General features: G+C 59.3%; 49 protein-coding genes and 1 other annotated feature (1 of these 50 only partly in view). Of the genes, 40 read left to right on the top strand and 9 right to left on the bottom strand.

Annotated elements, in window-relative coordinates; translation table 11 throughout:
- Nucleotides 1–1,325, bottom strand: partial view of a transglycosylase domain-containing protein gene (locus O9H32_RS12190; protein ID WP_269866362.1) — the start only. 1,849 nt of this gene lie to the left of the window's left edge; 1,325 of the gene's 3,174 nt are visible here — the first part of the coding sequence; it begins with the start codon at nt 1,323–1,325; the stop codon falls past the left edge of the window.
- A 225-nt stretch (nt 1,326–1,550) separates the two neighbouring features.
- Nucleotides 1,551–1,843: a binding site (T-box leader), on the top strand.
- 53 nt (nt 1,844–1,896) lie between these two features.
- On the opposite strand from O9H32_RS12190, the gene tyrS reads away from it, so the two are divergent.
- Nucleotides 1,897–3,156 carry a tyrosine--tRNA ligase gene (gene tyrS, locus O9H32_RS12185; protein ID WP_269866361.1) on the top strand — a complete coding sequence of 420 codons (1,260 nt, stop codon included), beginning with the start codon at nt 1,897–1,899 and terminating at the stop codon, nt 3,154–3,156.
- Between the two features lie 187 nt (nt 3,157–3,343).
- On the opposite strand, the gene rpsD is transcribed toward tyrS, so the two are convergent.
- Nucleotides 3,344–3,943: a 30S ribosomal protein S4 gene (rpsD, locus tag O9H32_RS12180; RefSeq protein WP_269866360.1), complete on the bottom strand. Its 600-nt coding sequence runs from the start codon at nt 3,941–3,943 to the stop codon at nt 3,344–3,346.
- Between the two features lie 324 nt (nt 3,944–4,267).
- Between rpsD and O9H32_RS12175 the strand changes: the two genes are divergently transcribed.
- The 4 genes from O9H32_RS12175 (at nt 4,268) to O9H32_RS12160 (ending at nt 7,228) form a co-directional block, all read left to right on the top strand.
- Nucleotides 4,268–4,852, top strand: coding sequence for a TVP38/TMEM64 family protein (locus O9H32_RS12175; protein WP_269866359.1), 585 nt, complete (start codon nt 4,268–4,270; stop codon nt 4,850–4,852).
- 39 nt (nt 4,853–4,891) lie between these two features.
- Complete coding sequence (locus tag O9H32_RS12170) at nt 4,892–6,010, top strand: aminopeptidase (RefSeq protein ID WP_269866358.1); 1,119 nt, start codon at nt 4,892–4,894, stop codon at nt 6,008–6,010.
- Between the two features lie 199 nt (nt 6,011–6,209).
- The gene (locus O9H32_RS12165) at nt 6,210–6,458 is read left to right on the top strand and encodes an HPr family phosphocarrier protein (RefSeq protein ID WP_269866357.1); all 249 of its coding nucleotides are present in this window, start codon (nt 6,210–6,212) and stop codon (nt 6,456–6,458) included.
- Between the two features lie 482 nt (nt 6,459–6,940).
- Nucleotides 6,941–7,228 carry a YlaN family protein gene (locus O9H32_RS12160; protein WP_269866356.1) on the top strand — a complete coding sequence of 96 codons (288 nt, stop codon included), beginning with the start codon at nt 6,941–6,943 and terminating at the stop codon, nt 7,226–7,228.
- Nucleotides 7,229–7,263: 35 nt separating this feature from the next.
- Here the strand turns inward: O9H32_RS12160 and cax are convergent, their stop codons facing one another.
- Both cax and O9H32_RS12150 read right to left on the bottom strand, forming a co-directional pair.
- Nucleotides 7,264–8,316 (bottom strand): calcium/proton exchanger, encoded by a 1,053-nt coding sequence (gene cax / locus O9H32_RS12155; protein WP_269866355.1) that lies wholly within the window; start codon nt 8,314–8,316, stop codon nt 7,264–7,266.
- 243 nt (nt 8,317–8,559) lie between these two features.
- On the bottom strand, nt 8,560–9,285 hold the full coding sequence (locus O9H32_RS12150) for an MBL fold metallo-hydrolase (RefSeq protein ID WP_269866354.1): 726 nt from the start codon (nt 9,283–9,285) through the stop codon (nt 8,560–8,562).
- 147 nt (nt 9,286–9,432) lie between these two features.
- Between O9H32_RS12150 and O9H32_RS12145 the strand changes: the two genes are divergently transcribed.
- Nucleotides 9,433–10,032 carry a TetR/AcrR family transcriptional regulator gene (locus tag O9H32_RS12145; RefSeq protein WP_269866403.1) on the top strand — a complete coding sequence of 200 codons (600 nt, stop codon included), beginning with the start codon at nt 9,433–9,435 and terminating at the stop codon, nt 10,030–10,032.
- 87 nt (nt 10,033–10,119) lie between these two features.
- A complete protein-coding gene (locus tag O9H32_RS12140; protein WP_269866353.1) occupies nt 10,120–10,512 on the top strand; it encodes an Asp23/Gls24 family envelope stress response protein in 393 nt (130 codons plus the stop codon).
- Between the two features lie 159 nt (nt 10,513–10,671).
- Here the strand turns inward: O9H32_RS12140 and ftsW are convergent, their stop codons facing one another.
- Both ftsW and O9H32_RS12130 read right to left on the bottom strand, forming a co-directional pair.
- Nucleotides 10,672–11,856 (bottom strand): putative lipid II flippase FtsW, encoded by a 1,185-nt coding sequence (ftsW, locus tag O9H32_RS12135; RefSeq protein WP_269866352.1) that lies wholly within the window; start codon nt 11,854–11,856, stop codon nt 10,672–10,674.
- 13 nt (nt 11,857–11,869) lie between these two features.
- Nucleotides 11,870–12,217 (bottom strand): YugN family protein, encoded by a 348-nt coding sequence (locus tag O9H32_RS12130; protein ID WP_269866351.1) that lies wholly within the window; start codon nt 12,215–12,217, stop codon nt 11,870–11,872.
- A gap of 228 nt (nt 12,218–12,445) precedes the next feature.
- On the opposite strand from O9H32_RS12130, the gene O9H32_RS12125 reads away from it, so the two are divergent.
- From O9H32_RS12125 to O9H32_RS12110, 4 genes are all read left to right on the top strand, one after another.
- Nucleotides 12,446–13,651 carry an amidohydrolase gene (locus O9H32_RS12125; protein WP_269866350.1) on the top strand — a complete coding sequence of 402 codons (1,206 nt, stop codon included), beginning with the start codon at nt 12,446–12,448 and terminating at the stop codon, nt 13,649–13,651.
- A 136-nt stretch (nt 13,652–13,787) separates the two neighbouring features.
- Nucleotides 13,788–14,216 (top strand): CBS domain-containing protein, encoded by a 429-nt coding sequence (locus O9H32_RS12120; protein WP_269866349.1) that lies wholly within the window; start codon nt 13,788–13,790, stop codon nt 14,214–14,216.
- 165 nt (nt 14,217–14,381) lie between these two features.
- A complete protein-coding gene (locus O9H32_RS12115; protein WP_269866402.1) occupies nt 14,382–15,548 on the top strand; it encodes a Gfo/Idh/MocA family protein in 1,167 nt (388 codons plus the stop codon).
- Between the two features lie 398 nt (nt 15,549–15,946).
- On the top strand, nt 15,947–17,818 hold the full coding sequence (locus tag O9H32_RS12110; protein ID WP_269866348.1) for an arginine--tRNA ligase: 1,872 nt from the start codon (nt 15,947–15,949) through the stop codon (nt 17,816–17,818).
- 84 nt (nt 17,819–17,902) lie between these two features.
- Here the strand turns inward: O9H32_RS12110 and O9H32_RS12105 are convergent, their stop codons facing one another.
- The gene (locus tag O9H32_RS12105) at nt 17,903–18,505 is read right to left on the bottom strand and encodes a thermonuclease family protein (RefSeq protein WP_269866347.1); all 603 of its coding nucleotides are present in this window, start codon (nt 18,503–18,505) and stop codon (nt 17,903–17,905) included.
- A 162-nt stretch (nt 18,506–18,667) separates the two neighbouring features.
- Here O9H32_RS12105 and O9H32_RS12100 point away from each other — a divergent pair, with 162 nt between their 5' ends.
- The 3 genes from O9H32_RS12100 to O9H32_RS12090 all read left to right on the top strand — a co-directional run bounded on the left by O9H32_RS12100 (nt 18,668) and on the right by O9H32_RS12090 (nt 22,928).
- Complete coding sequence (locus O9H32_RS12100) at nt 18,668–20,365, top strand: DNA repair helicase XPB (protein WP_269866346.1); 1,698 nt, start codon at nt 18,668–18,670, stop codon at nt 20,363–20,365.
- On the top strand, nt 20,362–22,395 hold the full coding sequence (locus O9H32_RS12095; protein WP_269866345.1) for a helicase-associated domain-containing protein: 2,034 nt from the start codon (nt 20,362–20,364) through the stop codon (nt 22,393–22,395). The genes O9H32_RS12100 and O9H32_RS12095 overlap by 4 nt, the downstream gene beginning before the upstream one ends.
- 86 nt (nt 22,396–22,481) lie before the next feature.
- Nucleotides 22,482–22,928: a YlbF family regulator gene (locus O9H32_RS12090; protein ID WP_269866401.1), complete on the top strand. Its 447-nt coding sequence runs from the start codon at nt 22,482–22,484 to the stop codon at nt 22,926–22,928.
- A gap of 34 nt (nt 22,929–22,962) precedes the next feature.
- Here O9H32_RS12090 and O9H32_RS12085 read toward each other — a convergent pair whose 3' ends face one another.
- Nucleotides 22,963–23,988 carry an asparaginase gene (locus O9H32_RS12085; RefSeq protein ID WP_269866344.1) on the bottom strand — a complete coding sequence of 342 codons (1,026 nt, stop codon included), beginning with the start codon at nt 23,986–23,988 and terminating at the stop codon, nt 22,963–22,965.
- Between the two features lie 64 nt (nt 23,989–24,052).
- On the opposite strand from O9H32_RS12085, the gene O9H32_RS12080 reads away from it, so the two are divergent.
- The 7 genes from O9H32_RS12080 (at nt 24,053) to O9H32_RS12050 (ending at nt 32,984) form a co-directional block, all read left to right on the top strand.
- Nucleotides 24,053–24,319, top strand: a complete 267-nt coding sequence (locus O9H32_RS12080; protein ID WP_269866343.1) for a YlbG family protein — start codon at nt 24,053–24,055, stop codon at nt 24,317–24,319.
- A gap of 383 nt (nt 24,320–24,702) precedes the next feature.
- Nucleotides 24,703–25,143, top strand: coding sequence for a hypothetical protein (locus tag O9H32_RS12075; protein WP_269866342.1), 441 nt, complete (start codon nt 24,703–24,705; stop codon nt 25,141–25,143).
- A gap of 156 nt (nt 25,144–25,299) precedes the next feature.
- Nucleotides 25,300–26,211, top strand: a complete 912-nt coding sequence (locus tag O9H32_RS12070) for a selenium metabolism-associated LysR family transcriptional regulator (RefSeq protein ID WP_269866341.1) — start codon at nt 25,300–25,302, stop codon at nt 26,209–26,211.
- 97 nt (nt 26,212–26,308) lie between these two features.
- Entirely contained in the window at nt 26,309–27,160 is an 852-nt protein-coding gene (locus O9H32_RS12065) for a PHP domain-containing protein (RefSeq protein WP_269866340.1), read from the top strand.
- Nucleotides 27,157–28,023: a UTP--glucose-1-phosphate uridylyltransferase GalU gene (gene galU, locus O9H32_RS12060; RefSeq protein WP_269866339.1), complete on the top strand. Its 867-nt coding sequence runs from the start codon at nt 27,157–27,159 to the stop codon at nt 28,021–28,023. Before O9H32_RS12065 ends, galU begins: the two co-directional genes overlap by 4 nt.
- A gap of 340 nt (nt 28,024–28,363) precedes the next feature.
- Entirely contained in the window at nt 28,364–31,960 is a 3,597-nt protein-coding gene (locus O9H32_RS12055; RefSeq protein ID WP_269866338.1) for a chemotaxis protein CheB, read from the top strand.
- A 94-nt stretch (nt 31,961–32,054) separates the two neighbouring features.
- On the top strand, nt 32,055–32,984 hold the full coding sequence (locus O9H32_RS12050; RefSeq protein WP_269866337.1) for a MerR family transcriptional regulator: 930 nt from the start codon (nt 32,055–32,057) through the stop codon (nt 32,982–32,984).
- A 214-nt stretch (nt 32,985–33,198) separates the two neighbouring features.
- On the opposite strand, the gene O9H32_RS12045 is transcribed toward O9H32_RS12050, so the two are convergent.
- Entirely contained in the window at nt 33,199–34,977 is a 1,779-nt protein-coding gene (locus tag O9H32_RS12045) for an Rqc2 family fibronectin-binding protein (protein ID WP_269866336.1), read from the bottom strand.
- Nucleotides 34,978–35,258: 281 nt separating this feature from the next.
- Here O9H32_RS12045 and O9H32_RS12040 point away from each other — a divergent pair, with 281 nt between their 5' ends.
- From O9H32_RS12040 to spoVM, 19 genes are all read left to right on the top strand, one after another.
- Entirely contained in the window at nt 35,259–38,051 is a 2,793-nt protein-coding gene (locus O9H32_RS12040) for a calcium-translocating P-type ATPase, SERCA-type (protein WP_269866335.1), read from the top strand.
- 155 nt (nt 38,052–38,206) lie between these two features.
- A complete protein-coding gene (dapF, locus tag O9H32_RS12035; protein WP_269866334.1) occupies nt 38,207–39,052 on the top strand; it encodes a diaminopimelate epimerase in 846 nt (281 codons plus the stop codon).
- A gap of 80 nt (nt 39,053–39,132) precedes the next feature.
- Nucleotides 39,133–41,040, top strand: a complete 1,908-nt coding sequence (locus O9H32_RS12030) for a bifunctional homocysteine S-methyltransferase/methylenetetrahydrofolate reductase (RefSeq protein ID WP_269866333.1) — start codon at nt 39,133–39,135, stop codon at nt 41,038–41,040.
- A 29-nt stretch (nt 41,041–41,069) separates the two neighbouring features.
- Nucleotides 41,070–41,951, top strand: coding sequence for a YicC/YloC family endoribonuclease (locus O9H32_RS12025; RefSeq protein ID WP_269866332.1), 882 nt, complete (start codon nt 41,070–41,072; stop codon nt 41,949–41,951).
- 194 nt (nt 41,952–42,145) lie between these two features.
- The gene (gene remA, locus O9H32_RS12020; RefSeq protein WP_009672664.1) at nt 42,146–42,406 is read left to right on the top strand and encodes an extracellular matrix/biofilm regulator RemA; all 261 of its coding nucleotides are present in this window, start codon (nt 42,146–42,148) and stop codon (nt 42,404–42,406) included.
- Nucleotides 42,396–43,037: a guanylate kinase gene (gene gmk, locus O9H32_RS12015; RefSeq protein WP_269866331.1), complete on the top strand. Its 642-nt coding sequence runs from the start codon at nt 42,396–42,398 to the stop codon at nt 43,035–43,037. Before remA ends, gmk begins: the two co-directional genes overlap by 11 nt.
- Nucleotides 43,037–43,252, top strand: a complete 216-nt coding sequence (gene rpoZ / locus O9H32_RS12010) for a DNA-directed RNA polymerase subunit omega (RefSeq protein ID WP_269866330.1) — start codon at nt 43,037–43,039, stop codon at nt 43,250–43,252. Before gmk ends, rpoZ begins: the two co-directional genes overlap by 1 nt.
- 258 nt (nt 43,253–43,510) lie before the next feature.
- Nucleotides 43,511–44,713, top strand: a complete 1,203-nt coding sequence (gene coaBC, locus O9H32_RS12005; RefSeq protein WP_269866329.1) for a bifunctional phosphopantothenoylcysteine decarboxylase/phosphopantothenate--cysteine ligase CoaBC — start codon at nt 43,511–43,513, stop codon at nt 44,711–44,713.
- A gap of 8 nt (nt 44,714–44,721) precedes the next feature.
- Nucleotides 44,722–47,211 (top strand): primosomal protein N', encoded by a 2,490-nt coding sequence (gene priA, locus O9H32_RS12000; RefSeq protein ID WP_269866328.1) that lies wholly within the window; start codon nt 44,722–44,724, stop codon nt 47,209–47,211.
- Nucleotides 47,212–47,314: 103 nt separating this feature from the next.
- Entirely contained in the window at nt 47,315–47,803 is a 489-nt protein-coding gene (gene def, locus O9H32_RS11995) for a peptide deformylase (RefSeq protein WP_269866327.1), read from the top strand.
- Nucleotides 47,800–48,765, top strand: coding sequence for a methionyl-tRNA formyltransferase (gene fmt / locus O9H32_RS11990; protein ID WP_269866326.1), 966 nt, complete (start codon nt 47,800–47,802; stop codon nt 48,763–48,765). The genes def and fmt overlap by 4 nt, the downstream gene beginning before the upstream one ends.
- 185 nt (nt 48,766–48,950) lie before the next feature.
- Nucleotides 48,951–50,477 carry a 16S rRNA (cytosine(967)-C(5))-methyltransferase RsmB gene (gene rsmB, locus O9H32_RS11985; protein ID WP_269866400.1) on the top strand — a complete coding sequence of 509 codons (1,527 nt, stop codon included), beginning with the start codon at nt 48,951–48,953 and terminating at the stop codon, nt 50,475–50,477.
- A gap of 418 nt (nt 50,478–50,895) precedes the next feature.
- Complete coding sequence (gene rlmN / locus O9H32_RS11980) at nt 50,896–51,972, top strand: 23S rRNA (adenine(2503)-C(2))-methyltransferase RlmN (RefSeq protein WP_269866325.1); 1,077 nt, start codon at nt 50,896–50,898, stop codon at nt 51,970–51,972.
- An 8-nt stretch (nt 51,973–51,980) separates the two neighbouring features.
- Nucleotides 51,981–52,751, top strand: a complete 771-nt coding sequence (locus tag O9H32_RS11975; protein ID WP_269866399.1) for a Stp1/IreP family PP2C-type Ser/Thr phosphatase — start codon at nt 51,981–51,983, stop codon at nt 52,749–52,751.
- A gap of 8 nt (nt 52,752–52,759) precedes the next feature.
- On the top strand, nt 52,760–54,961 hold the full coding sequence (gene pknB / locus O9H32_RS11970) for a Stk1 family PASTA domain-containing Ser/Thr kinase (RefSeq protein ID WP_269866324.1): 2,202 nt from the start codon (nt 52,760–52,762) through the stop codon (nt 54,959–54,961).
- Nucleotides 54,961–55,869 (top strand): ribosome small subunit-dependent GTPase A, encoded by a 909-nt coding sequence (rsgA, locus tag O9H32_RS11965; RefSeq protein WP_269866323.1) that lies wholly within the window; start codon nt 54,961–54,963, stop codon nt 55,867–55,869. The genes pknB and rsgA overlap by 1 nt, the downstream gene beginning before the upstream one ends.
- 1 nt (nt 55,870) lies before the next feature.
- The gene (rpe, locus tag O9H32_RS11960; RefSeq protein ID WP_269866322.1) at nt 55,871–56,551 is read left to right on the top strand and encodes a ribulose-phosphate 3-epimerase; all 681 of its coding nucleotides are present in this window, start codon (nt 55,871–55,873) and stop codon (nt 56,549–56,551) included.
- Nucleotides 56,538–56,789, top strand: a complete 252-nt coding sequence (locus O9H32_RS11955) for a hypothetical protein (RefSeq protein ID WP_269866321.1) — start codon at nt 56,538–56,540, stop codon at nt 56,787–56,789. The genes rpe and O9H32_RS11955 overlap by 14 nt, the downstream gene beginning before the upstream one ends.
- 385 nt (nt 56,790–57,174) lie before the next feature.
- A complete protein-coding gene (spoVM, locus tag O9H32_RS11950) occupies nt 57,175–57,255 on the top strand; it encodes a stage V sporulation protein SpoVM (RefSeq protein WP_014652194.1) in 81 nt (26 codons plus the stop codon).
- Nucleotides 57,256–57,671 lie beyond the last annotated feature (416 nt).

Here is a 57,671-nt window from a genome sequence, read left to right as displayed (position 1 = left end):
GCGATCGGCTTCATCGTGGAACCCGGCTGACGATATGCCTGCGTCGCATGGTTGAGCTGTTCCTTCCAGAAGTCGCGTCCTTCGATCATGCCGAGTACGGCGCTCGTCTTGCTGTCCATGAGAACCGCGCCGATCTGCTCGATGCCCTTGACTTTGTCTTCCGGCGTGAAGTTCTTCTCGTCGGCGGCAATCGTCTGCATCGAGTTGTAGATGTCCCTATCGATGGTCGTGAACACATGGTAGCCGCCCCGGCTGAGCTTCGTCTGCATGCTCTTCAGCGCTTCGGCGTATTCTTCCGGATTGTCCTTGGCATTCAGCTTTGGATTCTCTGCCTTGAGCAGCGCTTTGGCCGCTTCGCGTTCGACCTCAATCATCAGATAAGGGAATTCGGTATAAGCTCTCTTCACTTTCTCGGCGAGGGTGCTCTTCAGGTCGAACTGGAGCGCTTCCTGGTACTGCGCTTCCGTGATCTTGCCTTCCTCGAGCATCCGGCGCAGCACGAGCTGCTGGCGCTGTACCGCCCGCTTGAAGGCTGCCCCGTCCACCTCACCCTTGGAGGTGAAAGCGGAATAGTTGCTCGGCTGCTGCGGCAGACCGGCGAGGTAGGCGGCTTGGGCCAAGTTCAGCTTCGACAAGTCGTCGATGTTGAAGATGCCTTTGGCCGCCGCCTTGATGCCGTATACGTTGTAGCCGGACGAACCGTTGCCGTACGGAATCTTGTTCAAGTAGGCGAGAAGGATCTCATCTTTCGACATCAACCGCTCCATCCGCATGGCGAGCAGAATTTCTTTCGCTTTGCGGCTGTCATCCCGGCTGAGGGTCAGGAACACCCGGCGGGCGAGCTGCTGGGTAATGGTGCTTCCGCCCGTCTGCACGTCTTCTTTGAGCAGCTTCTGAACGACGGCACGGGCCGTACCTTTGAGGTCTACGCCGTTATGCTCGTAGAAGTTCTTGTCCTCGATCGCAAAAACAGCGTCGAGTACGTGCTGGGGGATCGCACTCAGCGCCACCATCCGCCGGTCTTCCTCGGTTCGCAGCTGTCCGACGACTGAATCGTCGCGGAAGTAGACGAAACCTGTCAGCGCATCATCCTGCATTTCTTTGAGCATCTCATCTTTGCTTCGCACCGGATCGTCCTTGACGAGCGAGGTGACATAGCCGAAAGCGGCGCCGCCTCCGAGGAAGCAGGCCACAAGGCCGAGGATGAACAGCCACTTGATGCCGCTTAGCGTGACTTTGCCTGCAGTAAGGAAGGTACGTTTATAACTTCGGGGTTTCTTGGGCTCTTTGGTATTCTTCTCTGATTTCTCTTGATCCATTTCCATGAAACGGGTTCCTCCTGCCTGGCCTCAAACATGCCTTATCAATTATATCACAAAGCGTCAAGCTTCGGCATCGGTTTCGGGCCTTCTTCCGGTGATGGTTCCATGACGAAAGTCTCATAAGAAAGGGGGATACCGGCTGGAAAGTGTTCTACTCTTGCGGAAAAGCGGGCCGGTTTGACAATCCTTTTGGGCTTGTGGTATAACTGGTTTTAATAATTTCATATTCCAAATGCAGTGAAGGATTCAGTAGGATAGGGAACCAAGCTTTCAGAGAACCGGCGGGTGGTGCGAGCCGGTACTTGACCTTAGCCGAATTACCGTCCGGAGCAGCGGAAGGGAAGAGGGAGTGCGTGCCGCAGGCGGCCGGATCCCTTGCGTAGCTTCCGATCGGGCCGAAGGCCCGTTATCCATATGAAGTGAAAGTCCGCCGAACCGGTTGGCCGTGGGAATGCCTGCGCCGCCAGGGGAGAGGGCTTTAATTAGGGTGGTACCGCGAGCTGAGCCTTCTCGTCCCTTTGTGGATGAGAAGGCTTTTTTGTTTTTTTATCAAAACTTGGAGGTTGGCGTAACAATGGATATTTTAAGTGATTTGGAGTTCCGCGGATTGATCAATCAGGTAACAGACCGGGAGGGTCTGGCGAAGAAGCTGTCCGAGGAGCCTGTCGTGCTCTACGCGGGCTTCGACCCGACAGCGGACTCTCTGCATATCGGACACCTGCTGCCGCTGCTGGTGCTGCGCCGCTTCCAGCAGGCGGGCCATGTACCGGTCGCGCTGGTAGGCGGGGGCACGGGCCTGATCGGGGACCCGAGCGGCAAGGCCGCGGAACGCACGCTGAATCCGCAGGAGATTGTGGAAGAGTGGACGCGGAAGCTGAGAGGCCAGCTGTCGCAGTTCCTGGACTTCGAGGCAGAGAAGAACCCGGCGCAGACCGCGAACAACTACGACTGGCTGTCCGAGCTGAACGTGATCGGTTTCCTACGCGATGTCGGCAAGAACTTCACGGTGAATTACATGCTCGCGAAGGACTCCGTAGACTCGCGTCTCGAGAAGGGGATTTCGTTCACCGAATTCAGCTACATGATTATGCAGGCATACGACTTCCAGCAGCTGAACGAGAAGCGGGGTTGTTCCCTGCAGATCGGCGGCAGCGACCAGTGGGGCAACATTACCGCAGGGCTGGAGCTCATCGGCAAAACGAACGGCAGCGAGGCCTTCGGACTGACGGTGCCGCTGGTGACGAAGAGCGACGGCTCGAAATTCGGCAAAACCGAAGGCGGCGCGGTGTGGCTGGATCCGGAGAAGACCTCGCCTTACCAGTTCTACCAGTTCTGGATCAATACGGAGGATAACGATGTGGTGAAGTTCCTGAAGTACTTCACCTTCCTGACGCCGGGCGAGATCGGGGAACTGGAGCGCGGGGTGAAGGAAGCGCCGGAGAAGCGGGAAGCACAGCGGGTACTCGCCAAAGAGATGACCTCGCTCGTGCACGGACCGGCTGCTGCCGAGAGCGCTATCCGTATCTCGACGGTTCTCTTCAGCGGCGACGTGGGTGCGCTGTCTGGCAGCGAAATCGAGCAGGCGTTCAGCGATGTGCCTTCCACAGAGCTTGAGGCTGCCGCGGAGATCGCGCTGCTGGATCTGCTGGTGCAGGTGAAGGCTGCTCCTTCGAAGCGCCAGGCGCGCCAGGATGTGGAGAGCGGAGCGGTGTCGATCAACGGCGTTAAGACCACCGAGCTGGAGCGAATCGTACGTGCTGCCGACGGACTGGAAGGCCGGTATCTCGTCATCCGCCGAGGCAAGCGCAACTACTACCTCGTGAAGTTCCGGTAAGTCGAGAATACCTATAGGCTGCTTCACTGTTTCATATGATAGTTATAATACAGCCCGCATCCGTCGCAGCACACGATGGATGCGGGCTTTCTTCGCGTGTCCGTCTAGCAGGGAACGCTCGGACTGCTGGGCGCACAAAAAAACAAGCTGCCTGCAGAAGCGGGCAGCTTGTTTCGGTAAGCCGAGATTAACGGCTGTAGAACTCGACGATTTGCTTTTCGTCGATCTCTTGTGCGAGTTCGGAGCGCTCAGGAAGGCGAACATAACGGCCTTCTACTGCAGCTTCGTTGAACTCGAGGTAAGCCGGCAGGTAGTTGCGGTTCGCAAGAGCTTCTTTCACTGCGGACAGGCCGCGGCTCTTCTCGCGAAGACCAATCACGTCGCCAGTGGATACCAGGTAGGACGCGATGTCGACTTTCTTGCCGTTAACGGTAACGTGACCGTGGGAAACCAGCTGACGTGCGCCTGCACGGGAGTTGGAGAGACCCAGACGGTATACGAGGTTGTCCAGACGGCTCTCGAGGAGGAACATGAAGTTCTCACCGGAGATCCCTTGCATTTTCGCAGCCTTGTCGAACAGGTTGCGGAACTGCTTTTCGTTCAAACCGTACATATGACGAAGCTTTTGCTTCTCTTGGAGTTGAACGCCATAGCCGGACATTTTCTTGCGTTGTCCCGGGCCGTGCTGACCTGGAGGGAACGGACGCTTGAGTTCTTTGCCTGTACCGCTCAGGGAAATACCGAGGCGGCGGGAGAGTTTGAATTTAGGACCTGTATAACGTGACATCGTATGGTGGGCTCCTTTATAAGTAAGGTTAGGATTCGGGTGAAGCTTGTGCCCGATTTTGCGCATCTGACGGGAAAACCAGCCGCGGTCCCGACAGCAACAAAACCTATAGAGGGTGACACCGACTTCCACCATAAGCACGTCCGCAGCCAGTGCGGATCTGAGCTCATTCTCGACTTCTTATTCTATAAGATAGAGCAGGGCGTGTCAAGTAAAGGAAGCAAACAAAAGGCGGCGGGCCCAGGGAGCGGCGCATCTGTTCCCGGAGTCGTGAACCTCGTCCGTTTTTGGTACAATAAGGAATGGGAGAGGAGGGATGCGGGCATGGGCGAATGGGATATACAGCATCTGTCAGATACGCTGAACTCCCTTGGGTTGTTAGGTCAAGCGTGCGGGGCTCTGCTGATACTGCTGCAAACCCTCGTTCCGTTCGTACCGTTTGTGGTGGTGGCCGGAGCGAACGTGCTTTTGTTCGGTTTTTGGCTCGGATTTCTGGTTAACTATGTCTTCGCCTGTCTGGGCGCGGTCATTGCGTTCCTCGGCACCCGCAGGTTCGGAAGGCAGTGGGCGCAGTCACGCCTCTCCAAGTACAAGGCTGCCGGCCGGTTCAACGAGAAGCTGGAGAAGCATGGACTATTGTATATCGCGATTTCCCGTGTGACCCCCGTGCTGCCGTCCTTCGGGATCAATATGGCCGCTGCCGTCATGAACGTGCGGGCGAGGGATTTTATTCTGGGCACGCTGATCGGCAAGCTACCGATGATTCTGCTCGAATCCATGATCGGGCATGATCTCCTGCATTTTACACAGTATAAGGGCAGACTCCTCATCCTTCTCGGCGTCTTCGCCTTGCTGCTGGCTATCGGCAATCATTTGAAGAAGAAGTGGGCAAAAGACGGCGGGGAATAACGTGGGCAGACACTACTTGGTTAAAGGAGAAGATGAACAATGCGCGATCCGCGACTCGAGCAGCTGGCACGAAATTTGGTGGGATATTCCCTGGATGTACAGCGGGGGGAGAAGGTGCTCATCGACATGATCGGCTCCGAGCGGGAGCTGGTCAAATGTCTGGTGGAGGAAGTGTATGCCCGGGGAGGCGTACCGTACGTGGAGCTCATCGATCCCTCGGTGCGCGCCGCCATCCTGAGGGGGGCATCTCAGGAGCAGGTGGAACATTGGACGCAGATGGATCTGCTGCGTATGAAGGACATGAACTGCTATATCGGGGTCCGGGCCGGGGAGAATGTAAGTGAAATGTCCGACGTGCCTGAGGATAAGATGAAGCTCTACTCCCAAATCTACAGCAAGCAGGTGCATCTGGAGCAGCGTGTCAAACGGACCCGGTGGGTCGTGCTGCGCTATCCGAACGCTTCGATGGCACAGCTTGCGGGGATGAGTACGTCGAAATTCGAGGACTTCTACTTCGACGTATGCAACCTGGATTACGCCAAGATGTCCGTGGCCATGGATCCGCTTCAGGAGCTCATGAACCGGACGGACCGCGTGCGGATCGTGGGGCCGGGGGCGACCGACATCTCGTTCTCCATCAAGGGGATCGGCTCCGTCAAATGCTGCGGAAAGCGCAATATTCCCGATGGGGAGGTGTATTCCGCCCCGGTCCGCGACTCGGTCAACGGCACGATTGCTTACAATACGCCGTCCGTTAGCGGAGGCGTAACGTTCGAGAATGTCACCTTCCGCTTCGAGAACGGACGCATCGTGGAAGCGTCGGCCAACGATACCCGGAGGCTGAACCAGATCCTCGATACCGATGAGGGTGCCAGATATATCGGGGAGTTCTCGCTCGGCTTCAACCCGCATATTCTTCATCCGATGAAGGATACGCTGTTCGACGAGAAGATCGACGGCAGCCTGCATTTTACACCCGGCCAGGCTTACGAGCAGGCAGATAACGGCAACCGTTCCTCGGTACACTGGGACCTGGTCCTGATTCAGCGCCCGGATTTCGGCGGGGGGGAAGTCTACTTCGACGACGTGCTGATCCGCAAGGACGGTAGATTCGTCATCCCGGAACTTGAGGGGCTGAATCCCGAGCATCTCAAATAGCGGGCCGGATGCCCCTGCGGCATGAATTTTACCCTTGCATGTTAACCTTTTCCAAGGTATCATAGGGAAGAAAGCGATTTTATTGGGATGCACTAACGCCCGAATTCCGTAAGGAGAGAGGCGCGCAGCCCGCTATGAATCTAGCATCGTCCTTAGGGGACGCAGCCGATTATTTCAACCGACGCCTGGAGGGATTTGTATGCCAAACGCCAACAATGCAGCGATTGTGGAAATCTCACAAACCGCCAATAAATTCAGATCGTCTATCGTTCTTCAGTACGATAACAAGTATATCGACGTGAAGAGCATCCTCGGTTTGTTCACGACCCTCCTGACTACGAGCAATTACGATCTGCATGTTCATGGCCCGGATGCCGAAGAAGCCAAGGAAGCCATGGCCGAAGTATTCAAGAAGCACAGTCTGACGATCAACAGCATCCAAGACTAGTGACTGCGAGTACTTGCAGCGTACATAGAGAAGACACCTCCGCTTAAGCGGAAGTGTCTTCTTTGACGTTACTGCTAGGGTTAACTCGCAGCGCTCCTTCTTGTCATCTCTGCTGTCTCATCAACGTGTCCGTCCTTCAGAAGGACGCCGAAGTCGTTCAGCCTGCCTTCACAGCTCCTGAAAGCCACAACCCTGCAGGGCGCGAGAATAGGCTGGGTATAAGGCTAGGTAAGGTAAGGCAATGTAAGGTAGGGACGGGGGCAAGAACCGCCTCTCCCTGGCCCGCTTCCAATAGAGTAGGCGCAAGGAAAGAAGCCTGGCGTAATCTTTGCAAGACGACTTGTGTAATCGCAGGGTTTCGACTAGAATTAGAGATATGGAGCGTGAATGCAGGCATCCACGGATTTCGGGAGAACCGGAGGGCGGAACGATCCGGAACGCTGCCGGGTTTCGCTTCAGGGAGTATACAGGGGGGAAGCATCATGTCGTCAGATGTGCTGCTCAGCTTGTCGCAGAAAGCGCTGCAGCTGCTTCAGGAAGATGCGGACAAGATCGAGAAGCTGATCGAAGTGCAGATGGAAAACTTAACAACGCGCAAATGTCCTCTGTATGAAGAGGTGTTGGATACGCAGATTTACGGCCTGTCGAGGGAGATCGATTTTGCCATCCGCGCGGAGCTCGTCCAGGAAGCCGCCGGCAAACAGATTCTCGTGAAGCTGGAGCGTAATTTGGCAGAGCTGTATGAAGCCATGAGCCAAAATAAAGAGTAACCCATGCGGGTTACTCTTTTTTGTTGGCGCTCCTGTTAGACGAGATAGAAGGCAATCCCGATAATAAGATACACGACGAGGAGCAGCACACCTTCAAACCAGTTGGTGTTCCCGTCACGGGAAATCGAAGAGGCAATAAAAGCTGCTACCCCTATCGCCACAAGCTCATAGGTGCTGAACACGAGGTCCATCGGATTGCCAAAGAACAGGGACAAGAGTACGAGCAGCGGTGCCACGAACAAAGCGATCTGCAGCGAACTGCCGATGGCGATCTCGATGGCAGCGCCCATTTTGTTTTTGCGGGCCATGATGACTGCTGCACTGTGTTCAGCCGCATTCCCAACAATGGCGATCAGGAAGGCGCCGACGAACAATTCGGAGAGGCCGAACTGGTGGCTGAACTGCTCGAGCGTGCTCACGAGCCATTCGCTCTCGAAGGCGACCATGACCGTGGCCAGCATGAGGAATGCCACCGACAAGCCTTTCGACCAAGCCGGTTCCCCGTGTTCGACAACTTCGTCTGAGAGTTCGTTCTTGTGGGTAACCATCGAGAAGTAGAGCCAGAGCAGGTACGCCACAATCAAAATGCCCGAGACGACGACGCTCAGCTCCTGGTTCTCGTACGTCGTCAGACTCTTCGTGAAAGCCGCCGGGACGAACAGCGCAATGACGGCAAGCAGCATCAGGGAAGCATTGTGTCCGGCGAGCTTGATGTTGAAGGATTGCTCCTTGAACTTCAGGCCGCCAAGGAAGACGCTGAGTCCGAGCACAAGCAGCATGTTCCCGATGATCGAGCCGGTGATGCTGGCTTTGACCACCTCGAAGGCGCCGTTCTTGACCAGGAATATGGCAATGATCAGTTCTGCCGCATTCCCGAATGTCGCATTGAGGAAGCCGCCGAGCCGCTCTCCGGCATAGTGGGCCACGCTCTCCGTCGCTTTGCCGAGAAAGCCGGCGACGAAGATGACGGCGATCGCCGAGATGAAGAACTGAACCGTAGGACTGAAGGTAGGTTCGCCTATGTAATGGGCCGCCGCACTGAGGAGGAAGCTCAAAACCAGACCTATCGTAAATCCGTAGCGTTTCATATTTTCCCCCCTATCTTATGTAAGTAAAGATTTTCCCGCAAGAGAAGCACGCAGGCCTATAATAATATACCCAGATTTGGCCAGGTTGTAAATTAAGGAAGGAAGTTTTATACGGGAATTCGTTAGAAGGGCATAAAGAAGGGACTGCCGCATTGGCAGCCCCTTCTCCACAGGCATGGGCGCATATCCAATGGATCCGAGGGAATACAGGTTTACCGGAACCGCACTGTGCAGCGTTGGCCTTCATTGCCCGGGCAGCCTTAGAAGAGACCGGGCGTGGCTTTTGACCTCGGGCGCTTTCAAGGGTCCGCCATGACCCATATGGAATGTTTCGATTCCCGAATCAAGCATGCGGTTCAATTCACGGGCAACGGAGTGCGGATCGTCTTCGAAGGGGGGACGTATGGCGTGCTTGGTTCTTACGATGCCGCCGAGCAAAATGCCGGAGGCGAGCAGGTCACCGACCAAAGCCTCGTTCGAAGCAAGCTCTAAAGAGAGGGAGCCGGCGGTGTGCCCAGGTGTGTGTCTCACCGTTCCCGGTATACCATATCGGCCCAAATCAATATCCCCATGCTTCGTAAGCAGAATGTCCGGTTCGAACGCGATATACGGCTCGAACATTAAGGGGGTTCTGATAAATAAACGGCCGAACCAGCCGGTGGGGCAAAACGTCATGGGAGTCTCCCGTCCGAAATGCTTGGAGTCCCCTTCGTGAGCCAAAATCGGAGCTCCCGATCGCTCGCGAAGAATGGCTGCACTCCCTGCATGATCGACATGTGCATGGGTCACGACAATGAGTTTGATATCTTTGAAGGTGAGTCTTTCCTTGGCTAAGGCTCTTTCAATTTTATGTTCGGACCCCGGCAATCCCGCATCCACAAGAATGCATCCGTCAGGACCTACAAGCAAGTGGGCGTTTACCATGTGCATGGGGAGGATGGGGATGCGGATCATTTTTACTGTACGCATGATATTTTCTCCTCTCTGGCGGGAAAACTGAAGAAACCGAACCGAACCGTTCGGTTCGGTTTTTATGTTACTCTACTATGTCATTGGGCGCAAGAGAAATGTTACAATATATCTCATAGGCGAATGGAAAACGTGGAGGATGCGAGCATGCGCAAAGAAGATAAGACACGTCAACATATCATTAGTAAATCCGCGGAATTATTTAATCAAAAGGGGTATGCCGGGTCTTCGATCCAGGACATCATGGACACTACAGGCTTAACAAAGGGAGGGATTTATCGAAGATTCGCGGGCAAAGACGAGATCGCCTTGGAAGCATTCGACTATGCGGGACAAGTTCTGATGGCACAAGTGTCGGCAGCCCTAACGCATGCGGATTCCGCCATAGATAAAATAATAGCTGTATGCCATGTCCATATTGACCCGGTTAACCATCCTCCGATCAAAGGTGGCTGCCCTTTGCTGAATACGGCTGTGGAATGCGATGATACGTTCCCTGATCTGCGGGAGAAAGCGTTGGCGGCGTATGAGGAGATGCTGTCCCTGATCCAAGGGATTTTAAAGCAAGGTGTGTCTGATGGAGAGCTCCGGGCCGGTCTGGATATCGAATCGATGTCGTCCTTTATTGTTTCTTCCCTGGAAGGCAGTGTGATGGCAAGCCGATTGAGCCGGGACAGTATCCATGTTCATTTTGTTACGCAGCAGCTTCGCTATCTACTGAATACCTATACCCAAAGGGAAGCGTAGAAGGGCGCTGCGGGAAGCGCAGGTACATTTGCTTTCGGAGACTCTTCTTATTACAATAGAGCTATAATCCTTGAAGGAGTGATCCTCTTGAGCGAAGAATTACAAACTGGTCTGATCCGTATTTCGGATGATGTCGTTGCGACCATTGCAGGCCTGGCTGCACTGGAGACGCCGGGGATAGCTGCCATGTCGGGAGGCATATCGGAAGGCCTGGCGAAGCGGCTGAGCGGCAAGAATGCACAGCGCGGTGTGTCGGTGGAGGTCGGTCAAGTCGAAGCGGCCATCGATCTGCGGGTGATCGTCTCGTACGGCAGCAAGATTCAAGAGGTATGCCGAGACCTTCAGGAGAACGTTCGGGAAGCGGTGGAGAACATGACGGGGTTGTCCGTCGTGGAAGTGAACGTGAAGGTAGAGGGTGTCGCCTTCCGTGACGAGGAGACGCCTGTACAGGTGGAGGACCCGCTTCACCGGGTGAAATAGCATACACAAGATAAACGGCTTCGCCGTCCTTTCAGGACCTTGCGCGTTTATGAGATATATAAGATGACAGAATCGAGCCCTGGCGAGATATAAATTCTTATATATTAAAAAAGAGAGCCGGACAGGCTCTCTTTTTTATTGGGGTGTAATGCCTTGGGATCAGCTGCCGCGGGTAAAGTACCCTGCAGCGCTCCGCTGTGTCACGCCCGTGGACTTGCGCACTTCCTGATCCGGTTTGTTATATTCTCTGGAGATGCTGAGGAGAATCCCGATACCGATCAGCGTAGTCAGCATTGAGGTGCCTCCATAGCTGATCAGAGGCAGGGTCACCCCTGTCATCGGAATGGTGTTCGTAACGCCGCCGAGATTGATGAACGCCTGGATGCCCATCAAGCTTACGATGCCGACGCCTACCAAGGTTCCGAACGGATCCTGGCAGCGGAGGGCAACGACCAGGCCGCGCAGCAGGAAGGTGAGATAGACGAGCAGGAATAAGGTGGCGCCGATAAAGCCGAGCTCCTCGCCGATAATCGGGAAGATAAAGTCGTTATGCGCTTCGGGCAGATAGTGCAGCTTCTGGATGCTCTGTCCGAAGCCGGCGCCTGTCCATCCTCCGTGCCCGAAGGCATACAGGGACTGAACAAGCTGGAGTCCCGCATTCTGCGCATCGGAGAATGGGTCGAGGTATGCGGTAATTCGTGCGACCCGGTAATTGCCCGAATCCGATGTCAGGAAATAAAACCCGCCGACCATGGCGGCGAATCCCAGGCCGGCACCGCCAAGGTACAGAATGTGCTTGGTGTTCGCCCCGCCGACAATAATCATCAGGGCAGAGACCAGAAGCAAAATGACGGTCGAACCGAAATCGGGCTGCATCATAATCAGCATACAGACGAAGCCCACGACGAGCAGGGGCGGAGTCAGCCCCCTCTTAAATTCCTGAAATTTCTCGCCCTTCTTGGTAATGATGGAAGCCAGATAGATAATAACGGCAAGCTTGGCGAATTCCGTCGGCTGCAGAGAGAGCCCCGCAACCCGCAGCCAGCTCTTCGCGCCCTTCTCCTCGCCTGCCCCAATCAGGGCTACCAGCAAGAGCAGAACGACTACCACGACAAAGAAGGGCAGAAGCCACTTCTTGAACTTGCGGTAGTCTATATTCATGCAAAAAAACATAGCGATCGTGCCAAGACCCACGGACATCGCTTGCCGGATCACCAAATACCACGGGTTGTTATTACGGAAGGCCATTCCCGCACTGAATACAAACGCCAGACCGAAGCAGACCAAGGAGAACGTCAAGAACAGCAGGAAAAAATCGGGCGTTCCTCGTCGCTGTGGGGTCATAAGCGGTCCCCTGTTACGAAGTCAGCTTCGTTTTCAGCTGGGCCAGCTTGCTCGTCGCGTCTTTCATGATATAGTCCGGAATCTTCGCCTGATAGTTCACGCCGTGAGGGAACGAGCCTTGTCCGATATACACATCTTCGATATACAGAATCGCATGCGGGGATTCCAGCTTGCCGGTTTCCACACGCGTGTTGATGCGGAGGAAGAAGTCGTTCTGGGAGTCTCTATCTTTGAGCTGAAGATCGTACGTGGCGCGGTAATACTCCCACTGCCAACGTACAAAGCCGAGCTGCTCCATCGAATCGTCGAGATGGGCGAGGTCGCTCTTCAGTCCTTTTAATCCGCTGTTTTCAATGATCACAGTAAACCCTCCTAATATATGTATGCACAGCATTCCATGGCTTCCCAAAACCCTTTATTCATGATAGTATGTTTCCCTTCGCAGTGCAAGCCTAATGCAGACGGGCCCAATCCGCCCATTGGCAAAGTTTGAAATTCTTGTGACCGGAAGATGAAACCCGTTCGTGAATTTGATAAAATAGATGCAAGGCATTTATTAAGGAACGTTTGAGGCGGAGGGCCTATAGCCATGAAACCAATGGAACACACATTGATGTCCGTAGTAGCGGACATGATCGGTTGGAGGCGGCACCTGCACCGCCACCCCGAGCTCTCCTACCAGGAGTCGGCTACGGCCGCTTTCGTAGCGGACAAGCTGCGGGACTGGGGGCTCGAAGTGCAGGAGAAGGTAGGCGGCGGACACGGGGTGATCGGTATTCTTCAGGGAGCTGCGGACGGCCCGGCCGTAGCGCTGCGCGCGGATATGGACGCCCTGCCGATTCAAGACGAGAAGACGGCCGAGTATGCCTCCAGCGTGCCGGGCGTGATGCATGCCTGCGGACATGATGCGCATACCGCCACGCTGCTTGCCGTGGCGAAGACGATGAGCGAACACCGGGATCAGGTGGAAGGCCGCGTGGTGTTCATCTTCCAGCCTGCCGAGGAGACGACGCCGGGCGGCGCGATCGGAATGATTGAGGCGGGAGCCCTCACAGGCGTTGATGTCATCTACGGGATTCATTTGTGGACGCCGTTCGAGACGGGGGCCGTCTATTCCAGGCCAGGCCCGTTCATGGCCGCGGCGGACGAATTCACGCTCACCGTCAAGGGCCGGGGAGGGCACGGAGGACTGCCCCACGAGACGGTCGACAGCGTCTATGTGGCTTCGCAGCTCGTGGTCAACCTGCAGTCGATCGTCTCCCGCAGCACCGATCCTACGCAGCCCTGTGTGGTCAGCGTGGGATCGTTCCACAGCGGAACTTCCTTCAATGTCATTGCCGAGACCGCGGTGCTCAAAGGGACCGTTAGAACGTTCGACGGCAAGATCCGTCTGGAAGTGAAGGATAGAATCGAAGAGATCGTCCGCCAAACCTGCAGCATGTACGGCGCGCAGGCGCAGATCGATTACCGGCTCGGGTATCCGCCCGTCGTGAACGATGCGGACGAAGCGGCCCGCTTCGAGCGGGCGGCCGCCCGTGTCTTCGGGCAGGAGCAGGCGCGGAGGTCCCCTCTGATTATGGCCGGCGAAGATTTCGCATACTACTTGGAGAAGGTACCGGGGTGTTTCATGTTCGTCGGCGCCGGGAATAAGCAGCGGGGCATCGTTCATCCGCATCATCACCCCCGCTTCGATATCGACGAGCAGGCGATGGTGAATGCGGCGAAGCTGTTCCTGGCGCTTACTGAAGAATACGTTACAGGTAGCCGCGGGATGACCCGCTCTCCCGTTATGTAACAGACCCGCAGGCGCATGGCCGGAGGGCGCGGGGGAGAACCTATTCGTGCAGCAGCCAGGGGAACAGGCTTTAGTTCCCGTACTCTGCCCTACGGCAGGGCATGGGCTGCTATCTTCGATTGGGAGGGAATCAGCCATGAGCTCCAGAACTCTTCGTGAAATCATGACAACCGATTGTGCCGTTGTAACCCTGCAGGATAACATCTACGAAGCGGCTGTCAAAATGAAGCAGGAGGACACGGGGTTTATTCCGGTTGTCGACGGGCGTAAACTCATCGGTGTCCTAACGGACCGGGACTTGGTGATCCGGGGGTATGCGGCGAAGCATTCCGGTTCGACCGCCATCTCGGAAGTCATGAGCGACCGTATCGTATCCGTATCGCCGGACACGACGGCGGACGAAGCGGCCAAGGTCATGGCCAATGAACAAATCCGCCGCCTGCCGATTGTCGAGAACGGCGAGCTCGTAGGGATTGTATCGATTGGCGACTTGGCTGTCCGCGATACATTCGAGGACGAGGCGGGACAGGCGCTCGGCAAAATTTCCGAAAAATCGCATTCCTAACATTGTAGCATGAAGAGCAGGCGTCTTCCTTCAGGGAAGGCGCTTTTCTTTATAGATCAGAAAAGAAGCTCTTGTCATTGTTAACGTGTGCATTATATAATGATAACAGAGATGGGGGCGGCTAACGACCATCATGCTGATCAGGCGGAAAGGCAGGCGAAGTTCATGGATTCGGTACGCATCGGCATTATAGGCATGGGCAATATGGGCAAGGGCCACGGGGGATATTTGCTTAAAGGGGAAGTGAAGGGCGGAGAACTTACCGCTATCGTGGATACCGATCCGGCACGTCTGGAGTGGGCACGCCAGCAGTACGGCGACCGGGTGCAGCTGTTTGATAATCTCGCTGATTTTTTTGCTTCAAAGCGTTGTGACGCCGTGTTAATCTGTACTCCGCATTACGATCATCCGGCGATCGCCATCCAGGCTTTCGGACACGGGTACCATGTTCTGGTGGAGAAGCCGGCCGGGGTGTATACGAAGCAGGTCCGGGAGATGAACGAAGCTGCGGCACAGTCCGGCAAGGCTTTCGGCATCATGTACAATCAGCGGACCAACCCGCTGTACCGCAAGCTGCGCGATCTGATTACCTCTGGCGAGCTAGGGGAGGTCAGGCGTACGAACTGGATCATTACGAGCTGGTACCGTTCCCAGAGTTATTACGACTCCGGCGGCTGGCGCGCGACATGGGGCGGAGAAGGCGGCGGCGTGCTGCTGAACCAGGATCCGCACCAGCTCGATCTCTGGCAGTGGACGGTCGATATGATGCCGAAGCGCGTGCGCGCTTTCTGCCACTTCGGCAAGTACCGCAACATCGAGGTGGAGGACGATGTTACCGCTTACGTCGAGTACGAGAACGGAGCTACGGGATTGTTCGTCACGACGACGGGCGAAGCGCCGGGCACGAACCGTTTTGAAGTCACGGGCGACCGCGGCAAAATCGTCGTCGAAGACGGGAAGCTGACGTTCTGGCGTCTGCGTGTGCCGGAGCCGGAGTTCAACCGCGACTTCCGCGGAGGGTTCGGACAGCCGGAATGCTGGAAGTGCGAGATTCCGGTCGAAGGCTCGGAAGGTCCGCAGCACAAGGGGATCACGCAGAATTTCGTGGACCATCTGCTCCACAGGACGCCGCTTTTGGCACCGGGCGAAGAGGGGATCCGCGGCCTGACGCTGTCCAACGCTATGTACCTCTCTTCCTGGACGGACAACTGGGTCGACCTTCCGATCGATGAGGATCTCTATTACGAGAAGCTGCAGGAGAAGATCGGCTCATCCACATTCAAGAAGGAGACGCGGGCAATCGATCATATGGATGTCAGCGGCACGCATTAAAGGGTTTTTGTGCGGATTTATCGAAGTTAGGCTTGATAAGAGAAACCGCTTAGGGTATACTACTAGAAATTTTATACAAAGGTCGATGATGGGGAAAGTAGCCGCTGACAAGAGTCCAAGCGAGCCGGGAGCGTGAGAGCCGGTACGGCGTCAGATGGCGAAACGGGTCCCGGAGACGATCTGCCGAACCCCTGCCGGAATGCAGGAAAGGCAGATCCGGCGAAGAGCCGTTATCCTGCCGAGCGGTTAGACGCGGTTTGCGCGTTTAACAACAAGAGTGGTACCGCGAGTGTGTGTCAGAGCCCTCGTCTCTTTTATGTAGAGACGGGGGCTTTTTTGCGTAGAGATCATGACACAGCAAGGCCCATGAAGAAAAATTTCCTTGAGGAGGGAACGAGATGATCAGCAGAGTGTTGGCCGAGGCCATCGAACAGCAAGTGAATCCATTATTCGAGGAGGTGGGCGTCCGCCGGCAGCCTGTTGCCGTCCGGGTCGAACTGCCCGCCTTGAGGGAGCATGGGGACTACGCTGCTGCCATTGCCATGCCCTTGGCCAAAATTCTTCGCATGCCCCCCATGAAGATCGCCGAGTCCCTTAGAAGCAAATTGCTGGAGGCTGGTTCCGCGGGCGGCTTGATCGACACGATCGAGGTGGTGCCGCCGGGGTATCTCAACTTCCGGGTGAACTGGCGGCAGTGGGCCCATACGGCCGGGTTCGGACAGAAGCCCGATGACCAAGGGAAGGTCATCATCGAGCATACCTCCATCAATCCCAACAAGTCTGCGCATATCGGACACCTCCGCAATGCTTGCATCGGCGATACGCTGGTGCGATTGCTCCGGAGGAACGGCCGCCAGGTGGAAGTGCACAATTATATCGATGATCTCGGAAATCAGCTCGCCGACACGGTGGTCAGTCTGCTCCATTCGGAGAGGAAGGGGGAGCACGAGAGATTCGGCGACTTCTGCTGGGAGTCCTACGCCTGGATCAACAAGGAGTATGCCAACCGGCCGGAGCTTGCCGCCGAGCGCACCCGTGTGCTTCAGGAGCTCGAAGAAGGGCAGTCCGCCGTCGCCTGGATGGGAATGCTGACTGCCGAACGGATGGTTCGCGAGCACTTGGAAGAGATGAGGACGTTCGGCATCGAATACGACCTTCTCGTATGGGAGAGCAGCATCGTGAAGCGTGGCTTTTGGGAAGCGGCGTTCGAGCTGCTGAAGATGACCTCTTCGTTCCACAAGGTAACGGAGGGCGAACAGGCCGGATGCTGGGTTCTGCAGCCGCCGGAGGAACAGCAGGAAAGCGGCGGGCAAGCCTCCGGTTACCATACCGCCAAAGTGCTTGTACGCTCGAACGGCATATTAACCTATACCGCGAAGGATATCGCCTATCATTTGTGGAAATTCGGGCTGCTGTCCCAAGAGTTCCAGTATAGAGCATTCGATGGGGAAGTATATACGACGCAAGGCGCGGGACAAGAAAGCGGGGCGTTCGGGAAAGCCTCCCAGGTGATCAATGTGATCGATTACCGTCAAGCCTACCCTCAGGCGATGGTCAAACAGTCCCTGGAGAACCTGGGGTATAAAGACCAGGCGGACCGCCTGTTTCATGTAAGCTACGGTGTTGTCTCGCTAAGCCCCGCCACTGCCGGGGAGCTTGGGATCGACACCTCGGACGGCAGGGCTTCTTATGCTATGTCGGGCAGACAGGGGATCGGCATCCGAGTGGCTGAGCTGCTTCAGAGGATGGAGGAAGTGATCGACAGAGACAGACCGGGAAAAGACGGGCTGCCGAGCCGGAGCATCGCCGCGGCAGCCATTCGTTACTATTTGCTTCGCTTTCATCTATCCACCGAGGTGGTATTCGATTTGAAGCAGGCGACGGAGCTGACGGGGAACACCGGCGTCTATGTTCTATACGCTCATGCAAGAGCGGCCACGCTGCTGGCGAAAGCCGGGAGCGAAGGGGAGCACGGCAGCAAGGTGCCGGAGGAGTTCCCCCCCTTGGAGCCCGCCGAACTTGCCCTTCTCAGACAAATCAGTCTCTGGGAAGACACGCTTCATACGGCCGCCGCGGAGCTGGCTCCTCATCAGCTCTGCGCTTATGCCTACGAATTGGGGGCCTGCTTCAATACCTTCTACAGCGCGTCGCCCATCCTGTCGGCCGGACAGACGCAAAGAAGCTTTAGAATCTGGCTTACGGCCCGCTTCAAAGGGATCATGGGGGAGGCGCTGCATGTCCTCGGCCTGCCCGCACCAGAGCGGCTGTAACCCTGACGGTCATCTCTGGTCCTATAAAACAAAAAAACAAACAAGATCATGGCGTCCCGCCTTATCTTGTTTGTTTTTTTTGTTTTATTTTTTCTTTGTAGCGGATTCCTTCGGGGGATCGCCTTCGCCCCACAAGCCGCGCCTAGCCAGGCGTGCTTCCTTCTCCGCATGGCGGAACAAATCCTGGAACATCACGTTCGGCTGGATCGTCATCGTGTTCGCATATCCTTCGCGCACAAGCGTTTCGTTGAACATCACCGCTTCGCCTTTGATGAACACATACCGCAGCAGCCTGCCGTACCGGTCCTTATCCCCGGTATCGGCGAACAGGATGACCGTTTGGCCGGTGAGTTTCCCCTTCGTGAACGCGCTGGCCTGCTTGCCGTAGGGCTGAACCGGGCTTCCCGGCTTGACCGTTTCGGGCGTATTGACGCCGATCAGCCTTACTTTCTCGCCTGCCGACGTCTCGAAGGTATCGCCGTCCACGACCCGTTTGACTTTCGTCTCCGTGAGGGGGCGGCCTTCGAGGTCGGGATAAGCCTTGTATATGGCGGTCTCCATACCTCCTGCCGCCTGCGGGGAAGAGCAGCCGCAGATTGCGATGAGGATAGCGAGGACAAGCAGAAGGGGAAGGGGCAGCCCCCGCTGCTGATGGCGCGGATGAGAAACAGAGTGCTGGCCGTGCATGATGTGAACCTCCTATGAATGTATGAGTCCGCCTTTATTGTAAGCGCGGCAGGAACCGGCTTGCAAATATATAGGAAGCGGGGGGCGGCTGCTTGTGCGATGTTTAAACTGGGAGCCTAACTCTCATACTAGCAGTATCTGCTAAAGTTTGGAGGGAGTTCCATGCAGTTTCACAAAGACCGGCCTCTTGTCATTCAGAACGACTTCTGTATTCTGCTGGAGACGCGCCATCCGTCGTTCGAGGAGGTGCGGGCGGGGCTGTCGCGCTTCGCGGACCTCGTCAAATCGCCCGAGAACATCCATACGTACCGCATGACTTCGCTGTCGCTCTGGAACGCCGCCGCCGCGGGAATGACAGTGGAACAGATCACGGCCTTCCTGGAACAGTGGTCGAAGTTCGGCATCCCGGCTGCGGTCAAGACCGATATCCGCCGTTTCGTGGAACGGTACGGCTTGGTCCGGATGGAGCGGACCGGTGAGGACCTGCTGCTGATCTCGGATGATCTCTCCGTTATCAAAGAAATGGTGTCTTACAAATCGATGCGTTCCTACGGCGTGTGCCAGATTGACGAACGTACGCTGCGCTTCTCTCCCCAGTACCGGGGGCTGCTGAAGCAGGAGCTCATCAAGCTGGGCTATCCCGTGGACGATCATGCGGGGTACACGCGCGGCGAAGAACTGCCGATCCGTCTGCGGGACGGAGGGGAGGAAGACGTGCCCTTCTCACTGAGGGAATACCAGCGGCTCGCTGTAGATTCCTTCTACAGGGAAGGGGGCACGCAGGGGGGCAGCGGGGTACTCGTGCTGCCCTGCGGTGCGGGCAAGACGGTCATCGGGATTGCGGCGATGGGCAAGCTGAACTGCGCCACGCTCATCCTGACATCCAACAGCACCTCGGTCCGCCAGTGGAAGCGGGAGATTCTGGACAAAACAGATGTAACCGAGGACATGGTCGGCGAATATACCGGAACCCAGAAGGAGGTGCGCCCGATCACGATTGCCACTTATCAGATTCTAACGTACCGCAAGTCGAAGGACGAGCCGTTCGCGCATATGGATCTGTTTAACAAGCGGGACTGGGGGCTGATCGTCTACGACGAGGTGCATCTGCTGCCTGCTCCGGTATTCCGCGTGACGGCGGATATCCAGGCTACGCGCCGACTCGGGCTTACTGCTACGCTGATCCGCGAGGATGGGATGGAAGAAGACGTCTTCTCGCTCGTGGGTCCGAAGCGCTACGAAATGCCGTGGAAGGACCTCGAATCCCAAGGCTGGATCGCCTCCGTCGAATGCATCGAGCTGAGGGTAGCGATGCCGGAGAAGGAGATGGAAGCATACCGGAGTGCAGCGCCGAGGGAGCAAATGCGCGCGGCGAGCATCAACCCGGCGAAGCTGGATGTCGTGTGCGGGCTGATCGGGAAGCACAAGGGAGAACAGGTGCTGGTTATCGGGCAGTATCTGGAGCAGCTGCACGACCTCGGCACCCGCACCGGCATCCCGGTGATTACTGGTTCCATGCCCAATGAAAAACGGGAGGAATTGTACGACGCGTTCCGCAAGGGAGCGATTCAGGAGCTCATCGTGTCCAAGGTGGCGAACTTTGCCGTGGACCTGCCGGATGCGACCGTCGCCATCCAGATCTCCGGGAGCTATGGTTCCCGTCAGGAAGAGGCCCAGCGGCTGGGGCGCATCCTCCGGCCGAAATCCGGGGACAATAAGGCTTACTTTTATACTGTGATCAGCGAGGATACAAGAGAGCAGGAATTCGCCCTCAACCGTCAGCTGTTCCTTATCGAACAGGGCTACCGCTACCGCATGGATGCGGCGGCGAACGAAGGGAAGGAGGCGGCAGCCCCATGAATTATGCCGAACTTGCACGGCGTATGCCGCGGGAACTAAGAAGCCGGATGGAGCGGGAGACCGTCTATGCCCCTTGGCTTGGCCGCGGCCTGGCGCTGGAGGCGATATGGACCGACAAAGTGGTGATGGAGACGGTCTACAACCGGATGGGCGGACTCGAGCGGTCCATCCTGCAGACCGTCGTCCGCCGGATGGCCTGCGAGCCCTTCGATTCGAGCGGGCTCGAGCGCGCCGTAGCCGGGGAGCACTCCGGGGCGGAAGCGCGGGCGGGACTCGCCGGATTGCTCCGCAAAGGCATTCTCTTCGCCTTCCGCAAAACCTGGGGAGAGCACACCTACCTGCTGCCCGCGGACGGATTTGCCCTCTGGCAGGATATCTTGTTTCCCGGATGGGAGGACAAACTGCCCGGCGGTACAGGAGTGGAAGCGGAAGGCAGCGGAGGCAGCGGGGTCAAGCTGCGGGACGAGCTGTTCTCTGTGCTCGTAGCGTCTGCCCAGCAGGGCTTGAAGCTGACCAAGCACGGGACACTGCACAAGAAGCAGCTGGGCAAGCTGGCCGAGCACATCCGGTTGAACCCGGGGCTTCTGCGGGGCGCCGCCTTGAAATACGCTTATGGCGATACGTATCCCCTGCCTGTAGCGGTGCTGCTGGATCTCATGATGCGCCTCGGGCTGATCGTCCCGCAGGAGGAGGAACTCGTGCTGCAGAGGGAGCCTCTCCAGTGGTGGCTGACGCTTCCTGCCGCGCAGCAGAACCGCATTCTGTATGGGATCTGGCGGAGGCTCGTCATGCCCGGTACGGCTCCTCTACAGCATGCGGTCCGGCTGCTCGAGAAGATACAGCCCGGCGGCTGGTTCCCGGCAGAGTCTGTGTCATCGCTGCTTCATGCCCAAGGCATCCTTGAAGCGGCCGAGGAAGCGGAAGATCTGACGCGGCAGCTTCAGGAGCAGTGGATAGCTCCTCTGACCGCCTTCGGTTGGATGGAGGAAGGCAGGAGCCCTTCCGGCCCCATTGTGTACCGTTGGACCGAGCGGCTGGAGGCCGGTGAGAGGGAAGGGGAGGAATCCGACGGGGAGGAGCTTGAGGAGCAGGGGCAGCTCATGGTCCAACCCGATTTTGATATCCTTGTTCCTCCGGATGTGACCCAGGCGGTACGCTGGGAACTGGCCTGTCTTGCCGACTTTGTGTCTTGGGACCATGTCAGCTTGTACAAGCTGACCCGGTCCTCCGTGAGGAGAGCGCTGGAGCAGGGAAGGACGGCGGATGAACTGGTGTCGTTCCTGGCGCAGAACGCGATGTACGGCCTGCCGGAGAATGTGGAGCACACGCTGCAGCAGTGGGCGCGGCCGTTCGGCAAGACCCGCATCGTCCAGGCGTTCCTTCTGCGCTGCGCGGACGAAGAGACGGCGGAGGCTGTAGCCAAGCAGCCGGAATTGGGCCGTTACGTGCTGGAGCGGGCAGGTTCCAAGGATTTTATCATCGCGGGCGAGGAGCTTAGGGCGTTCTCGACTTCGCTCGAGAAGGCCGGGTTCATGGCCGCTCTCCCGCAGGCGTCCGGTGGCGGCGCCCCGGCGGAAGAAGGATATCCGAAGCTCGAAGCGCTCCCTGCTTCAGCGCTGCAGCGGGGCTGCGAGATTGCGGAACAGGGACTCATCTATTCGCGGCATTCCGTCACCCACTTTCAGATGGAGAGCAGCGTGCCCGAGCCTGCCGACCTGTATCCGCGGCTCGGCGAGATTCCCGCGGCGTGGCTGCGGGATTACCGGAGCTACCACGGCTCGACCCGCCGGGAGATGATCGAGAAAGCGATCGAGCTCCAGACCTCCCTGCAGCTCCGGTGGAAGGACACGGATCTGGTGCTTGTGCCGCGCAAGATGCAGGATACCCGGGGAACCTGGAGCGTCACGGGATACGGCACGGAAGCCGGGGAAGCGGGCGGCGCCGGCAGGGTACGCGAGGAGATCCGGCTGCTCGAAGGGGAGTGGCAAGAGATGAAGCTGATTCTGCCGGGGATCAATGATAAATTTTAGCGGGAGGCAGAGGCTTCGGGAATATGGTATACTAGGTCTTATCTCCGCAAGCATGTTGAAAGCGGGGGGAGAGGCAGGTGCCGAATATGGCCGTCATGGAATCGCAGACGATGGATATGTCTGCAATCTTGCTCGGAGCTTACGACCTGGCAGATTATATCAAGCATTCCGCCGAAACGGCGGATTACCTATATTGGAAAGAACGCAAGGATGCCGACCCCGAGGTGTTCGGACTCGTCAAGGAATTCGCGAAACGCAAAGAGCGCTTCGAAGAGTGCGAGCGGTTCGGTCATTACCACCCGAACTATCACGAAGCGCTGGATGCGGTGAAAGAGGTGCAGTCGCAGCTCGAATCCGTGGAATCGGTGCGGCGGTATATGGAGGCGGAGCGCAAGCTGGACGAGCTTCTCTATGAAGTATCTGAGACGATAGCGCGCGCCGTGTCGGACACGATCAAGGTGCCGTCGAACGACCCCTTGGCCAGCACGGGCGGCTGTTCTTCCGGCGGAAGCTGCAGCGGCAAGTGCGGCTAGGAGCTGCTTACTCCAGCCTTACCCGGCTGGCTTGTTAGTGCCGGGTAAGGGTGAAGACGGGCCGGATCCGGCCGACGGTGTCTCCTCGCCGGTTCAGTACGGCCGGCCGGTGGAAGGCCGTGAGGCGCTCCGCTTCTTCGGGACGCAGGAAGCCGAGCTGCAGCAGTGCCTCGGCCGCCGCCGGATAGATGGCCCGCTCCGCGCCGTCCTCGATCTTCAGCGCGAGGCCGATGCCGAGTTCCGGAACCGAGGCGGCATAGACGCCTTCCGCGCCGAACTTGCCGATGATGCGGCCGCCGGTGGCTTTCACCAGCGCCGTATCGAAGCGGGCCGTCCCGGCTACATAGTAAGGCTCGTGCCGGATGCTCTCCACGATTCTGCGGCAGGCTTCGGCCCGCTGCGGCGGCAGGCCTTCGGGGCTTCCGAGCCGCGCGTACGCGTAAGCGAGCGCCGAGACGGGAACCGCGAATACCGGAACGCCGCAGCCGTCGGTGCCCAGGGTGATGCTGTTTTGCGGCACCCCGCACATGTCGGCTACAGTCGCCAGCATCTTTTGCTGGACAGGATGCTGCGGATCGGTATACTGATCTATAGATACATTCATTACTTTCGCAAGCGCCAACATGCCGGCATGTTTTCCCGAGCAGTTGTTGTGCAGCGCAGTGGCCGGCTGCCCGCCGGCTTTTAGCATATCCGCGGCAGGGGCGAACATCGGCTCCTGCGTACCGCACCGTAGAGCGCTTTCATCGCACCCGGCTTTCGCCAGCATGCTCTTTGCCGCTTCGGTATGCCCCGGCTCGCCTCCGTGCGAAGCGCAGCACAGCGCCGTTTCGGATTCCGTCAGCCCGAGTTGCCCGGCTCCGCCGGATTCCACAAGCGGGATCGCCTGCAGCAGCTTGGCCGCAGATCTGGCATACGTATAATAGGCGGGATCGCCGGCCGAGGCGATCAGCGTGCCTGCCGTATCGACTACGGCAATATGGCCGCGGTGCACGCTCTCGGTGAGCTCTCCGCGGGTTACTTCGATCAATCGTTCGCTATGGTGCTCATGCAGCGGCATTCTTTCACTTTCCTTTCCAAGTACCCATTATCCGATTCCACGCGTTAGAAAGAAGGTTAGGTCCATGTTTACCGAGCGTACCGGAATCATCGTCTGGTTTAGCGATCTGAAAGCGGCCGGCAAGCAGCTGGAGAAATACGGCAATGTGCATTTTATCTCCAAGAAGCTTCATTACGCGGCCATGTATATCTATGCGGACCGTCTCGAGGAGACGATGAAACAGCTGCAGCGGCTTCCTTTCGTTAAGAAAGTGGAACGTTCTTACCGCAATGAGATCAAGACTGAGTATACCAGTAATATTCCTGATAAAACAAGATTCTACTCCTTGTAAAGGGAGGATGCTCCTGCGTCTGCAGGCCGTCCTCTTGCGCCTTAAGCGGATGGTTTTAGGATACGTGCACTCCAGGCTTTTGGTGAAAAAGGCCGGGGAAGAGCGGCATCCCACTTCTGTAGGATGGTGTCGAATGGAAGGACTTCTGTTCCCAGAAGTCCTTTTTTTGTCGCAGCCGCAGAATGCTCTCCAGCGCCTATCGGAACTCCGGAAGCAAGAAGCCTGCTGCTGCGCCAATGACAGCCTTTTCATACGGCTTTCTCCCTCGTGTTTCCTAAAGTTTTTTTTATTTGATTATGTACCGGAATGGAGTAAAATGGATATATAGTAGATTTCATGTACATAGGATGAAGGGACTATTTTCATAGGAAGAGGGTTGTATTGTGCAAGGGAGCAGCTTCAACGGCCGGGAAAGAAAAAGCACGGGCACGGCACCGGTGCTCGGCGGCAAACCGATCTCCGATATTGTTGTCACCCACCATGCACGCAGCCGCTGGGCAGACCGCGTCGAGACGGAGAAGACGGGGTTTCATGATATTACCGCCTTCTTGTGGAACAAACTCAAGTCGGACAGCATTCGCACTTACTACAAGAACGAAGAGGATGTATTCCTGATCGACGACGATCTGGTGATGGTGGCGGAGTTCGCTCCGGTAGTGCAGGAGGTGCCTGTGGGCGTTCCGCCGAGGTACAAGATGATTGTTGTCACCTTCCTAGGGCGCATGTCCGAAACCATGGAGCTGAGGGATCTGCGGTCGTATTACTCCTGGCTGCGGCATTCCCGAAGAATGACACTCATCAAGAACAGCCGCAAACGTAAATAGGCGAGTGCCGGGTTCGGGAATCGTTCGGTCCTTACGAGGATGGGAAGGACGGAAGCTTCCGCGGGAACCGGAGCTTTGGGGGCGTGCCGAATTGCGGGCATGCCTTTTTGTTTTTTGCTATAATAGGGGGAACTAAGCAAGCGGAGGATGTCTGTTATGGCACTTAATTTTCACCAGCTGCATATCTTTCACACGGTCGCCGAGAAGGGCAGTTTCTCGCACGCGGCCCAGGCCCTCCATATGACGCAGCCGGCGGTGACGATGCAGGTGCAGTCCCTGGAGGATTACTTCGGGACGAAGCTCTTCGTCCGCTCGACGAAAAGGGTAGAACTGACCGAAGCGGGAAGGGCGCTGCTGCCATTCGCCTCCCGGAGCATCTCGCTCATGAAGGAGACCGACGCTGGCATGGCGAAATTCACGCATATGATCGAAGGCCGCCTGCATCTCGGCGCTTCGCTTACCGTGGGGGAATATGTGCTCCCGCGGCTTCTCGGCCCCTTCTCCCAGGAGTATCCCAACATTTCGGTCTCCATGAAGGTCATCAATACGAAGCAAATTCTCGAGGAAGTGCAGAACCATCAGCTGACCTTCGGGCTCGTCGAAGCCGAGGTGCATCATCCGGATGTGCACACGGAGCCCGTGCTGAGCGACGAGCTGACGCTGATTGTGCCGAAGAACCATCCGCTGGCATCGCTGGAGCGGATCGGGGTGCAGGACCTGCTCCCGTATCCTTTCGTGCTCAGGGAGCAGGGATCGGGTACACGGCGGGTGATGGAAGAAGAACTTGCGAGGGCAGGCTGCGATCTCTCTGCACTGAAGATCGTTATGGAGCTCGGCAGCACGGGAGCCGTGAAGTCCGCCGTGGAAGCGGGTCTCGGCATCTCGGTCATCTCCCAGTCGTCGGTGAAGCACGAGACGGCTCTCGGGGTGCTCGTCGCCAAACCGGTGGAGGGCGTATCGTTCGCCCGAAGCTTCCATGCGATCTACCTCAGTTCTACGCTGCTGCCGATCTCGGCGGTCACCTTCCTGAGCTTTCTGCGGGAGCGCGACCTCAGCCAGTGGCTGTAGGCTCCGCGCGTCCCCGGGTTACCTGCTGCTGCAGCGATATCACTTAGCTGCACGATACGAATTAGCTGCACGATACGAAGGAGGAGTAAAAACGGCTATGTCATATGCCGATCTGCATACGCATACGATCGCGTCGGACGGTACGCGCCCGCCTGCGGACAATGTCCGGCTGGCGCTTGAGGCCGGCCTGAGCGCGGTGGCGATTACCGATCACGATACGGTCGGCGGCCTGGAGGAAGCGGTGGCAGCGGGTCGGACCTACGGGATCGTGGTCGTGCCCGGCGTAGAGATCAGTACCGTGAGCGCGGGCGAGGATATCCATGTGCTCGGCTATTGGATCGACTACACGGATGCGCGGTTCCTGGAACGTCTGGAGTCTCTCCGGGAAGTGCGGGGCCGCCGCAACGAAATGATCATCGGGAGGCTCCGGGAGCTTGGGCTGGAGATTACGATGGACGACGTGCTGGAGTCCCTCCGTACGCTGAAGCGCGACGGGGACACGGTGGGGCGGCCGCATATCGCCGATGCGCTGGTCCGCAAAGGCTATGTCGCGTCTATGGCCGAGGCCTTCGACCGGTATCTCGCCAAGGGGGCGGCGGCCTATGCGAACCCGCCGCGGATCTCCCCGCAGGAGGCGGTCCGCTGGATCCTCGAAGCGGGCGGCGCTCCGGTGCTGGCCCATCCGGGCTTGTACAGCCAGGACGGGCTGATCGCGGAGCTGGCCGCAGAGGGGCTCGTCGGGCTGGAAGTATACCATTCCGACCATACGCCGCACCAGGAGGCCCATTATGCGGAGCTGGCGCGCACGCACCGTCTTCTGGCCACGGCTGGCTCCGATTACCACGGGGAGCGCGGCGGCGTCGTGTTCCATGCGCCGATCGGCGCCCGGAGGATTCCGGCTGAAGTGGTCGATGCATTGTTTAATTCGAGAGGGGAAACGACAGCATGAGAGTCAGAAAAGCGATTATCCCGGCCGCCGGCCTTGGGACCCGGTTCCTGCCGGCAACCAAAGCGCAGCCCAAAGAAATGCTGCCGATCGTCGACAAACCGGCGATCCAATATATTGTAGAAGAGGCTATGGCTTCGGGCATCGAAGATATCATGGTCATTACCGGGCGCAACAAGCGCGCCATCGAGGACCATTTTGACAAATCCGCGGAGCTGGAGACCCTGCTGGAGGAAAGCGGCAAGGACGAGCTGCTGGAGCTGGTGCGCTCGGTCTCGAACCTGGCGGATGTCCACTATATCCGCCAGAAGCAGCCGCTCGGCCTCGGGCATGCCGTCCTCTGCGCGCGCAAGTTTATCGGCAACGAGCCGTTCGCTGTGCTGCTCGGAGACGATATCATCCAGTCGGAGCCGCCGTGCCTGAAGCAGATGATGGACCTGCATGAGATGACCCAGAGCTCGGTCATCGGCTGTCAGGAAGTGCCCTGGCACGACGTGGACAAGTACGGGATCATCTCGCCGGCCGCGGACCTTGGGTCTTACCGCCGGGTAGAGGATCTGGTAGAGAAGCCGGACCGGGAGTCGGCCCCGTCGAATCTTGCGGTGATCGGGCGCTACATCCTTACGCCCGATATCTTTGATATTCTCGAGGACAGCGTCCCGGGCCGGGGCGGGGAGATCCAGCTGACCGATGCGCTGCGCATCCTGAACCGCGTCCAGCCGATGGCGGCCTTCCCGGTTCCGGGCCAGCGGTTCGATGTGGGGGATAAGCTCGGGTATATCGAAGCCACGATCGAATTGGCCCTGGCCCGCGAAGATCTCCGCGATCCCCTGCTTGAGTATCTCCGCCGGCGGATCAACGACTAGGCTGCCCCATACTTATGATCGATATCGGATGATTCTTACACGGTAGACCCGGAGCCTTGTGTCCGGGTCTCTTGGCGTTGATCTAAGAGGCAGAAGGCCGGGTAATAGAACTAGGGACGTACTGAACCACCGCCTTGGGGTCTTCGGGGCGACCGGCAGGGTAACGCCCCGAATCCATTGCCGGGCCTTTGGTAAAAAAGAAAGTCACAAGGAACATAAAAAGGGTTATAATGGATGGACAGCCGTTTTGAAGCAAAAACCGACGGGTTATAATCAGAGGACTGGGCTTGGAGCAAACGGCGGAATAAGCCGCGTCCGTGGTGAAAAGAGGTTGAGGCATATGAGCACGATTCTATCGGAACAGGATGTGCAGGAACAGTCCCCTCCGGGCGGATATATCGTCGGCATCGGCGCATCCGCGGGCGGACTAGAAGCGCTTCAGCAGTTCTTTGATCACATGAAGCCCGATTGCGGGCTTTCTTTCGTTGTGGTTCAGCATTTATCGCCCAATTATAAAAGCTTCATGGCCGAGATTCTGACGAAAAACACGTCGATGAATATTTATGAAGCCGAGCATCTGATGGCCGTGCGGCCCAACTGCATCTATCTCATTCCTCCGAAGAAGGATATGACGATCGTGGACCGGGTGCTGCAGGTCACCGAGCACCGCCAAAGCCCCGGCCTTCATCTCCCGATCGACCTGTTCCTCATCTCGCTAGCCAAAGATATCGGCAGCCGGGCGATCGGCGTCATTCTCTCGGGTACGGGAAGCGACGGGTCACGGGGCGTGGAAGCGATCAAAGAACATGGAGGCCTCGTCATCGTGCAGGACGAGGAGACCGCCAAGTTCGACGGCATGCCGAACAGCGCGCGGCTCACCGGCATCGTCGACCAGGTCATGACTCCGCAGAGGATGGCGGATTATTTGCTCGAATGGACTTCGCATGACGTGGATATCGAGTGGGATCCGCCCGAGAAGCTCCCGGCCCTCCGGACGAGTCTGGACCGAGAGGCCATGCGCGAAGTGATTGAACTCCTCAAGCGTTCTACCGGGATCGACTTCAGCTACTACAAGGAGAACAGCATCATCCGCCGTCTGGAACGCCGCATGAATCTGATGGGCCTGTTCACCCTCGAACCCTACCTGCAGATGCTGCAGAATAACCCGGATGAGCTCGCGTCCCTCGGGAAAGACCTGCTTATCGGCGTCACCCATTTCTTCCGGGACCCGGAAGCGTTCGAAGTCATCCGCACGAAGGTGCTCCCGGCTATTATCGAGAGCAAGAAAGCGGAAGGGCATATCCGCGTTTGGGTGGCCGGCTGCTCGACCGGGGAGGAAGCGTATTCTCTGGCCATTCTCTTCGATGAGCTGATCTCGCAGCAGGAGCTGCCGTATACGGTGAAAATTTTTGCCACGGATCTCGACAAGGACTCCATCGAGTATGCTTCCCAAGGGATGTACCCGGAGACGTCCGTCCGGGGGCTGCCCCCCCGGGTGCTCCAGTCGTACTTTACCCGCATGGGCGAGATGTACCAGGTGAACAAGGACATCCGGAAGATGGTCGTGTTTGCACCCCATAATATCACCAAGGATCCCCCGTTCAGCAACCTGGACCTGGTAACCTGCCGCAACATGCTCATTTACCTGCAGTCTGAGGTACAGCAGCGGGTGCTCTCCCTGTTTCATTTTGCGCTGAATCCCAACGGATTCATGTTTCTCGGGCCGAGCGAAACGATCGGCAAGCTGAGCAATCTGTTCTACCCCTACGACCGGAAGTGGAACGTATATCAGCAGCGGAGCAAAACCTCGGTATTGCCGGCCCCAAGCAGCGTCGATGCCCGAGAGAGCCTGGATCTGTCGAGAATGCACCAAATGGTACGTAAGGGGTTTCCTTCCGTCCGGGAGGTACCTGTCTACCGGAAGCCCGATGAACTGTATACGGCGTTCGTGGACGAGCACATGCCCCCCTGCATGGTGATCGACGACAATAACGAGGTGCTGCATCTCAGCGGCAATATCAATCCCTACCTGGTTCTGGCAAGGGGCAAGCCGAGCTGGAGTATTTACAAGATGGTGGAGGCGCATCTGGCGGTGGCGATCGTGACGGCCGCACAGAAAGTCAGGCAGGAGGACCGGACGATCTGTTACCACAACATCAAGGTGAACCATGCCGATCCGTCGCCCTACATTAACCTTACCGTCAAGCCCTTCTCCAAAAAAAATAACAAGTTTGATAAACTCGTGCTTGTCACCCTCGAGGATGCGGGTGTGCCTGTCCCGGCGCCGCCGGTTCCCGAGTCGTTCGATATGGACCACAACGTCAACCAGCGGATTGTAGAGCTGGAGCAGGAGCTGCAGCGGGCCGAAGAGTCGCTTCAAGCGACCATCGAAGAGCTTGAGACGTCGAATGAGGAGCTGCAGGCGACCAATGAGGAGCTCGTGGCCGCGAACGAAGAACTCATGAGCACGAACGAGGAGCTGCAGTCGGTCAACGAAGAACTCGTCACGGTGAACACGGAATACCAGTTTAAGATCCAGGAGCTGACGGACCTCAACAACGATATGGACAACTTCCTCGTCAGTACGAAGATCGGCACGATCTTCCTCGACAAGGAAATGTGTATCCGCCGCTTCACCCCGGCGATCACGAAGGAGATCAATCTGCTCGATGTCGATTACGGACGGCCTATCGGACATATTTCACATAATTTTCTATATGACGGTATCGTTCAGGATGCGCAGAGCGTGCTGAATTCCCTGGTACCGCGCGAGAAGGAAATCCAGAGCCGCAGCGGAAGCTGGTATATGATGCGCGTGCTCCCTTACCGGACGGGAGACCAGTTCATCAAAGGCATCGTTCTCACGTTCGTCGACATTACCGAACTGAAGTCAGCCAATGAAGAGCTGCTCAAGCTTTCCTACGCCATAGAACAAAGTCCGTCGATCACGCTGCTTGCGAACCTGCAGGGAACCATACTGTACGCCAACCCCAAGTTTGCGGAAGTCACCGGTTATTCCCAGGCCGAGATGATCGGCGTGCATCTCAGCAGGTTGAACGACTGGGAGGCGTCCTCGGTCTCCTTCGCCGAAGTGTGGGATACCCTCGGCTCCGGCAAGGAGTGGAGAGGGGAGCTGCAGAGCCGGCGCAAGAACGGGGAGACGTATTGGGAGTCGGTGCGATTCCTGCCCATCAAGGATGGAGAGGGCCGGACGATGCATTACCTGCGCATCGCCGAGGACATCTCCGACCGCAAACAGACGGAGGAGCTGCTCCGCAAATCCGAGATGCTCTCAGCCGTAGGCCAGCTTGCCGCCGGTATCGCCCATGAGATCCGTAACCCGCTCACGGCGCTGAAGGGGTTCACGAAGCTGATGGGAACCGGAGGTCATAACGAGAGCTATCTCGCCATTATGTCCGCGGAGCTTGAGCGGATCGAGGAGATCGTCAGCGAGCTGCTCGTTCTGGCGAAGCCGCAGGCCGTCGATTATTTGCCGAAAGCGGTTCCTTCCATCCTCGAAGACGTCATCATGCTTCTCGATACCCAGGCGATTATCAGCAACGTGGAGATCGAGACGGATATGGACGAGCAGCTCCCGTATGTCAGCTGTGTCGAGAACCAGCTCAAGCAGGTATTCATTAATGTTCTGAAGAACAGCGTAGAGGCGATGCCCAAGGGCGGGACGATCACGGTCAAGGCCAAACGCACCGAGGACCGGAAGCTGCGGATCTCCTTCATCGACCAGGGCAGCGGGATTCCGGAGAGCAAGCTGGCCCGCCTCGGCGAACCATTCTTTACCACGAAGAACAAGGGGACGGGGCTGGGCCTCATGGTTTCTTACAAAATCATCGAGAACCACCATGGAACGATGCAGATTACCTCCACAGAAGGTGTCGGCACCACGGTGGAGATTGTCCTTCCGGCGATATCCTCTTGACCTGCCGCCCGATTCCCCGTAAGCGGATCCTTGTATAGGCTTTGTAAATGGTTTATAATGGGGCCCAATTGCAGGGTACGGAGGCTTGGGCTTCATGAGTGAAAGATGGCTGACTATCAAGGAAGTATCGATAAAAACGGGCTTGTCGACGCAGCTCATCCGCAAGTGGGAAGAACGCTACGGGGCGGTCTCGCCCTCCCGGTTCCCGAACGGCTACCGTGGATATACGAGCGGAGATGTCGAAACGCTGCTGTGGCTTAGAGGCAGGGTGGAGGAGGGGGTGCCGATCGGTCTGGCCGCCTCAGAACTGCGGGCCTTGGTTCCGGTATCCGCAGGAGCCACATCCGCCTCCTCGGAGCTGCAGCCCATCCAGCCGCCGGGCGACTCGGCCGTGTACCGGCAGGAGCTGCTTCAGCTGTTCCTCCGGCTGGATCCGCACGGCGCGCAGCAGTGGTTCGACCGCCTGCTCCCGCGCTGTTCTATGGATTGGCTGCTGCTGCAGGTGCTCGCGCCTGTGCTGGAGGAGGTCGGATACCGCTGGGAGTGCGGGGAGATCTCGGAGTATCAGGAGCACTTCGGCAGCCACTTCATCCGGGAGCGCCTGCTTGCGCTGAAGAATCCGTCTCCCATCTCCCCGGATGCGCCGCTAATCGTTACGGCCTGTTCGCCCGGAGAGCACCATGAGCTCGGCGTGCTGTTCCTCGGCTGGTTCCTACGGCAGGCAGGCTATTCGGTCGTCTATCTAGGGGCGGCGCCGTCCGAGAAGGGGATGCTCGATTGTCTCCGCCAGATGAAGCCGGCCGCGCTGGCCTTCGGTTCATCTTCGCCGGGCATGCTGCAGGAAGCGCTTCCGTTCTACCATGATCTGGACCGGCAGATTGCCGGCATGGGGCTGGGGACCAAAGTGTTCCTCGGCGGCCGCGCGATTGGGGAGGACGGGGGGCTGGAAGGCACGCGAGCGGTCTATAAACTGACGGGCAGCGCCGGGGAGTGCGTGGGGAAGATGCAGCGCCTGCTAGGCTGACCCTAACCTAAGCGGCGCAGGAAGGAATAGTGCCGCTTATATACCAAAGCACCCGGCTTGTCTCCCAATAGGGACAAGCCGGGTGCTTTTTGGATATCAAAGCAATTGTAACCAGCAGAGCAAAAGACTGCACCTGTCTCTTAAGTTCCGCGTCGGCGGAGGAAGAGCCGTGCCGGACGGGGAAGGGTCGGCACGGGCGGTCAAGGGCTGCTTCTTACTTGGCGGTGACGGGCAGTCCCTTAATCCGTTCGGCGTCGGGCGTGACGAACAGCGTCCGCTGATGGTCGTAGATTACGAAGCCCGGCTTGGCGCCGCTTGGCTTGCGAACATGCTTGATCAGCGTGTAGTCCACGGGTACGCCGCTCGATTCTTTGGCCTGGCTGTAGAAAGCGGCGAGCTGGGCGGCCTCGCGAAGCGTATCCTCGCCGAACTCGGGGCTCCGGATCACCACATGGGAACCCGGAATATCCTTGGTGTGCAGCCAGGTGTCGCCGGCGTGGGCGAGCCGGTTCGTCAAATATTCGTTCTGGGTATTGTTCTTGCCCACATAGATCGGAATGCCTTCCGAGGAGGTATAGCAGGCGAGCACGGGCTTGGCGTTCGCCTTCTTCTTGGTGCCCTTGCGGCCGCGGGCCCGGAGGTACCCTTGTTCCATCAGCTCTTCGCGGATCTCTTCGATATCGGACAGCGAAGCCGAAGCAAGCTGCTGAAGCAAGGAGTCCAGATAGAGGATCTCCTCGCGTGCCTGGGTCATCTGCTCGTCGACGGCAATCAGCGAGTTCTTGCTTTTGGTGTACTTCTTGAAATACCGCTGCGCATTCTCGGACGGGGTCAGCAGGGGATCGAGCTCGATCGTGACGGGTCTTTGTTCTTCATCGTAATAGTTCACGACCTCGATCTTCTTCTCGCCCTTGCGTAGCAGGTGCATGGAAGCGGTGAGGAGCTCGCCGAGAATCCGGAACCGGTCCGCATCGCGGGCGTCCTCCATCGTCTCCTGCAGCTTCTCGAGCTTCTTCGCATTCTTGGCCCGCTCGTTGGAGAGCAGCCGGATCAGGTCGGATACCCGCTGTTTGACCGTATCCCGCTCCGCCTTGTCGCTGTAATACGTCTCGAGCAGCTCCGATACGGTATCGAATCTGCGGGACTCTCCTTCAATATGCGTCAGCCGCAGGATAGAGAAGAAAGATTTGCCGGTTGCCGCCTCCTCCGCGATGACAGGCTCCGCTTCGCCGCTGCGCAGGCTCTGCATCAGCTCCGCGAAGGGCGGCCACAGCCGGGCCGGCGCTTCGGCAGGATCCAGCTCTGCCTGTCCGCCGGCTGCCCGGTGGACGAGCTCCCGGGCAGCCAGCGGCGAGATGCCGCTGAAGCGCTGCACGAGGGCCCCGGCCCAGTAGCGCAGGGACGAGGCGTCCTCCGGTTCCGCCGTTTGAGGGGCCGCCGTCAGTTCCGCGAGGAACGAACTCTGAGCTGTCTCCAGCGGCATTGCCTTGTGCTGCTCCGGCGGAGAGGTATAGGAACTGCCCGGCATGACGATCCGGTAGGAGGAGATCGCCGGCGTCACGTGATGGATGCCGTCGATGATCGTATTGCCTGCAGGATCCGTCAATATAATATTGCTGTGGCGGCCCATGATTTCCACGATGATCTTCTTCGTGCTGAGATCGCCGAGTTCATCCCTTTGGCGGATGCCGAAGTGGATGATCCGCTCGAGCCCGGGCTGCTCGATGCTTTCGATAATGCCTCCTTCGCAGTGCTTGCGCAGGAGCATGCAGAACATGGGGGCTTCCTTCGGGTTCAGGAAGCTTTCTCCGGTAAGGTGCACCCGGGGGTAAGTCGGGTTCGCGGAGAGGATCAGCTTGACGCTGCGGCCCGGTGCGCGGACCTGCAGCAGAATGTCGTTTCCGGTAGGCATTTGGATTTTATTAATTCTGCCGCCTACGAGGCTCTGGAGCTCGCGGACGAGACAGTGGACGACGAGACCGTCGAATGACATGAGGGACAACTCCATTCCTGGCGATGATATCACTGGCGCCATTCTCTATCATGCCATATTTTTGAGGAAATTTTAAGGGCTGTCTCCGGATGAGGGAGCCAGCTGCAGGGAAGACGGGGATCCGAGGCCGGTCACTTCGGCTTTCGCAGCCGAACAACGGGCCTATAGCCCCGTTCCCCCGCAAGTGTCCGGCGGCCTCGCGGGCTTCGGATCCCGGTGCTATTTTCCGGCTTGTCTGAATACATTTACCCTAGACAACCTATTGGGAGGGATAAAAGCAGATGAGTCAGAAATCGTGGGTTCACATGACGGTCCAGGAGATCCTTCAGGCGTCCGGAACCGAGCCCTCACAAGGGCTGAGCGAGGAGGAGGCACAGGGGCGGCTCGAGGAGCACGGGAAGAACGAACTGGCGGAAGGGCAGAGCATCTCGCCGCTGACGCTGTTTCTGAACCAGTTCAAAGACTTCATGGTGCTGGTGCTTGTCGGGGCTACGCTCGTCTCGGGGCTGCTCGGCGAATATCTCGACGCGGTCACGATTATCGCCATTATTATTATGAACGGCATTCTCGGGTTCGTGCAGGAGTTCCGGGCGGAGCGTTCGCTGCGGGCGCTTAAGGAACTGTCCGCACCGAATGCCAAAGTGCTGCGGGGCGGCAAGCTGCAGCTGCTTCCCGCCCGGGAGCTGGTGCCCGGGGATATCGTGCTGCTCGAGAGCGGGGACCGGGTGCCGGCGGACATCCGCTTCATCGAAGCGTTCAGCACGTATGCCGAGGAGTCGGCGCTTACCGGCGAATCCGTACCGGTGGCGAAGCATACGGAGCCGCTGGAGGGGGAGGAGGTTCCGCTGGGGGACCAGCGCAACCTGGGCTTCATGGGGACGATGCTCACCCGGGGCACGGCCAAGGGCGTCGTGGTGCGCACGGGAATGAGCACGGAGATGGGCAAAATCGCCGACCTCATCCAGCAGACGGATGCGTCCGAGACGCCGCTGCAGCACCGGCTTGAGCAGCTCGGCAAAATTCTGATCTTCGTGGCCTTGGGGCTCACGGTGCTTGTGGTGGCCGCGGGCATTCTGCATGGACAAGAACCGTACGGCATGTTCCTGGCCGGCGTGTCCCTGGCTGTCGCCGCCATTCCGGAAGGGCTGCCCGCGATCGTGACCATTGCGCTGGCGCTCGGCGTGCAGCGGATGATCCAGCGCAAGGCGATCGTGCGCAAGCTGCCGTCGGTGGAGACCCTCGGCTGCGCTTCGGTCATCTGCTCGGACAAAACCGGCACGCTCACCCAGAACAAGATGAGCGTGACCCACCTGTGGCTCGGCGGCGATGTGCTCGAAGTGACGGGCGACGGCTACGAGCCGAGCGGGGAGATTCTGCGCAGCGGCCAGAGCGTGGATGTGCGCAGGAACCAGATGCTGCGCCGGCTGCTCCAAGTGTCGGTCCTCTGCAACAACGCGCAGCTGCAGGAAGAAGAACGGAGCGAAGACGGAAAGAAGAAGAAGGATGGAGAGCCCGAAAGCTTGTGGACCATCAAAGGGGATCCGACCGAAGGCGCTTTGGTCGTGCTCGGAGCCAAGGCGGGGATGACCCATTCGTCGCTGGACGGCTTATACCGCCGGGTTCACGAGCTGCCGTTCGATTCGGAACGCAAGCGGATGTCCGTCATCGTCGAGCATCAGGGCGGGCGGATGGTCTGCACCAAAGGCGCGCCGGATCTGCTCATCCAGCAGTGCGCCTATGTACTCTGGGACGAGAAGGTCATTCCGTTCACGCCGACGCTGAAGTCCAAGGTGATGGCAGCCAATGAAGGGATGGCGAAGAATGCGCTGCGCGTCCTGGGCTTGGCTTACCGGGATCTGAAGGCGGGCGAGCGGGGAGAAGACGAGCGCTCCATCGAAGCCCAGCTGGTCTTCGTGGGGCTGACCGGGATGATCGACCCGCCGCGCCGCGAGGTGCGGGAGGCCATCCTGAAGTGCCGCAAGGCCGGAATCAAGACCGTCATGATTACGGGAGACCACCAGACGACGGCGGAGGCCATCGCAAGGCAGCTGAGCATCTTGCCCCAGGAAGGCCGTACGCTCAACGGACAGCAGCTTGCCGCGATGAGCGACGAAGAGCTCGACGGGCAGATTGAGGGCGTCTACGTGTACGCGCGGGTATCCCCGGAGCATAAGCTTCGGATCGTGAAGTCGCTGCAGCGTGCCGGTCACACGGTGGCGATGACCGGGGATGGCGTCAATGACGCGCCGGCGATCAAGGCGGCCGATATCGGCATCGCCATGGGCATCAGCGGGACGGACGTATCGAAGGAGGCGTCGGCCCTCGTGCTCAGCGACGACAACTTCGCGACCATCGTCTCCGCGATCGAAGAAGGACGGGGCATCTATGAGAACATCCGCAAGTTCATCCGGTATCTGCTCGCTTCGAACGTAGGGGAGATTATGACGATGTTCCTGGCGATGATGGCCGGGCTGCCGCTGCCCCTTGTGCCGATCCAGATTCTGTGGGTCAACCTGGTGACCGACGGCCTGCCGGCGATGGCGCTCGGGGTGGACCAGGCGGAGAAGGATCTTATGCAGCACAAGCCGCGGCCGGCCAAAGAGAACATCTTCGCCCGCCGCCTCGGCTGGAAGATTGTCTCTCGCGGCATCCTCATCGGCGTCTGTACGCTGGCGGCCTTCTATATTGCGCTGAAGCAGGGGGGGGACAGCGCGAACGCCTTGGTGAAGGCCCAGACCGTCGCCTTCGTAACGCTCGTCATGGCGCAGCTTATCCATGTCTTCGACTGCCGCAGCTCGCGGTCCATCTTCCACCGCAATCCGCTGCAGAATGTGTGGCTGGTCCTTGCGGTCCTCTCCTCTCTGCTGCTGATGTTCCCGGTCCTCTATGTGGAGCAGCTCCAGCCGATCTTCAAGACGGTGCCGCTGGGACTGGCGGATTGGGGACTTGTGCTCGGCTTCGCCGGCATCCCGACCTTCCTCATGGGCTTCGGCAGCCTGATGAGCAGGCCGGCCAAACGCAAGCCCGCCGTATACGGCCCCGGCTCCAAGGGAGTCAAACCCGTTACCCGCTGAGCCCCGCGCGGCGGCAGGCAGACCGGACCTCGGATGAGGCCCGGTTTGTTTGCTTTTTGCCCCTGTTTCCTATAAAATTTGGCGGAAGCCGCTATGCATACCTGTCAAAGTGCGTTATAGTATGGGGTAAAATGCGAATAACGGGAGTTTTCTCGATGAAAATGACGAATTTCACCAAAATGCAGGGGCTGGGCAATGACTTCATCGTTCTCGGCGGCCATGAGAGGCTTCCGGACGATGGGGCGGACCTGGCGGCTCGGCTGTGCGACCGCCACTTCGGCATCGGGGCGGACGGACTTGTCTTCGTTCTTCCCTCGGAGCGTGCCGATTATATGATGCGCATCATCAATTCCGACGGTACGGAAGCGGAGCAGTGCGGCAATGCCATCCGCTGTGCGGCCAAATATATTTATGATAAAGGGCTCGTCGAGCGCGGCAGGACGAACCTTACCATCGAGACGGTCGGCGCAGGCGTGCAGCCGGTGAAGCTGACGCTGCAGGAGGGCCGGGTAACCGGCGTGCGTGTGGATATGGGGCCTCCCGTGCTTCACGGCCTCTCCGTCCCGACTACGGTGGACGCCGAGACCGTGGTGGAATACCCCCTGACCGTAGACGGCAGGGAACTGCGCTTGACCGCGGTCTCCATGGGCAACCCGCACTGCGTCATCTTCGTGGAGGATGCCGCAGGCGAGGATCTGTATGCATGGGGGCCGAAGCTTGAGACCCACAGCCTCTTCCCCCGGAAGACGAATGTGGAATTCGTAACGGTCCGCAGCCGGACCCACGCGGATATGCGGGTATGGGAGCGGGGGGCTGGGCCTACGCTGGCCTGCGGAACCGGAGCCTGCGCCACGCTCGTAGCCGGTGTTCTCACCGGCGTACTCGACCGTGAGGCGGTCGTGTCGCTGAAGGGCGGGGACCTGTCCGTCGAGTGGAACGGGGAGGACAACCGTGTTTATATGACCGGTCCGGCGGCATTTGTTTTTGAAGGAAGCTTCTAAATTTGTTTGGGAGGAAAGCTTCCGGGACCGTTTGAAGTCAAGGGATCTGGTTCATCATGGAGAGAAGGGGGCTGCCGCGTGTGAAGCCGGGACTTAGAGAGGCGCTCCGCAGCCAAGTGCTGGTCGGGGACGGCGCCATGGGAACCTACCTGTACCAAATGGGGTTTCCCATCGGCATATCATATGAAGAATTGAATCTGCTGAAGCCCGATGTCATCATGGATGTGCACCGGCGCTACTACGAGGCGGGCGCCCGGCTGATCGAGACCAATACGTTCTCGGCCAACCGGGAGAAGCTGTCCAAGTACGGCCTCGAAGGCGAGGTCGAAGCGATCAACCGCGCGGGAGCCGATCTGGCGCGCCGTGCGGTGGGCGAGGATGCTTATGTAGTCGGCGCCATCGGCTCCATCCGCGCGGGCAAGCGCAAGAGCATCCGTACCGCCAAGGTCAAGGAGGATCTGCGGGAGCAGATCGCCATTCTGTGCGATACGCCGGTGGACGGGCTGCTGCTCGAGTCGTTCCTCGATCTCGACGAAATGCTCATCGCGCTGAAAGAAGTGCGCCGCATCAGCAATCTGCCGGTGATCTGCCAGTTCGCGACGGAAGGGGCCGGCGTGACGCAAGACGGCGTACCGCTGGGCGCCGCGTTCGAGAAGCTGCTTGCGGCCGGCGCCGACGTCGTCGGGCTGAACTGCCGCAGCGGTCCGAACGGGCTGCTGCGTTCCCTGGAAGGGGCGGCGGGCTCGGGTGAGACGCATCCGGCGTTCTCCGTCTTCCCGAACGCGGGTCTCGCCGATTACGTCGACGGGCGTTACACCTTCTCCGCGACGCCCCAGTATTTCGGCGAGACGGCCCGGCGGTTCGCCGATCTCGGCACCCGCATCATCGGCGGCTGCTGCGGCACGACGCCGGAGCATATCGCGGCCGTAGCTTCGGCGCTTGCCGGGTATGTGCCGAATCCGGAGTCAGCGCAGCGGTCCGCTGAGTCTGCGGCCGTGCCGGCCGCCGTTCAAGTGGCCGAACCTGCTCCGGAGTCCGCCGGAGGGATGGCGGGTAATCCGGCCGGACCTTCCATCGTCGATCTTGTACGGGAGCGGCATACGGTCATCGTCGAGCTAGATCCGCCGAAGGATCTGGACATCGGCAAGTTCATGGAAGGCACGGAGGCGCTGAAGCGAGCGGGCGTCGACGCCCTCACGATGGCGGACAACTCGCTTGCGGTCACGCGGATGAGCAATCTGGCCCTCGGCAGCATCGTCCAGGAGCGGGTGGGCATCCGCCCGCTGATCCATATCGCCTGCCGGGACCGCAATCTGATCGGGACGCAGTCCCACATGATGGGCCTGCATGCCCTCGGGATCGACCACGTGCTCGCCGTAACGGGGGATCCGGCACGCTTTGGCGACCTGCCGGGTTCCAGCTCGGTGTACGATCTCACCTCCTTCGAGATCATCCGGATGATCAAGCAGCTTAACGAGGGCGTCGCTTTCTCCGGCAAACCGCTGAAGAAAAAAGCGAATTTCATCGTCGGCGCGGCGTTCAATCCGAACGTCAAGTACCTCGATAAGGCGGTTCAGCGCCTCGAGCGCAAGGTGCAGGCCGGTGCGGACTACATCATGACGCAGCCGGTGTATAATGCGGAGCTGATCGAACAGGTGTACGAGGCGACGAAGCACCTCAGCGTGCCGATCTTCATCGGCATCATGCCGCTCGCATCCGGCAACAATGCCGAGTACCTGCACAACGAGGTTCCCGGCATTCAGCTCTCGGACGACGTCAGGCGGCGGATGAGCGGCCTGCGGGGCGAGGAGGGCCGTGCGATGGGCGTACAGATCGGCAGGGAGCTGCTCGATGCGGCGATGGGCCGCTTCAACGGGATCTATCTTATGACGCCGTTCCTCGCCTACGAGATGACTGTCCAGCTGACGGAGTACGTATGGGAGAAGGCGGGAAGAAGGGATTGGCACTTGTCCCCACTTCCAAAATGAATTAGAATAAGGTAATGGATGTGAACGCCATGGTTACCAGTATGACCGGCTTCGGGCAAGCCGAATGCACCATGGCCGGTTATCGGATCGGGATCGATCTCAAGAGCGTGAACCACCGCTACTGCGAGATCGTCGTCCGGATGCCCAAAGAATTCGCACGTTACGAGAATGCCGTGAAAGCGGCGATCGGCCAGCATGTGAAGCGGGGACGCGTGGACGCCTACGTTACGGTAGAGCGGGCCGGCGGCACCCCGCAGAATGTACATATCGATTGGGACCTGGTACTAGGCTACAGTGCGGCGGCGGAGCTTCTTCGCGAGCGGCTGTCGCTGCAGGATTCCTTGACGCTGCGTGACCTGCTCTCGATTCCGGGGCTGCTCATTACCGCCAGCAGCGACGTGCCGGAGGACGAAGATGGGACGGAGGCCGCGCTTGCCGGCTGTGCCGGGGAGGCGGCTGCTGCCCTGTGCGCCATGAGACGCCGCGAAGGCGCGTTCCTGCTCGGCGAGCTCGAGCAGCGGATTGCTGTATTGGAAGAACACCGCAGCGCGGCCGCCGTCCTAGCCCCGCTTGTCGTGCGGGATTATGCGGAGAAGCTGAAGCAGCGCATCGCCGATCTGCTGCAGCAGCCGCCGGATGAGAGCCGTCTCGCTATGGAGGTGGCCTTGTTCGCGGACCGGGCTTCCATTGACGAAGAGCTCACCCGTCTGAACAGTCATTCGGTCCAGTTCCGGGAGCTGCTTAGGCTGGAGGAGCCCCAGGGGCGGCGGCTTGATTTCCTGGTGCAGGAGATGAACCGGGAAGTGAATACGATCGGCTCCAAGGCGAACGATGCCCGTCTCTCCGCCTTGGTGGTCGAAATGAAGTCGGAGCTCGAGAAGCTTCGGGAGCAGATTCAGAACATCGAGTAAGTGACGGGGAGCTAGTTAACATCTTTCTTTTGGGTTGCTTCCTTCCGGGGAAGGAAACGGCCGGCGGAGAACCGTTCCCCGGATCGGTCCGCTGTGCCGCCCTTGCAACCAGAAGGCTGCCGCTGCGTAAGTCTAGAGAGAGACCCGGTACCACAAGCGGCCGAATCGGCAAAAGAAAGTTCAGGGGGATACCTATGGCGATCAAATTAATCAACATCGGTTTCGGGAACATTGTATCCGCGAATCGTATCATATCCATTGTGAGCCCGGAATCGGCGCCGATCAAACGGATTATTCAAGAAGCGCGCGACCGCCATATGCTGATCGATGCGACGTACGGGCGCCGCACCCGTGCCGTTATCATTACGGACAGCGACCATGTGATCCTGTCCGCGGTACAGCCCGAGACGGTCGCGCATCGACTTTCCAACAAGGACGATGATCATGACGAGTAATTACGGGAATGCCCCGGTCGACAAAGGAATACTGATCGTACTGTCGGGCCCTTCGGGCGTAGGCAAAGGGACGGTCTGCAAGGCGCTTCGGGAGTGCGCTCCGGATATCGTGTACTCCGTGTCGGCAACGACGCGAAGCCCTCGCGAAGGAGAAGTCGACGGGGTGAATTATTTTTTTAAGTCAAGAGAGCAGTTCCAGCAGCTCATCGAGCAGGACCAGGTGCTCGAGTGGGCAGAATATGTGGGTAATTACTACGGTACGCCGCGCAAGTTCGTGGAAGATACGCTGAACAGCGGTAAGGACATCATTCTCGAGATTGAAGTGCAGGGCGCACTGAAGGTCAAGCAGAAGTTCCCCGAAGGCGTGTTCTTGTTCCTGCTGCCGCCGTCTCTCACCGAGCTGGAGAGCCGGATTGTGGGCCGGGGGACGGAGACGGAAGAAGTGATCCGCAGCCGGATGTCCGTGGCCGTTGACGAGATCGCCATGATGGAGCATTATGATTATGCCATCGTGAACGATCAGGTCGATCACGCCTGTTCGCAGATCCGCAGCATACTGACGGCAGAGCACTGCCGTAAGGACCGCATGGTAGCCAAGATTCAACACTGGATGGCGGAGGTGAAAAAATAATGCTGTATCCTTCCATTGATAAGCTGCTCGACAAAGTCGACAGCAAGTACTCCCTGGTCGTTGCCGCTTCCAAGCGCGCACGCTCGCTGCGGGACGGAGCCAAGACCGAAGTGCGCAACAAGCGTTCGCACAAGCAGGTAGGCCTGGCGCTCGAAGAGATCTACGAGGATCATGTATCCTACGAGAAACTGCCGCCCAAAGAATCTCTGAAATAAAACGACAACCCTCGGGTTGTTATTTTTTTGAAATTGCCTTATGCCCCTTCCGGCAGCCTCTCTTTCGGGAGACGGCAGGAAGGCGGGGAACATGCGCACCGTCCGTTAAGGGCGGTGCAGTGTTGTTTATTGGAACCGAACGCACGTTTGCGTGCGCTGCTTAGGGCACGGCACTCACGCAAACCGTTCTCGCCTTGGGAAGGACGGTTTGCGTGAATGGACGGAGCCCATAGGTCTGGATGACGGGAGGGGAGCCCCATGCTCCAAGGAAAAACGGTAGTGCTGGGTGTGTGCGGCGGGATTGCGGCCTATAAAGCGGCGGCACTCTGCAGCAAGTTGACTCAGGCAGGAGCGCAGGTGAGGGTTATCATGACGGAATCGGCGGCCAAATTCGTCGCCCCGCTGACCTTCCAGGCGCTGTCGCGCCATGAAGTGGCGATCGACACCTTCGATGAGAAGGACCCTTCGGTCGTCATGCACATCGACCTCGCGGACCGGGCCGACGCCGTGGTGGTTGCTCCGGCAACGGCCAACCTGATCGGCAAGATGGCGCTGGGCCTTGCGGATGATATGCTCAGTACGACGCTCCTCGCGACCACGGCGCCTGTGTTCGTAGCTCCGGCGATGAATGTGCATATGCTCGCGCATCCGGCGGTCCAGGCGAATCTGCAGACGCTGGCCTCCCGGGGCGTGCGCTTCATCGAACCAGGTGTAGGGCAGCTGGCTTGCGGCTACGTGGGCAAAGGAAGGCTGGCCGAACCGGAAGAAATAGCGGGGGTGCTGCAGAGCTATTTTGCCGATGAGGGGCTGCTGAGGGGCCGCCGGCTGCTCGTAACGGCGGGAGGGACCGTGGAACGCATCGACCCGGTCCGTTACCTGACCAACGACTCCTCAGGGAAGATGGGGTATGCCATTGCGGAAGAGGCCAGGCGCATGGGGGCGGCGGTTACGCTCGTTACCGGCAGAGCATCCGTGCCGGTACCTGCGGGTGTGGAGGTCGTCCGTGTGGAATCGGCGCTCGATATGAGGGAGGCGGTGCTCTACCGGATGGAGAGCCAGGATATCATCATCAAGGCCGCTGCCGTCGCCGATTACCGGCCGGCCGAGGCGGAACAGCAGAAGATCAAGAAGAAGTCGGAAGACATGACCCTGCAGCTCGTGAAGAATCCGGATATTCTGGCAGAGCTCGGGGAGAGGAAGACGACCCAGTTCCTTGTCGGCTTCGCCGCAGAGACTCAGAATGTAGAGGCGTTCGCGACCGAGAAGCTGAAGCGCAAGCGTTCCGACCTGCTCGTCGCCAATGACGTGACGGTAGAGGGGGCGGGCTTCGGTACGGATACCAACCTGGTCCGGATCTATGATCAGGGAGGACTCGTCGAAGCGCTGCCGATGCTCTCCAAGCAGGAAGTGGCTGCACGGCTGCTCGCCTTGATCGCGAAGCGGCTCCCGAAGGGGGAATGAACCGAAGCATGTACGCGAAAGTCATTGTTGATGTGCCGGCCCGGCCGACGAACCGGGCTTTTGATTACAGTATTCCGGTCCATATGAGGGAGCTTGTGGCGGTGGGCTCCCGGGTGGGCGTGCCCTTCGGGCCCCGGACCGTGCAGGGGTTCGTTGTGGATCTGCACCCGGGCACGGAGCTCGATCCGTCCAAGGTGAAGCCGATCAAGCAGGTGATGGACCTGCAGCCTCCCCTGACGGCGGAGCTGGTGAGGCTGGGCGCTTGGATCTCCCGGACCTACCTCTGCCATGAGGTGACGGCGCTGCAGGCGATGCTCCCGGGGGCGCTCAAAGCCAAATACGAGCGTCACGTCAAAGCGGCAGAGCCGGGGGACGCTGGTGTGCTGCCTCTCCTTGTCCCGATGCAGGAGGAGATTCTGCGCTATGTCCGGCGGCAGGAGAGTGTGGAGCTGCAGTCCTTGATGGACAAGTTCGCAGAGGAGGCCCCTCTCGTGAAGGCGCTGCTCGACGAAGGTTTTTTGGTCGAAATTCAGATGGTCAAAGACCGGATGTCCGCCAAGAAGGCGCTGACGGTGTTTGCTCCGGAGGATCCCGGGCAGCTGGAAGCCTGGCTCGGAGAAGTGCCGGCCAAGGCGGCGAAGCAGCGCGAGGTGCTGGAGCATTTTATCCGGCATGCGGAGCCGATCAAGCTGACGGATCTGCTCTCGGAGCTGAATATATCGGCAGGCAGTGTGAAGGCGCTGGCGGACCGGGGGTGGCTGCGGATCGAGGAAGTGGAAGTGCAGCGGGATCCGTACGCTTCCCGGACCTTCAAGCCGACGACGCCCTTGGCGCTGACGCCGGAGCAGGAGGGCGTGTTCGGGCGGATCCGGGATGCCGTGCTGTCAGAGCGGCAGCGGGTCTTCCTGCTTCACGGGGTCACCGGCAGCGGGAAGACGGAGGTATACCTGCAGTCGATTCAAACCTGTCTGGATCAAGGACGCGAGGCGATCGTGCTCGTGCCTGAGATTGCCTTGACCCCGCAGATGGTCGAACGCTTCAAAGGACGCTTCGGCAACCGGGTGGCGGTGCTGCACAGTCGGCTGTCGCACGGCGAGCGCTATGACGAATGGCGCAAAATCGCGCGCCGGGAGGTCAGTGTGGTGATCGGCGCGCGGTCGGCCATTTTTGCCCCTTTTACGAAACTTGGACTTATCATTATCGATGAAGAACACGAAACGACGTATAAGCAGGAAGAGAGCCCCAAGTATCACTCGCGCGACGTAGCGATCGCCCGGGCCGCGGAGCACGGGGCTTCGGTCATTCTCGGCTCGGCGACGCCGTCGCTCGAGAGCATGTACCGCACTTCGGCGGAAGCGGCGCAGGCGGCGACCCCGGAGCGTCCCGCGTTCGAATTGCTGTCGATGCCTTCTCGGGTGGAAGGCAGGCCGCTGCCTCCGGTAAGAATCATCGATATGCGGGAAGAGCTCAAGACCGGCAACCGTTCGATGTTCAGCCGCGGTCTGTATAAAGCGATCGAAGAACGGTTACACAAGAAAGAACAGATCGTTTTGCTGCTGAACCGCCGGGGGTACGCCACGTTCGTCATGTGCCGGACCTGCGGCTATGTCGCCGACTGTCCGCACTGCGATATATCGCTGACGTACCACCAGAGCTCGCGGGCGATCCGCTGCCACTACTGCGGCTATGCCGAGCGGGAGCTGGCCCTCTGTCCGGACTGCGGCAGCGAGCACATCCGCCACTTCGGCACCGGTACCCAGCGGGTCGAAGAGGAGCTGGCGAAGCTGTTCCCCGGCATCCGGGTCATCCGGATGGACGTCGATACGACTACGGAGAAGGGCTCGCACGAGAAATGGCTGACGATGTTCGGCAACCGGCAGGCGGACGTGCTGCTCGGCACGCAGATGGTCGCGAAGGGGCTCGATTTCCCTTATGTGACCCTGGTCGGCGCGCTGGCTGCGGACTCGGTGCTCAACCTGCCGGATTTCCGTGCGGCGGAGCGGACCTTCCAGCTGCTGACTCAGGTGGCCGGGCGGGCCGGACGGCACGAACTTCCGGGCGAGGTGTTCGTGCAGACCTATACGCCGGAGCACTACAGCATCGTCTCCGCCAGCCGTCACGATTATATGGGCTTCATGCGCAAAGAGATGATGATGCGCAGGCTTCATAACTATCCGCCGTTCCACCGGCTGGTGCTCATCACGCTGTCCCATGAACAGGTGCAGCTGCTGATCCGCTCGGGGGAAGTGCTTGCGTCCCGGCTCAAGGAGCTGGCGGCGGAGCGCCGGGAGCAGGGCGTGGAGCTGGAAGTGCTCGGCCCTGTAGCGTCGCCGATCTCGCGGATCAAGGATAGATATCGGTTCCAATGCATGATAAAATATCGGGGAGATCAGGACATCGCCAAGATCGTCGAACAGGCGGCTTCTGTGCTGGAAGACGCCGTGAAGTCGCAGAAGCTGACCGTATCGATCGACGTGGATCCCCAGCTGTTGATGTAATGAAGCCGGATGACGGCATATAAATAGATGAGCGGCGCAGGTGTGCCTGTGGCAGGACGGCGGCGTTTGCGGTTTTCTTGAAACTTGAAGGATGGTGGATAACATGGCAATTCGCATGATCGTAAAAGACCCGGACCCGGTACTCCGGGAGAAATGCAAACCGGTTCCCAAAATCACTCCGAACATTATCAAGCTGCTGGACGATATGGCGGACACGATGTACGATGCGGAGGGCGTCGGCCTGGCCGCGCCTCAGATCGGCATTCTGAAACGCGTGATCGTGATGGATTGCGGCGAAGAGCAGGGCGGACTGATCGAACTGATCAATCCGGAGATCATCGAGAAGGAAGGCGAGATGATCGGGCCGGAAGGGTGCCTCAGCATTCCAGGGTTCTCGGGAGATGTCAAGCGCTACGAGCGGGTAAAAGTCAAAGGACTCAACCGTCACGGTGAGGAAATCGTCATCGAAGGGACGGAGCTGCTCTCGCGCTGCATCCAGCATGAGGTGGACCACCTGAACGGGGTGCTCTATACGGATCTCGCGGAGAGCGTGTACCGCAACGAGCCGTCGAAGGAAAGTGAAGAAGCATGAGGATCGTTTTTATGGGCACGCCGGAATTCGCGGTGCTGCCCCTTCGCACGCTGCTCGCTTATGAAGGCGTCCAGGTGGTTGGCGTCGTAACGCAGCCCGACCGTCCGGTCGGCCGCAAACGGGTGCTGACCCCGACGCCGGTGAAGGTGGAAGCGGAGCTTCACGGGCTGCCCGTACTGCAGCCGGAGCGGCTGCGCCGGCCCGAGTCGGTGGAAGCGCTGCGGGAGCTCGCTCCGGATCTCATCGTGACGGCGGCATACGGCCAGATTCTGCCGAAATCGGTGCTTGATCTGCCGAAGCTCGGCTGCATCAATATCCATGCGTCGCTCCTGCCCAAATACCGGGGCGGCGCTCCGATTCATTATGCCGTCATGAACGGCGATCCGGTAACGGGCGTCACGATTATGTACATGGCCGAAGGCCTCGACACCGGCGACATGATATCGAAGATTGAAGTGCCGGTCGAAGACACGGATACGACGGGCACGATGTTCGACAAGTTGAGCACCGCCGGCGCGCAGCTGCTGCAGGATACCCTGCCGGACCTGCTCGCCGGGCGTGTGCTGGCGGTAGCGCAGAACGACGCGGAAGCGGTCTATTCGCCGAATATTACCCGGGAGCAGGAGCGCATCGATTGGTCCCGCTCCGCTGCGGAGATCTGGCAGCTCGTCCGTGCGCTGCATCCGCGGCCCGGGGCGTTCACCTTGTGGAACGGCGAGGTGTTGAAGGTGTGGCAGTGCGCGAAGCCTGATACGGCAGAGCAGGCTCCGCAGGGCACCGTACCCGGTACGGTGCTCGAAGCGGGCGAACGCGGCATTGCCGTCGCGGCCGGCTCCGGCGTGGTGCGGTTGACCGAGGTCCAGCCGGCGGGCAAGAAGGCGATGGATGCCGCTACGCTGGCACGGGGCGGACAGCTGCAGCGCGGCTCGGTATTGGGAAGCCAGGGGGCGGAGAGAGCATGAGCGAAGGAACAAGAGAACCCGGCCGGGGACAGGGAGCAAGCCGCAGCGCCGGCGGCCGGAAGCCCGGCAGCGCAGGGGGACCGCAGTCTGGCGGCCCGGGTGCGGCTAGGGCTGGCGGGAGCGGATCCCGGGCGAAGGCCGGGCTCGACAGCGCCGTAAGGCGGCGTCCACCGCAGGGCGGTGCCATGCCTCCAGGCCATAAGCCTTGGACGGGCGCTCCGCGTGCGGCAGGGACGAGCGGGGGGCCGAAGCCGCCCGCCGCCGATCAGGCTGCGGAGGCCGGCGCAGGCTCCGGAGGCGAGGAACGCCGCGGAGCATCCGGCGCCCGGCGCGGCGGCGGGGCAAGGCCGCCCGGACGCACGTCCGGTTCGCTGCGTGAAGCTGCGCTGGACGTGCTGGTGCGTACCGAGCAGGACCGCAGCTACAGCAACCTGCTGCTGCACCAGACGCTGCAGAAGTACAAGCTGTCACGTCCCGACGCGGGCCTCGCGACGGAGATTGTGTACGGTACGCTGCAGCGGTTGAACACGATCGACTATTTTCTGGAGAGCTTTGTCAGCAAGGGGCTCTCGAAGCTGGAGCCATGGGTGCGAAGCCTGCTCCGGCTGAGCTTCTATCAGCTCTATTACCTGGACCGCGTCCCGGATCATGCCGTGACGAACGAAGCGGTGGGCATCGCCCGCCGCCGCGGCCACCAGGGAATCTCCGGCATGGTCAACGGCGTGCTGCGCAGTGTGCTGCGCCGCCGCACGGAGCTGGTGCTTCCGGAAGGGCTGCCTGCCGCGAAGCGGATCGCTCTGAGTGCGTCGCACCCCGAATGGCTGGTGCGGCGCTGGATCGCCCAGTTCGGCGAAGAAGCCGCGCAGCGGCTGTGCGAGGCGAACAACGAGCCGCCGCGGGTTAGCCTTCGGGTGAACACGCGCAGGCTCTCGCGCGAGGCGCTGATCGAGCGGCTGCGCGGGGAAGGCTTCGAAGCGGAGCCTTCCCCGCTGGCCCCGGCGGGCGTCATCGTGCGCGGCGGCGGCAACATGGCCCTGACGCAGGATTATGCGGACGGGGTCTACTCGATTCAGGACGAGAGCTCCATGCTCGTAGCGGAATGGGTCGACCCGCAGCCGGGCGAGCGGGTGCTCGACTGCTGCGCCGCGCCGGGCGGCAAGACGGCGCATCTGGCCGAGAAGATGGAAGGCCGCGGCGAGATTGTGGCTTGCGATGTGCATGAGCACAAGCAGGGCCTGATCCGCGAGCAGGCCGAGCGGCTCGGCCATGAGAGCATCACGACGCTGACGGCGGACGCCAGACGGCTGCCGGAGCATTATGCGCCGGAGAGCTTCGACCGCATTCTGCTCGACGCGCCCTGCTCGGGCCTCGGTGTGATCCGCCGCAAGCCCGACATGAAGTGGACGAAGACGGAAGCGGAGCTCGGCGGGATCTGCGCCATTCAGCAGGAGCTGCTGGAAGCGGTGCACGGTCTGGTGAAGCCGGGCGGCGTGCTCGTCTACAGCACCTGTACGGTCGAGCCGTCGGAGAACGGGGAGGCGGTCCGCGCCTTCCTCGCGCGTCATCCGGAATTCGTACCGGATGCTCCTCCGCCGTCTGCGGTGCCTGCAGGCCAAGAAGCCGCCTCCGCAGACGGGGCTTCGGTGCAGATCATGCCGTACGATTACGGCTCGGACGGCTTCTATATCGCCCGCTTGCGCAAGCGGGCATAAGGGCTGGGAATATGGTACAATATAGGTTGGCCCTGATGTGATAGGCCTCAGCCCGCAAGGCTGGGCATGCCGGAGGTTGATTGCGGTCCGGCTCCGTTACATGGAACAGCCGGAGCGGCCGCAGGGGAAGGTCCGGCGATGCGGGCATACCGGGGAATCTACCCGGATTTGAACCGGGGCTGAACCCGCAGGCACCAAGACCTAAGTGTCACTTCGACCTGACGGCATGGCAGCACGGGTGCGTTACCCCTGCATTCCCTTTAGGGATGTGTTTTGGCCGCCCTCTAGAACGCGGTACATCCGTGTTCCTCCGAGGGCCCCAGTTTCTCGTCTCTTTTCACGAATACACGCTTTTATCGTCCGTATTCATTCAGACTTGCAGCATTTGCTCACATTTGATAAACAGGTTGTGATCCATATGGTAACAAAAGACAATATGCCGGAAGGCAAGCCGTACGTCTATGACTACTCCTTCGAGCAGTGGCAGGAGTGGGTCAAGGAGAACGGGGAGTCCGGATTCCGGGCAGGCCAGATTTTCGATTGGCTTTATGTGAAAAGAATATCAAACTTTGACGAAATGACGAACCTGCCCAAATCGCTGCGGGACAAGCTGCGGGAGCAGTTCGATTTTGTCACGCTGCATGAAGTGGCGCACTACCGTTCCAAGGACGGCACCGTCAAATTCCTGTTCGAGCTTGCGGACAAGAACGCGATCGAGACGGTCGTCATGAAGCACAGCTATGGCAACTCGATCTGCGTGACGACGCAGGTGGGCTGCCGGGTCGGCTGTACGTTCTGCGCCTCGACACTCGGCGGGCTGAAGCGGAACTTGACGCCGGGCGAGATTATCGCCCAGGTGGTCAAAGCGCAGCAGCTTCTCGACGAGTCAGGAGAGCGGGTCAGCTCGATCGTCATTATGGGCATCGGCGAGCCGTTCGAGAACTACGATGCGGTGATGACGTTCCTGCGCGTGATGATTCACCCCAAAGGGCTCAACATCGGCCAGCGCCACATTACGGTGTCGACGAGCGGCATTGTGCCGAACATCTACAAGTTCGCCGAAGAGGAGACCCAGATCAACCTGGCGATCTCGATCCATGCGCCGAACGATGCGCTCCGCTCCAAGCTTATGCCGGTGAACCGGCGTTTTCCGTTCGCTGATCTGATCGAGGCGTGCAAGTATTACGTCGCGAAGACGGGACGGCGGATCACGTTCGAATACGCCCTGATGGGCGGTGTGAACGACCAGCCGGAGCATGCGGAGGAGCTTGGCCAAGTGCTGCAGTCCTTCCCGATGGCTCACGTGAACCTCATTCCGGTTAACTTTGTGTCCGAGCGCAATTTTGTGCGTACGCCGCGCAATGATATTTTTACGTTCCAGCGCATTCTCGAGAAAAATAAAATCAACGCCACCATACGCCGAGAGCAGGGCAGCGATATCGCCGCCGCCTGCGGGCAGCTGCGGGCTAAGCATATGGAGTCGGGTGCGAGGTGAACCAAGCGATGCTGAGACTTTGCTATCTGTCTGACATCGGCCGTGTGCGCACGGTCAATGAGGACCGGGCAGTCGTGAAGGAAGACCTGAACGGCTGGAGTCTGGCCATTGTGGCGGACGGCATGGGCGGCCATCAGGCCGGAGATATTGCAAGTCAGATGGCAGTAGAGCTGATCCAGGTAGGAATCCAGTTCCTGGATGCCAGCGTAAGTTCGGAAGAGCGGCAGCGGCAGCTGAAGTCGGCTATTGAGGTCGCCAACGAAAAAGTATTCGAATTCGCTTCGCAGCGGGAGCATTACCACGGGATGGGCACGACGGTCGTCGCTGCCCTGGCGAGCCCGGAGCGCGCGGTGATCGCCCATATCGGCGACAGTCGGGCCTACCGGATCGGCGGCGGACGGATCGAGCAGCTGACGGAGGATCATTCCCTCGTCAATGAGCTCGTGAAGAACGGCCAGATCTCGCGCGAGGAAGCCAGCCACCATCCCCGGCGCAATGTGCTCACCCGGGCGCTCGGCACGGAACCGACGATTGAAGTCGACGTGCAGGAAGTGTCGTGGCAGAAGGGGGATCTTCTGCTGCTGTGCAGTGACGGGCTCTGCGGCCTCGTAGAGGATGACCGCATCCTCCAGGCGGCCAGCGTTCCGGAAGACCTGGAAGCGAAGGCGCAGCGCCTGATCAAGGAAGCGCTCGATGCGGGTGGAGACGACAACGTGACGGTAGTGCTTGTGGCCAACGGACCCGATCCGGAGACATCTAACGACGGAGAAGCGAGGTGAGGACATCAATGATCGGTAGGCAGCTTGGAGGACGTTATGAGATTCTCGAGCGGGTCGGCGGCGGCGGAATGGCCATCGTTTATAAGGGACTAGATATATTACTGCATCGCCATGTCGCCGTAAAAATACTGCGTCAGCAGTATGTGCATGATGAAGAATTCATCCAGAGATTTCGCCGCGAAGCACAAGCCGCAGCCTCATTGTCGCATCCGAACGTGGTCAGCATCTATGACGTCGGCCAGGAAGATGACGTGCATTACATCGTCATGGAGTATGTCGAAGGCACGACCCTCAATGACCGGATCAAGGAAAAGGCCCCTCTCCAGGTGGAGGAAGCCGTACATATAGCGGGACAGATCTGCGATGCGCTGGACCACGCCCATTATAACCAGATTATTCACAGGGATATCAAGCCGCATAACATTCTGATCGGGAAGAACGGCCGGGTCAAAGTAACCGACTTCGGTATCGCCCGTGCCGTGACCTCCTCGACGATTACCCAGACGGGGTCGGTTGTCGGATCGGTCCATTACTTCTCGCCCGAGCATGCCAAGGGCACGACGACCGGAGAGCAGTCCGACCTGTATTCGCTCGGGATCGTCATGTACCAGATGCTGACGGGACGTCTCCCGTTCCTCGGCGAGAGCCCCATCTCGGTAGCGCTGAAGCATCTGCAGGAGGACGTGGAGGCGCCGCGCAAGGTGAATCCGCTCATTCCGCAGAGCGTCGAGAATATTATCCTGAAGGCCATGCGCAAAAGCACGGCGGAGCGCTACCGTACCGCCAAGGATATGCTCGGCGATCTGGAGTCCTGCCTGCAGCCCCACCGCCGGGGCGAGCCCAAGGTCAGCTTCTTCGATGACGACGATATGGACGAGGAGCGGACGCGGGTTATGCCGGCCATCCGTCCGGGTCAGTATGAAATCCTGGCGGACGAGGAGGAGGAGCCGAAGCCGAAGCCCGTGTCGGCTCCTCCTCCGGTGGAGATGCCCCCCGGAAAAAAGAAAAAAGGCTGGGTCAAGCCCTTCGTGTGGCTTTTGATTCTGGCCGTGCTTGTGGGAGGCATGTGGTATCTGGTCCGTTACGTTCAGGCGGTGACGCTGGCGCCTCAGGACGTCTTGGTGCCTAATGTGACGATGAAGCCGGTGACGGAAGCCAAAGCGGCGCTCGAGCAGCTGGGCCTGACCGTAGAGACGGAGGGGCAGAGCAGCGCGGAGATTGCGAAGGATATCGTGATCCGGCAGGACAAGGTGGACCTGAGAATCCGCAAGGATTCCAAGGTGAAGCTGACGGTGAGCATGGGGCCTCCGGTGCAGAAGATGCCTGATCTCACGAAGCAGAAGGTGACCGATGCGAAGATCAAGCTGCTGCAGCTTGGCATCAAGGACGATAATATCAAGATTGATGAGAAGCACATCGACGAGGAGCCGGGGGTGGTTCTGACCCAAACCCCTGCACCCGAGGCGGAGTTCACCGATCCGGCGACCACCAAGGTCGGGCTGATCGTGAGCAAGGGACTCGAGACGATTCCGATGCCGAATCTGATCGGCCTGTCGGAGAATGAGGCCCGCAACAAGATTCTCGTCAACAAGCTCAAGATCGCGAAGGACGGCGTCAGCTACCAGGAGAACTACAAGCTCAGCCAAGGCAAGGTCATCAGCCAGTTCCCTTATAAGCCGGACGAGGCGGTGCCGGTGGGAACGGAGATCACGCTGACTGTGTCGTCGGGACTGCCGAAGGAAGCGGGACAGATGACGGTGAACGTACCGATCCGCCCGGCCAAGGAAGGGGCGGTATCCACCGTCAAGATCATCTTGACGGACGCTTCCCGGGAGAGCGCCGAGTATCAGACGGTGACCGGCGTGGATAAGCTTCAGACGTTCCAGGTGAATGTCGTCGTCTCCCCGGATCAGAACGCATCGATCCAGATCAAAGCGGACAATACCGTTGTCGATGTGATTACGGTCACGTATGAAGATTTCAAAACCCACGGCAAAAGCGGGAAACCGTTCACGCCGGGAGCCGGCACGGGCCCTGAAAGTACGGGCGCGTCCGGCGCTGCGGAGCAGAAGACCCCTCCGGCGGATAATGGCGGAGCGGGAGCCGGCACGGGCACAGCGAAACCGGGAACGGAGACGCCCGCTGCCGGATCGGGGGCGCCGGCGAACGCGCCCGGCAAAACGACAGGCACAGGAGGCCAAAATCCATAATGCCAGCGGGATTAATCGTCAAGGCTTTAAGCGGATATTACTATGTGCTGCCCGAAGGGGCCGCGGAATCGGAGACGGTGCAGTGCCGGGCCCGGGGCGTCTTCAAGAAGCGGGGCATTTCTCCGCTCGTCGGAGACCGCGTCGAGTTTGAACTGACGGAGAACGGCGAGGGGACGGTCACCGAGGTGCTCCCCCGTTCTTCCGAACTGATCCGGCCGCCCGTGGCGAACGTCGATCAGGCTGTGCTCGTATTCTCGATCGACGAGCCGGCGCTCAACCTGCCGCTGCTGGACAAGTTCCTCGTGCATACGGAGAGTGCCGGGCTCGACACGATCATCTGTCTGACGAAGCGGGATTTGCTCGCAGAGCCCGGCGAAGCTGCCGGGGCGGTGGATCTCGGCCCCGTATCGGAGCTGTACGAGTCCATCGGTTACTCGATGTTCATCACGAGTGCGAAGGAAGGGATTGGGGTGGAAGGCGTGCTGGAGAAGCTCGCCGGGCGCATCAGCGTGTTCGCGGGGCAGTCGGGGGTCGGCAAGTCCTCGCTGCTTAATGCGATGGTTCCGGGACTCCACCTCGAGACCAATGCCATCTCCATGAAGCTGGGGCGGGGGAAGCATACGACCCGGCACGTGGAGCTGATCCGTCTGCAGAACGGGGGGCTTGTGGCGGATACGCCGGGCTTCTCCCAGCTGGACTTTCTGCAGGTGGAGGCAGAAGGGCTCGGGAGCTGCTTCCGCGAGTTCGCCCCCTACGCGGAACAATGCCGGTTCCGGGGCTGTCTGCATCTGCACGAGCCGGACTGCAGGGTCCAATCCGCGCAGGCGGAGGGCCTGATCTCGGCCTCCCGGTACCACAATTACCTGCAGTTCCTGCAGGAGATCCGAGACAAAAAGAGGAGGTACTAGCATGCTGCGCATTGCACCGTCAATTCTGTCCGCAGACTTCTCCCGCCTCGGCGAGGATATCGCCGAAGTGGAACGGGGAGGAGCCGACTGGATTCACGTGGACGTCATGGACGGCCACTTCGTACCGAATATTACGATCGGCCCGCTGGTCGTGGAGTCGATCCGTCCGAAGACGGCGCTGCCGCTCGATGTGCATCTCATGATCGAGCGCCCGGACAGCTATATCCCTGCTTTCGCCAAGGCGGGTGCCCATCTCATCTCGGTCCATGCGGAAGCCTGCGTGCATCTGCACCGGACCCTGTCCCTGATCAAGGAACAGGGGATCGGTGCAGGCGTGGTGCTGAATCCGGCCACCCCGCTCTCCGTTCTCGACCATGTCATGGAAGACGGCCTGCTGGATCTCGTGCTGATCATGACGGTCAACCCGGGCTTCGGCGGCCAGAAGTTCATCCCGGCCATGCTGCCGAAGATCTCGGATCTGCGGCGCCGGCTCGACGAGCGCGGGCTGCAGCGCGTCGATATCGAAGTGGACGGCGGCATCAATGCCGAAACCGCCAAGCTCGTAGTGGAGGCCGGAGCGAATGTGCTTGTGGCCGGCAACGCCATCTTCGGCCAAGCGGACCGTGCGGCAGCCATCCGCAGCATCCGCGAGGGGAGCGGGGCGGCGAATGCGCGCTCTTAAGATCATCGGCTACAGCCTGATCTGCGCAGCGCTGCTGTTTCTTTTCTCCATGATCGGGGATTTGGTGAAATACCTGTTCTCTCTCGGGGCGCTGTATATCGGCATCCAGTTTTTCAAAAAGTTCGAGGAACGGGGACCGCGGATTGCTTTCGTGGTAACGACAATTCTCTTTTATTTCATCTATACGGTCTTTTACGCGGTCTATTTGACCGCAACGGGACAGGGGATCCCTGCCTGAGGAAGGACGCGCCAATAGCATATTCTGTCCCTTTGGGGCATACACATGGTTACAAAAGTACGGCTAAGGCTGGATTTTTGTAACCATTTTTTTGCGTGGGATACAGGTAACGATGGGCAAGGCCATGACAGGCGTAGACGGTACGTATGCTGGGCCGGCTGGCAGGAACCTCATTTGGGGGAATGACGGGAAAGACAGGCACGTTTTGGCTGGAGCGGAATATAATGCTTACGAGCGGATTTGCTGTGGAGAACACCGAAGCCGGGCCGGAATCTCTAGAGAACAGCACGAGTCATGCCCGGCGAAGCCCGAATGCCGCATAAGAACTCCGCAGTGCTTACGAAACGGTTTTGCACCGCAAAACCCGGAGGGAGGAGAACGCATAATGAAATTTTACACGATCAAGCTTCCGAAATTTTTGGGTGGGTTCGTGAAGGCCGTCCTGAACACCTTCAGCAAAAACTGAAGGTGGGCGGGGGCTCCTGGCGAAGAGGGAAAGGCACACTGGCCTGCCGAGCTGTATAGAGGCTGAGGCAGGCGTGTCCCTTATCGGACGGTGGCCCCGCGGGACGGCCGCGGACGGCGTGCAGGATCGGGTGCGGGAGAAGAACGCCGGCAGGCGGGCCCGGACCGCCCGACGGATGCGAAGGCGGCAAAAGCGAAGGCATAGGCCGGTTCGGAGGCACCGGGAGCAGGAGAGCGGACAGCGCAGACAAAGGGCGAAGCCCTCCCCGGGCAGCCCGGCATCCTGCCGGCAGCACCCCAGGCTGGCAGCGGATTCGTACCTGCTCTCTTGATGGTACGGTGCTTCGTTCTTACATAAGGCAGGAAGCCTCTCCCATCGGCCAGAGCCGGGGCGTCCCGTGGCTGCCGGAGGCGGGC

It is taken from the genome of Paenibacillus caseinilyticus (assembly GCF_027533645.1).
In the GTDB taxonomy this organism is placed as follows: domain Bacteria; phylum Bacillota; class Bacilli; order Paenibacillales; family NBRC-103111; genus Paenibacillus_G; species Paenibacillus_G caseinilyticus.
The sequence above is the reverse complement of the archived record's forward strand: the minus strand, read 5'-3'. Positions and strand labels throughout refer to the sequence as shown.

Coding starts and splice junctions, on each gene's coding strand:
- tyrS (WP_269866361.1), top strand. CDS start 1,897: ATGGATATTTTAAGTGATTTGGAGTTCCGCGGATTGATCAATCAGGTA.
- rpsD (WP_269866360.1), bottom strand. CDS start 3,943: ATGTCACGTTATACAGGTCCTAAATTCAAACTCTCCCGCCGCCTCGGT.
- O9H32_RS12175 (WP_269866359.1), top strand. CDS start 4,268: ATGGGCGAATGGGATATACAGCATCTGTCAGATACGCTGAACTCCCTT.
- O9H32_RS12170 (WP_269866358.1), top strand. CDS start 4,892: ATGCGCGATCCGCGACTCGAGCAGCTGGCACGAAATTTGGTGGGATAT.
- O9H32_RS12165 (WP_269866357.1), top strand. CDS start 6,210: ATGCCAAACGCCAACAATGCAGCGATTGTGGAAATCTCACAAACCGCC.
- O9H32_RS12160 (WP_269866356.1), top strand. CDS start 6,941: ATGTCGTCAGATGTGCTGCTCAGCTTGTCGCAGAAAGCGCTGCAGCTG.
- cax (WP_269866355.1), bottom strand. CDS start 8,316: ATGAAACGCTACGGATTTACGATAGGTCTGGTTTTGAGCTTCCTCCTC.
- O9H32_RS12150 (WP_269866354.1), bottom strand. CDS start 9,285: ATGCGTACAGTAAAAATGATCCGCATCCCCATCCTCCCCATGCACATG.
- O9H32_RS12145 (WP_269866403.1), top strand. CDS start 9,433: ATGCGCAAAGAAGATAAGACACGTCAACATATCATTAGTAAATCCGCG.
- ftsW (WP_269866352.1), bottom strand. CDS start 11,856: ATGACCCCACAGCGACGAGGAACGCCCGATTTTTTCCTGCTGTTCTTG.
- O9H32_RS12125 (WP_269866350.1), top strand. CDS start 12,446: ATGAAACCAATGGAACACACATTGATGTCCGTAGTAGCGGACATGATC.
- O9H32_RS12120 (WP_269866349.1), top strand. CDS start 13,788: ATGAGCTCCAGAACTCTTCGTGAAATCATGACAACCGATTGTGCCGTT.
- O9H32_RS12115 (WP_269866402.1), top strand. CDS start 14,382: ATGGATTCGGTACGCATCGGCATTATAGGCATGGGCAATATGGGCAAG.
- O9H32_RS12110 (WP_269866348.1), top strand. CDS start 15,947: ATGATCAGCAGAGTGTTGGCCGAGGCCATCGAACAGCAAGTGAATCCA.
- O9H32_RS12105 (WP_269866347.1), bottom strand. CDS start 18,505: ATGCACGGCCAGCACTCTGTTTCTCATCCGCGCCATCAGCAGCGGGGG.
- O9H32_RS12100 (WP_269866346.1), top strand. CDS start 18,668: ATGCAGTTTCACAAAGACCGGCCTCTTGTCATTCAGAACGACTTCTGT.
- O9H32_RS12095 (WP_269866345.1), top strand. CDS start 20,362: ATGAATTATGCCGAACTTGCACGGCGTATGCCGCGGGAACTAAGAAGC.
- O9H32_RS12090 (WP_269866401.1), top strand. CDS start 22,482: ATGGCCGTCATGGAATCGCAGACGATGGATATGTCTGCAATCTTGCTC.
- O9H32_RS12085 (WP_269866344.1), bottom strand. CDS start 23,988: ATGCCGCTGCATGAGCACCATAGCGAACGATTGATCGAAGTAACCCGC.
- O9H32_RS12080 (WP_269866343.1), top strand. CDS start 24,053: ATGTTTACCGAGCGTACCGGAATCATCGTCTGGTTTAGCGATCTGAAA.
- O9H32_RS12070 (WP_269866341.1), top strand. CDS start 25,300: ATGGCACTTAATTTTCACCAGCTGCATATCTTTCACACGGTCGCCGAG.
- O9H32_RS12065 (WP_269866340.1), top strand. CDS start 26,309: ATGTCATATGCCGATCTGCATACGCATACGATCGCGTCGGACGGTACG.
- galU (WP_269866339.1), top strand. CDS start 27,157: ATGAGAGTCAGAAAAGCGATTATCCCGGCCGCCGGCCTTGGGACCCGG.
- O9H32_RS12055 (WP_269866338.1), top strand. CDS start 28,364: ATGAGCACGATTCTATCGGAACAGGATGTGCAGGAACAGTCCCCTCCG.
- O9H32_RS12050 (WP_269866337.1), top strand. CDS start 32,055: ATGAGTGAAAGATGGCTGACTATCAAGGAAGTATCGATAAAAACGGGC.
- O9H32_RS12045 (WP_269866336.1), bottom strand. CDS start 34,977: ATGTCATTCGACGGTCTCGTCGTCCACTGTCTCGTCCGCGAGCTCCAG.
- O9H32_RS12040 (WP_269866335.1), top strand. CDS start 35,259: ATGAGTCAGAAATCGTGGGTTCACATGACGGTCCAGGAGATCCTTCAG.
- dapF (WP_269866334.1), top strand. CDS start 38,207: ATGAAAATGACGAATTTCACCAAAATGCAGGGGCTGGGCAATGACTTC.
- O9H32_RS12025 (WP_269866332.1), top strand. CDS start 41,070: ATGGTTACCAGTATGACCGGCTTCGGGCAAGCCGAATGCACCATGGCC.
- remA (WP_009672664.1), top strand. CDS start 42,146: ATGGCGATCAAATTAATCAACATCGGTTTCGGGAACATTGTATCCGCG.
- gmk (WP_269866331.1), top strand. CDS start 42,396: ATGACGAGTAATTACGGGAATGCCCCGGTCGACAAAGGAATACTGATC.
- rpoZ (WP_269866330.1), top strand. CDS start 43,037: ATGCTGTATCCTTCCATTGATAAGCTGCTCGACAAAGTCGACAGCAAG.
- coaBC (WP_269866329.1), top strand. CDS start 43,511: ATGCTCCAAGGAAAAACGGTAGTGCTGGGTGTGTGCGGCGGGATTGCG.
- priA (WP_269866328.1), top strand. CDS start 44,722: ATGTACGCGAAAGTCATTGTTGATGTGCCGGCCCGGCCGACGAACCGG.
- def (WP_269866327.1), top strand. CDS start 47,315: ATGGCAATTCGCATGATCGTAAAAGACCCGGACCCGGTACTCCGGGAG.
- fmt (WP_269866326.1), top strand. CDS start 47,800: ATGAGGATCGTTTTTATGGGCACGCCGGAATTCGCGGTGCTGCCCCTT.
- rsmB (WP_269866400.1), top strand. CDS start 48,951: ATGCCTCCAGGCCATAAGCCTTGGACGGGCGCTCCGCGTGCGGCAGGG.
- rlmN (WP_269866325.1), top strand. CDS start 50,896: ATGGTAACAAAAGACAATATGCCGGAAGGCAAGCCGTACGTCTATGAC.
- O9H32_RS11975 (WP_269866399.1), top strand. CDS start 51,981: ATGCTGAGACTTTGCTATCTGTCTGACATCGGCCGTGTGCGCACGGTC.
- pknB (WP_269866324.1), top strand. CDS start 52,760: ATGATCGGTAGGCAGCTTGGAGGACGTTATGAGATTCTCGAGCGGGTC.
- rsgA (WP_269866323.1), top strand. CDS start 54,961: ATGCCAGCGGGATTAATCGTCAAGGCTTTAAGCGGATATTACTATGTG.
- rpe (WP_269866322.1), top strand. CDS start 55,871: ATGCTGCGCATTGCACCGTCAATTCTGTCCGCAGACTTCTCCCGCCTC.
- O9H32_RS11955 (WP_269866321.1), top strand. CDS start 56,538: ATGCGCGCTCTTAAGATCATCGGCTACAGCCTGATCTGCGCAGCGCTG.
- spoVM (WP_014652194.1), top strand. CDS start 57,175: ATGAAATTTTACACGATCAAGCTTCCGAAATTTTTGGGTGGGTTCGTG.